Below are 57,671 nucleotides of genomic sequence, written 5' to 3' on the forward strand. Positions count from 1 at the left end.
CCGCTGCTGGTGCGCATCGACATCCGCAGCGGCGATGCGGCATGGCCGTCGCTGGTGGTGGCGCTGCCGCAATCCAGCAACCCCGGAGCAGGGCAATGAACCGGATGCGCGGCGCGGCGCTGGTGCTGGTGTTGTGGCTGATTGCCCTGCTCACCGCGATGATCGGTGCGTTCGCGCTCACCGCACGCGTGGAAGCGTTGCAGGGCAGCATGCTGCGCAACGGCGCGCAGGCGCAGGAATACGCGCGTGCTGGCCTGGAATACGCACTTTCGCGCTTGCAAAGCACCGATACCCAGGCACGCTGGCGCGCAGACGGCCGGCGCTATCGTTGGCAGCTGGACGATGCCACGGTGGAGATCCGCATCACTGACGAAAGCGGCAAGGTGGATCTGAACATGGCCGAGCCGGCGCTGCTGGCCGGGCTGGTGCGTGCGGTGGGCGGCGAACAGGGCCGCGACACGCGCATTGCCGGCGCGATCGTCGATTGGCGCGATGGCGACTCGCTGAGCCAGCCCGGCGGCGGCGCCGAAGACCGCGACTATGCCGACGCCGGCCTGCCGTATGGCGCAAAGGACAGCCCCTTCGAAACCCTGGGCGAACTGCGGCTGGTGCTGGGCATGGACAGCGAGTTGTATCGCAAGCTGCTGCCCAACCTCACGCTGTACAGCGGCCGCTCGCGCCCCGAAGCGCGCTTTGCGCCCGGCCCGGTGTTGACCGCAATGGGCCTGGATGCGCAGCAACTGCTGGCGCAGCGTGACGCGCCGCTGGGTTTGCCGGGCAGCGAGGCGACGGTCGGTGGCTCGGACACTTATAGTATCGAGAGCCGGGCGCGACTGAGTCAGGGACGCGAGGCTGTGTTGCGGGCGGTCGTGTCCACCAGCGCGTCCGCAGTACCGGGATCGGCCTACACCGTGTTGCGTTGGGAAGAGGGAGCAGCAGTGCAATGACCGCATGGCGGGATACCTTGGGTCGTATCGGCGTACGCGCCATGCCGGGAGCCGGAGGCTTCTGGCGTTGGTGGCAACAATCGCTGCTGGCCTGGCTGCCGCAACGGTGGCAGTGGCAGTTGGGTCTGTCGCAGGCACGCCTGTTGTTGCAGCTCGATGGCGACACCTTGCAGTTGCTGCGCCAGCGCGACCATAGCCGCGAGGCGGTCGCCAGCCTGCCGTGGCCGGTGCAGCCGCAGGAAGTCAACGCCGTGCTGCCGAGTGCGCTGGATGGGTTGCCGCGGCATTGGCTGCTGCCGTCGGCGCATGCGCTGCGGCGCCCCTTGCGGCTGCCGGCCGCCGCCGCCGCACGCCTGCAGGACGTGGCGCGTTTCGAGATCGACCGGCAGACCCCGTTCACGGCCGACCAGGTGTATTTCGATGCGCGCGTGCTCGATGTGCGCGAAGACGGCCAGCTCGATGCCGAACTGGTGGTGGTGCCGCGGCGCATGATCGACGGCCCGGCCGGCGTGCCCGATGCCTGGACCAGCGCGTTGTCCGGCATCGACGTGGCCGACACCCAGGGCGTGCCGCTGGGGGTGAACCTGCTGCCGCCGGCGCGCCGGCTGCGGCGCAGCGACCCCATGCAGCGCTGGAACCTGATGCTTGCCGCCACCGCGCTGGTGTTGCTGGCAGTGGCCGGCTGGTTGCTGCTGGACAACCGCCGTCAGGCGGCCGACGACCTGCGCGCCAAGGTGCAGGCCAATGCCGCGCGTGCGCGCCAAGTGGCCGCCGAACGGCAGCAACTGATGGACCTGGTCGAAGGTGCCAACTTCTTCCAGAAACAGCGCGCCACGCGTCCGACCTCGGTGGAAATCTGGGACGAGCTGAGCCGGCGTCTGCCCGGTGGTACCTATCTGGAAAAATTCTCGGTCGAAGGCGGGCAATTGCAGTTGATCGGCCTGAGCAACGAAGCCTCCTCGCTGGTGCGCCGTCTGGAAGGCTCGCCGTTATGGCGCACGCCCTCGCTGACCGGCGTGCTGCAGAGCGATGCCGGTCGCAACGTCGACCGCTTCACCATCACTGCCGAGCTGGCCGGCCCCGACGCCAAGGAGGCGGCCGATGCCACGCAGCGTTAAGCGCGATCGCTGGATCGCTTTGGGGTTGTTGCTGCTGGTGCTGGGCGTGGCGTATCTGGTGCTGGTGCACCCGTGGTTCACCCAGCCGATGATCGCCGTGCAGGACGACCTGCAATCCCTGCGCGAGCGCGAACTGCGCGTGCGCGTGCAGTTGCAGCAGGCGCCGGAAGTCAGCAAGCGGCTGCGGCAGGCACGCCAGACGCTGGAAAGCCGCCCGGGCTTCCTGCCGGAAACCTCCGCCGAGCTGGCCTCGGCCGGGCTGGTGCAGCGGCTGGAACGCGCGGTGGTGGAAGCCAGCCCCGGCAACCGCAGCTGCGCCATCAGCAACCGCTCGCCGTTGCAACCGGAGAGCAAGGACCGTTTCACCCGCGTGGCCGTGCAGGTGCGCCTGCGCTGCGGCACGCCGGAGCTGGCCTCGGTGTTGTACAGCCTGGAAAACGGCACGCCGCGGCTGTTCGTGGACAACCTCAATGTCATGGCGCAGCGTTACCAACTCTCTCCCAACGAAAGCGGCAACGGGCTGGATATCGCCTTCGAACTGGCCGGCTACCTGCGCCCCGGCGCCAGTGCCGCACCGTTGAACACCGATGCCGTGCCCGCCGCCGCCGGGGAGGCCAGCAATGCGCCTTGACCTGATCGGTTTACGCACCTGGTTGCTGGCCACCGTGGTCGGCTGGGCGCTGCTGGTGTGCATCCTGGCGGTGGCCGGCCTGGGCAAGCGCGTGGAGCTGCTGCCCGACGACCCCGCGCTGGTGCAGCGCCTGCCCACGTTGCCGGCACCGGCGCCGGAACGGCTGGGCGCGTTCGAGAAGTATTCGGAGATCGCCGCGCACCCGGCCTTCGCCGAGGACCGCCTGCCGCATCCGTTCTTCCTGTCCGGCAACGATGGCAGCGGCGCGGCCTCGACGGTGCGCCTGACCGGCGTGCTGCTGACGGAAAACTTCAAGATGGCCACGCTGACCCTGGACCCGCAGGATTCGGTGCGCGTGCAGCTCGGCGGCGACGCGGTCAAGGGCTGGCGCCTGCTGGCCCTGCAGCCGCGCAGTGCCACCATCGAAGGCCCCGGCGGCACCCAGACCCTGGAACTGCACGTGTTCAACGGCCAGGGCGGGCAGCCGCCCACCGCCAATGCCGCCGCGCGCGGGGCTGCGGGCGCCACCCCGCCGTTGCCTTCGCCCGACGCAGCCGATCCTGCCGCCACGGCGCAACCGCCGCAGTCACAGCCGGCCACGCCGCCGCAGCAGCAGCCCGGCGGGCAGGCCCCGCCCACGGTGCCGCCGCAGCGCAGCGATGGCGCCCAGGAAGCCCCACGCCCCTCCGACGATCAGATGCGTGCCATCCGCGAACGCATCGAAGCCCGACGCCGCCAGCTGCAACAGCAGCGCCAGAGCGGCTCTACCCCCGGTCAGACCCAATGAGTGAACGCATGACGCCGCGCCTGTTTCCCGTGTCCCTGCTGATTGGCCTGCTGGCCGGTTGCGCCACCACTCCGCCACCGGACGTGCGCCGCAATGCGCGCCTGGATCCGCAAGTCGGCGCTGCCGGCGCCACCCAGACCCCCGCCGAACAGCGCGCCGACGGCGATGCCAACGCCAAGCCCAGCCCGGTGATCCGCCGCGGCAGCGGCACCATGATCAACCAGAGTGCGGCTGGCGCGCCGGCGCCCACGCTCGGCATGGCCAGCAGCGGCAGCGCCACCTTCAATTTCGAAGGCGAATCGGTGCAGGCCGTGGTCAAGGCGATCCTGGGCGACATGCTCGGCCAGAACTACGTCATCGCGCCCGGGGTTCAGGGCACCGTGACCCTGGCCACGCCCAACCCGGTCTCGCCGGCCCAGGCACTCAACCTGCTGGAAATGGTGCTGGGCTGGAACAACGCGCGCATGGTGTTCAGCGGTGGCCGCTACAACATCGTGCCGGCCGACCAGGCACTGGCCGGCACCGTCGCGCCCAGCACCGCATCGCCGTCGGCCGCGCGCGGGTTCGAAGTGCGCGTGGTGCCGTTGAAGTTCATTTCCGCCAGCGAAATGAAGAAAGTGCTCGAGCCCTACGCACGGCCGAATGCCATCGTCGGTACCGACCCGGCACGCAACGTCATCACCCTGGGCGGTACCCGCGCCGAGCTGGAAAACTATCTGCGCACCGTGCAGATCTTCGACGTGGACTGGTTGTCTGGCATGTCGGTGGGCGTGTTCCCGATCCAGTCCGGCAAGGCCGAGAAGGTCTCTGCAGACTTGGAAAAGGTGTTCGGCGAGCAGAGCAAGACGCCCAGCGCCGGCATGTTCCGCTTCATGCCGCTGGAGAACGCCAACGCCGTGCTGGTGATTACGCCGCAGCCGCGCTACCTGGACCAGATCCAGCAGTGGCTGGACCGTATCGACAGTGCCGGTGGCGGCGTGCGGCTGTTTTCGTACGAGTTGAAATACATCAAGGCCAAGGACCTGGCCGATCGGTTGTCGGAAGTGTTCGGCGGCCGCAGTAGCGGTGGCGATTCCAATGCCTCGCTGGCGCCGGGCGCCGAGAGCAGCGTGCTCGGCGGTCAGCTGGGTAATCGCGACAGCACGATGGGCGGCAGCTCCGGCCTGACCGGTGGCAGCGTCGGCGAAAGCGGCGATGGCAGTGGTTCGGGCAGCTTCGGCGGTAGCAGCGGCATGGGTGGCGGCAGCAGCGGTAGCGGCGGCCTGGGCAACGGCAGTCTGCAGCTGTCGCCGCGCAGCAATGGCAATGGCGCGGTGACGCTGGAGGTGCAAGGCGACAAGGTCGGCGTATCGGCAGTGGCCGAAACCAACACCTTGCTGGTGCGTTCCACCCCGCAGGCATGGACCTCCATCCGCGATGTCATCGAAAAGCTCGATGTGATGCCGATGCAGGTGCATATCGAGGCACAGGTGGCTGAGGTGAATTTGACGGGTGAGCTTCAGTACGGCGTCAACTGGTACTTCGAGAACGCGGTCAATGCTGCAACGGCGGCTGGTGGTGCCGGACTTCCCTCTGCGGCGGGGCGCAGCATCTGGGGCGACATCTCGGGTACCGTCACCAACGGCGGCGTTGGCTGGACGTTTCTCGGCAAGAATGCTGCGGCAGTCATCAGTGCCCTGGATACGGTCACCAATTTGCGACTGCTGCAGACACCGTCAGTCTTTGTGCGAAACAATGCCGAAGCCACGCTCAATGTTGGCTCACGCATTCCGATCAATTCCACGTCGATCAATACTGGCCTGGGCAGCGACAGCAGTTTCTCGTCGGTGCAATACATCGATACCGGTGTGATCCTGAAGGTGCGCCCACGCGTCACCAAGGACGGCATGGTGTTCCTGGATATCGTGCAGGAAATCAGCACCCCGGGCGCACGGCCTCAAGCGTGTACGGCAGCAGCCACAACCACCGTCAACAGCGCTGCTTGCAATGTCGATATCAATACGCGTCGTGTCAAAACCGAGGCGGCAGTGCAAAGTGGTGACACGATGATGCTGGCTGGCCTGATCGACGACAGTACGACCGATATCAGCGCTGGCGTGCCATTTCTCAGCAAGTTGCCGGTCGTCGGCGCCCTGTTTGGTCAGAAAAATAAAGATACCAACCGCCGTGAAGTCATCGTCTTGATCACTCCCACGATCGTGCGCAACCCGCAGGAAGCGCGCAATCTCACCGACGAATACGGCCAGAAGTTCAAGGCCATGGAGCCGCTGAAACCCAGCCAGAAGCCGCAATGAGTGCGGCGCTGCCCGTCGTGCTGGTGCCGGTCGGCACCGACGACGAGGCCCTGGATGCCTGCCTGGGTGCACTGGATGCGGCCACGCCCGCCGGCACGCGGGTGTGGCTGGCCGACGACGCCCAGGCCGGCCCGCGCGGGCGTGCGGTGATGGAACACTGGCTGGCACGCACTCGATTGCAGGCCCATCACACCCGTCGCCAACGCATGCTCGGCGAGGTGGCGCATCTGGATGAAATGCTCAGCGCCTGCGGCGACGCCGATGTGGTGGTGTTGGGCGTGGACGCCTGCCCATTTCCGGGCTGGTTGAGCCAGTTGAGCGCGTGCTTTGCGCGCGATGCGGCGATCGCCACGGCCACGCCATGGAGCAATGTGGGCGAAGCCTGCAGTTGGCCGCGGCTGGGTGAACTCAACCCGTTGCCGGACGCACCGGAACGATTGGCCGCTGCCTGTGCGGCCATGCCGCCGTTGCACCCGGAGCTGCCTTCGGCGGTCGGCCACGCGGTGCTGTTGCGGGGCACCGCGCGACGCAAGGCCGGCGGCCTGGATGCCAGCAGCTACGGCTCGTGGTACGCCGCGCTGGTGGACCTCAGCCTGCGCATGGGCGGGCTGGGCTGGCGCAATGTCTTATGCGACACCGCCTTCGTCGCCTCCCCGCACGAGGGCCGCCCGGCCGATGGCGACATGGATGCACTGGCTACGCGTTGGCCGGCCTGGCATGCACGCCTGGCCAACTTCCTGATGCACGACCCGCTGCGCGCCCAACGCGAACAGCTGAGCCGGCTGCTGGCCGAACTGCCGCCCCCCGATCCGCAACGCATGCTGTTCGACGCCTAGTCGTCCGCAATCAAGGCCTTCCACGCATGCCAGCGGTGGCGCAGCGACGTCGCGATGACGGACGAGACGTCGCGATCACGCAAGAAGATGCAAGGGCAAAACCATCGCGCAGTGGTCAGCGCACGCAGCTGCTGCCCGGTACAGCACACAGCACAGCGATCCGCATTTGCGCCGCTCGCCGCCTGGTGTCAGCTGCAAGACCATATTCACCAAGACACACGCAACACTGCCGATAGCAGCGCATGCTTTTTCCGATTCCCGATTCCCGATTCCCGATTCCCGATTCCCGATTCCCGGCACTAAAGCGCATTCCGCGTCGGCGCATCGGTCCGCACCACTACGTCCAGCGCGTCGTGACGCCAGGATTCGATATCCAGTTCCACCGCGCGGCCGTCTTCGGCAAAGCTGGTCCGCTGCAGGCGGAAGCAGGGCGTGCCGGTGGTGGACTGCAGCAGCATCGCCTGGGTGGCATCCAGGCCGGCCGGATGCATCGACACCTGCGCGCGGCTCAGGAACAGCCCCAGCTTCTGGTTGAACACGCTCGACAGCGAGCCGGCCAGATCATGTTCCAGCAGGCCCGGCGCCCACGCTGCAAGCACCACATTGGTTTCCAGCAGCACCGCGCGGCGGTCGATCCAGCGCCGGCGCTGCAGCACGAAGACATCCTCGTAGGGCGACGCCAGGCGCAGCGCGGCGGCGAAGGCGGCGCCGGCCGGTTGCCGGGTCGCACTGAGCAGCTCGGTACGCGGCTTGCGCCCTTGCGCGGCCACGTACTGCATGAAGCCGGCAATGCTGGTGGGGTCGTAACGCACGCGCGCCGCACTGACGAACCAACCGCGGCGGTTTTCGCGGTAGATGCGCCCCTGCGCTTCCAGTTGCTGCAGGGCCTCTCGCAAGGTGATGCGGGTGCAGCCGAACCGCTCGGCGAGTTCGCGCTCCACCGGCAGGCGCTGGTCGGGGCCCCATTCGCCGGCAGCGATCTGCGCGGAGATGATCTCGGTGATGGCGTGCTGGCGCGAGGCGCTCATGCGGCGTGCCGCCCGGCAAGGAGTTGACGCATCGGTAAGGCAACAGGCTGAAAGTCGTGCATGCGCCGATGGTAAAGAAGAACGCGCCGGCAAACCGCGCCAGACTCAGCGCAGCGCCGCCGGATTCCGGTTCTGTTGGGGTTTCCAGCTGCGCCACCCATAGACCGCCAGCGCCACGAAGCCGGCATAGAGCAGGGCAGTGGGGTACAGGCCCTTGCTGACGAAGACGCCGACATACACGCAGTCCAGCACGATCCACAACACCCAGTTGGCAATGCGCTTGCGCGCGGCCCACACGCTGGCGACCAGGCTGAAACTGGCCAGCGCCGCGTCCAGCCAGGGCAGTGCGGCGTCGGTGCGGTGATGCATGTACGCGCCCAACCCCGCAGCGAACGCAGCACCGATGCCCAGCGAGATCCACAGTTCCTGCTGCGGCATCGGCAACGGGCGGATGCGCGTGTCCGTGGCATTGCCGCGCTGCCACTGCCACCAGCCATACAGCTGGGTCAGCACGTAGACGCCCTGCAGCAGCATGTCCGAGTACAGCTTCCACTGGTAGAACAGCCACGCGTACAAGGCCACCGCCACGATGCCCACCGGCCAGCACCAGCGGATGCGTCGCGCGGTCAGCCACACGCCCAGCAGGTTGATCACGACAGCGATGGATTCGAGCAACGACATGCAATGCCTGATGGAGAGTGGAGAGCGGGGAGCAGGTGCAACCCGTGCAAAACCGTGTTGCAGTCGCAAGTGGATGCTGCGCGACTCCGAGCCTGTATGCGATGGGAACCCAACAGCGTCCTCACCGCCGAGCTCCTGCCTCAAGAGCGGCTGACACAAGCTGGCGCCCGCCCGCTTGGCGGCCGCGCAGGAGTGCTGTCAGCTGCTCTCAGTTGCCGCCATCAGCCAGTGCCTGAAACACGCCCAAGCACAGCTGATTCCGACATCCTTCTCCCGCTTGCGGGGGAAGGTGCCCGAAGGGCGGATGGGGGAGGCAGCAGACCTCAAAAATCCACCTGCACGGTCAGCCGCGCCGTACGCGGTGCACCCGGGAACAGATATGCATCGCCCTGGTATTCGCCGGAATCGCGCCAGTAGCGCTTGTCGAACACGTTGTCCACGTTCACCCGCCACGTAGTTGCCAGTGTGCCCAGCGTCGTGGCGTAGCGCGCGCCCAGATTGGCCGCCGTGTAGGCGGGTACGCTGGCATTGCCAAGGCGGTCGGCGAACTTGCGCCCGCTGTATTGCACGCCGGCCAGCAGCTCCAGCCCATCGACGCCAGGCACGTTGTAGTCGGCCTGCACGCTGGCGCGCAGCTTGGGCACGTTGATGGCCTGATGGCCCTCATACGCTGCAATGTCGGTGTCTTCTGCGCGGGCGCGGATGGCCGCTATGCTGGCGAACAGGCGCAGCTGCTCGGTCGCCGCGCCATCGGCCGACAGCTCCAGGCCGCGGTTATGCAAGCGTCCCTGCTGCACGAACAGCAGGCCACCGTCGGCTTGCGGCTGGGTGAACTGGTAGGCCTGGCGGATGTCGAACAGCGCCGCGCCCAGGCGCAGGCCCTGCAGGTCGATCTTGGCGCCGGTTTCCAGCTGATACGCACTGGTGGGCGGCAGAATCTCGTCGGCATTGTCGGCAAACCACGGCGCGGTGCCGCCGGCGGCCAGGCTCTTGGCGTAGCTGGCATACAGCGACACGTTCTGCTGCGGTTTGAACAACAGCGCCGCCTGCGGCAACACCGCGTCCTTGCGGGTGCGGCGTTCCAACAGCCCGTCGCGATCGAACGCGCGTTCGTCCATCCGCACGGCGCGCGCGCCCAACGACAGCTCCCACTGCTCACCCAGGCCGATACGGTCGGCCAGCACCAGCGCGCGCTGGCGGCTGTCCAGGCGGCGTTGTTTCGGGTCCAGCGGCACGTCGGTCTGCGCGAAGACTTCCGGGTCGCGGTCGATGCTGCCGCTGCCGACGAATTCGTTGACCGAACCAAAGCGGTCGATGGTGCGGCGCAGCCAGTCGCCGCCGATGCTCAGGCGATGTTCCAGCGCACCGGTGACCACACGGCCTTCCAGGGTGGCGCGCAACTGGTCGTGCACGCGGGTGTCGTCCGGGCTGCGGTAGTCGTAGACGTCGTACTCGCCCTGCGCGCTGAAGAAGTTCGGGGTGGCGATGTCCGCGCAGCTTGCCGCGCCGTAGCAGCCCCAGGCGAACGCGGAAAAGTCGTTGATCGTCGAGCGGCTGCGCGACGCGTCGACGGTGGCGCGCCAGTCGTCGTTGAACTGATAGGCGTAGCGCAGTTGCGCGTTGAGCGAGTCCATTTCCACCGGGCGTGACCAGGGCTGGTACCCGAGCAGGCGGCGCACGTCGATATCGCGCGGCACCTGCGTGCCGCCGAGCAATTGGTAGCCGGGCACCGATCGCTGTTGCCGATGCTGGTATTCCACGTCCAGCTGCAGCAGCGACTGCGGTGTGAGCTTCCAGTCGCCGGCCAGCGACAGAAAATTACGGTAGCCATCCGCATGGTCGACATAGCTGTCGATGTCTTCGCGTGCGGCATTCACGCGCAGGCCCAGGCTGCGCTCGGCACCGAACCAGTCGCCCAGGTCGGCCGCGACATAGCGCGAGCCCTGCTCGTCGGTACCCAGGGTCACGCTGCGCACACGCTCGGGCCGCTTGGTGCGGTAGTCGATCAGCCCGGCCGGTTCGTTGACACCGGACTGTAGCCCGGCCAGGCCTTTGAGGATCTGGACCTGCTGCTTGTTCTCCAGCGCGATCGACTGTTCGCCCACCGCACTCAGGCCATTGATGCGGTAGCTGTTGGCGGCATTGAGCGAATACCCGCGCACCACGAAGTTTTCGTAATAGCCGATCGGCGCATACGCATCGCCGGCGGAGGCGTCGGCACGCAGCACCTCGCTGAGCACGCGCGCCTGGCGATCGAGCAATTGCGGGCGGTCGATCACCGCGATGGAGGCGGGCGCATCCAGCAGACGGGTGGCGCCGAAGCCGGTCAGCGCGGTGGCTGCCTCGTCGCGTTGCCCAAGCACGTTGACCGCGTCCAGTTCCACCGCTGCGCTGTCGGGTTGTTGTTGTGCCAGGACGGGGTTGGACAGGCACACCGCCAGGGCAAGCGCGAGCGGGCGGCGGGACAGCAGGCAAGTGGATGCGAAGGACATGGGTAAGGCTCGATGGAAGAAGGGAAACCGCTCAGGGCGAGCGGTGCGCGCGCGCATGCAAATGCGCGAGCAGGGCCTGGCCATCGGCGCTGGAAAACCAGTCCGCATGCCCAAGCAGATAACGGTGATAGGCGATGTCCACGTTGTCGGCGGAGCGCGTGATGCCGGCGAAATAGTCGATCTCGCTCAAGGCGAAATCGACATGCACGATCGGCAGCAGTGCGGCCAGACAACGCAGCTGTGCGGCACCGAGCGGGCAATGCGCTGCGTAGCCATCCAGCAATGCATCCAGCTGCGCCAGCTCGGGCTGCGCGCGCGCGCCGGTGTCCAGGTGCAGCCACGGGATCAGGTTGCGTTCGATGGCGGTGGCCAGATCGAACAGCGCGCTGTTGCGATCGCTCAATCCGAAATCGAAGATCGCGCTGACCCTGGTGGCGCCGTGGTCGGTGTTCCAGAGCAGGTTGGACGCGTGCCAATCGCCATGCGTCCACAGCGGCGGCATGGCACCCGGTGCAGACAGCAAGGGCCAGGCACGTGCATGCCAGGGCAGCACGTGGGTGGCCAGGTCACGCTGCCAGGGATACCCGTGCAGGGCCGCAGCCAGATGCGGCCGTGTCGGTAGCGCGCGCTGCAGCGCCGGCAGTGGCTCGGCCTGCGCGAACACCTGCAGGTTGGCAACCAGCACGGCGCTGGAACGCGCGGGTGCAGCAAAGCCCCGCGCAGCGTGGTGAAGCTGCGCCAGCGCCGCGCCGGCGGCGTGTGCATGGGCGGTGTCGATGAACGGCGTCCACGACACCGCGTCGCGATACAGGTCGTGCCCGGCACCGACGCGCTGCACTTCGTAGACCCAGGCGTCGTGGGCAAACGCGGTCTGGCCGTCCGCCGCGTGCAGCACCTCGACCACCGGCGCCCCGGCCCGGCGCAGATGCGCCATGAAGGCGTGCTCCTCGCGCAACGCGGCAACGCTGCGCACGCGGCGATGGTGGCGTTTGACGATCACCTGCCCGGTGGCGGTTTCCACGCGGGCGGCGGCGGAGAACGGTCGCGCACTGTGCCACTGCACGTCCTGCGCACCGCCAAGCGTGGGCAGGCGCTGCAGCACGCGCCGGATTTCCCCAAGGGTCAGCGCCGGCCAGTCGGGCGGCGCCAGCGCCAGGCTCATGCCATGGACCTGATGCGGCGCGTTCACGGCTGCAGGCTCCACGTGCAAGCCATAGGGAGATCGAGTGGTATAGACCAACCGGGTAAGGCCGATCCGACGGGCCCGGCGCATGTGCCGGCATTGCGGACGGCGCTGCCGGGCCGTCGGTGCAGGGCGGGCGCCATCAGGCGGTCGCACTGCATGGAATGAAAGGGCAGCGCGAAACCGGAAGGTCGCTGGCCGTCATCTCTGAGGATCAAGTGGGGGTGCCGCGGACGGCGCCGACGCAGGCCGCGTGGCGGCTGTCGGGCGCGCAGTATGCCTGCTGCTGCGGCACGCCGCCATGCCGGGGCGCCACACGCGATGGCGCGGCGGTGGCCCCGCACCGGATAATGGGCGGATGACTCCAGTCCAGATCGCCGCCGTCGTCGTCACCTACCAGAGCAGCAGCACCATCGATGGCTGCCTGTCGCGGTTGCGCGCGGCCGAGGGCATCCGCGAGATCCGGGTGGTCGACAACGCCTCCAGCGACGACACCCTGGACGTGGTGCAGCGGCACGCGCTGGCCGACGCCCGCGTGCACTTCATCGCCAACCCGGACAACCCCGGCTTTGCCACCGCCTGCAACCAGGGCGCACGCGACTCGCAGGCGCCCTGGCTGGTGTTCATCAACCCGGATCTGATGGTCGAGCCCGACACCCTGGTGCAGTTGTGCGCGCGCGCGGCCGGGCATGCTGCGGTGCTGCTCGGCGTGGAGCAGGTGGACGAACAGGGCCGCCCCGACGCCGCAGTGCGCCGCCGCGACCCGGACTTTGCGGCCATGCTGCGCGCGCCGCGTGCCGCCGCCCAGCTGGCGATGCCGGCCGACCCGTCGCAGGCGCTGCAGGCGGTCGATGCAATCTCCGGTGCGCTGATGCTGATGCAGCGCAGCCTGTTCGACCGGCTGGACGGCTGGGACGGCCATTACCGGCTGCATGCCGAGGATCTGGACCTGTGCCGGCGTGCCCGTCAGGCGGGTGCGCTGGTCGCGGTGGCCAACGATCTGCAGGTGGTGCACGTGCGCGGCGTCTCCAGCCGAGCCCGCCCGTACTTCGTCGAATGGCATAAACACCGCGGTCTGTGGCGCTATTTCCGCAAGTTCGAAGCCGCCCAGCGCAGCCCGCTGACCCGGGTCGGCGTGTGGCTGGCGATCTGGGCGCATGCGGCTGCGCAACTGCCGCGGTTGATGCGTCGGGCATGACGCGCGGCCTGTTAAATTAGTGATAAATCCGTGATGGGGAGCCGGTCGTAACTGTGATACGTTGCGTGGCGAAGTGTGATCCAGTCAGTGCTTCCTGTCCCTAACGGGTCCCCCATCAGGAAACGTACAAATGTCCTTACAGATCGACCCGCGCTCGCGGGTACGTCAGTCGTGCCTTATCCCCGAGCAGTCCAGTCCGGTTGCCCGGCCGTCGGCCTCTTTTCGTTCCCTTGGCCGCAAGCCGCTGGCCGCGCTGTCGGCGCTGGCGCTGGGCTGCACGCTGGCCGCATTGCCGGGCGCTGCGCTTGCCGGTGCCTGGACGCAACCGCAAGGCGACACGCTGGTGATCGTCAAGGCGCTGCATAGCGATGGCCGCGGGTGGTTCGACGACAGCCATCACCGCACGACCTTCGGTGACGGCCAGCAATTCGACGGAAACGGGCGTAGCCGCCAGGACCAGCTGAATGTCTACGTCGAGCATGGGCTGACCGACAGGCTCAGCGTCATCGGCAATTTCTATTTCAGCGATGTCGGTTTCAGCAGCCATGACAGTGGCCGCGGCCGCCAGCAGACCAGCACCACCGGGTTTGCCGATCAGGAAATCGGCCTGCGCTATGCGTTGCCGAGCGCGCCGGACGATGTCTGGCGCAGCTCGGTGCAGGGGCTGGTCAGCATCCCGGCGTATGGCCGCAGCAAGACCTACCACCCGAACAATCCCCAGGCGAACACCGATCCTGCGCTGGGCTTGGGCGATTACGGGCTGGAGCTGCGTTACAGCCGTGGCCGCGGCTACACGCTGGGCGACCGCAACGGCTATGTCGATCTGGGTGGCGCGGTGCGCCTGCGCGGCAGTGCGGCCTCCGACGAGGTACGCGTGGATGCCTCCACCGGTCTGAGCCTGACCCCGGGCTGGTTGCTGCTCGGCGAGCTCAACGTCATCCAGGGGCTGGGCAACGGGCGTAACAACTTCGATGTCGCAGGCTCTGCGGGCGGCGTGGGTTTCGTCGCCACCGGCACCAACTACGACCTGACCAAGCTGCAGCTGTCCACGCTGTACACCGCCCCGGGCGGCAGTCAGTGGCAGCTGGGCTATCAGCAGCCGGTGATGGGGCGCAACACTGCTGCCGCAGGCGGGCCGTTCGTGGCCGCCTGGTGGCGTTTCTGAGGACGCCACGCCCATGACGGTCAGCTGCGAGAGCGAGGCGCTGGGACGGGTGCCGGATATCGGCCGCGAACGCGGCCTGCTGGGGCGTGCGCTGGTGTCGGCGGGCGTCATCACCGACGAACAACTGCGCGCGGCGCTGGCGCTGCAGCAGCGCTGGAACTCGCGCCTGGGCGATGTGATCCTGGCCCAGCGCGGGGTGCCGGCGCAGCGCTTCTACGCCATCGTCGCCGCGCACTTCGGGCTGGAATTCATCGACCTGGTGCAGCAACCGCCGGATCCGGCGCTGCTCACTGCCGGCGATCTGGACAGTTACGCCCAGCGACTGCTGCTGCCCTGGCGGCGCGAGGACGGCGTGCTGGTGCTGGCCGTGGCCGACCCCGACCCGGCGCTGTTCGCCTGGGCGCGCGCGCACTACGGCGAAGACGTGCGCTTTGTCGGCACCGCCAAGTTCGACATCATCTGGAGCCTGCAGCGCCACGCCGACGAGCAGCTCACCGACAACGCGCTGAACCTGCTGGCCGCGCATGCGCCGACCTACTCGGCGCGCCAGGTGGTGACGCGCGGGCAGAAGCACACGCTGTGGGCGATTGCCGCAGCGTTGCTGATCGCGATGGTGGTGTTTCCGGTGCCGGCCCTGATCGCCATCAACGTGCTGGTGGCGCTGGGCTTTCTGGCGACCTTCGGTTTGAAGCTGCTGCTGGTGTGGTTCGGCTCGCGCCACCGCATCGACATCAAGGTCACCGAAGACGAAGTGGCCGCGCTGCGCGACGACGACCTGCCGGTCTACACCGTGCTGGTGCCGATGTACAAGGAACCGGAAGTCCTGCCGATCCTGGCCAATGCGCTGCGCAAGCTGGATTACCCGATCAGCAAGCTCGACGTGAAACTGGTGCTGGAAGCCGACGACTTCGAGACCATCGAAGCGGCCAAGAAGCTCGGCCTGGAGGCGTTCTTCGAAATCATCCGGGTGCCGCCGTCGCAGCCCAAGACCAAGCCCAAGGCCTGCAACTACGCGCTGCATTTTGCACGCGGCGAACTGCTCACCATCTACGACGCCGAAGACAAGCCCGAGCCGGATCAGCTCAAGCGCGTGGTGGCGGCCTTCCGCAAGGCCGAGAAGGACGTGGTGTGCATCCAGGCGCGGCTGAACTACTACAACGCCGACGAAAACTGGCTGACGCGGATGTTCACGCTGGAGTACACGCTCTGGTTCGACTTCTACCTGCCGGCGCTGGAATACCTGCGCATCCCGATTCCGTTGGGCGGCACCTCCAATCACTTCCGTCTGGATGTGTTGCGCCAGGTGCGTGCGTGGGACCCGTACAACGTCACCGAAGACGCCGACCTGGGCGTGCGGCTGATCCAGAACGGCTACCGCGTCAACGTGGTGAACTCCACCACGTTCGAAGAGGCCAACGTCAGCATTCCCAACTGGATCCGGCAGCGTTCGCGCTGGCTCAAGGGCTACATGCAGACCTGGCTGGTGCACATGCGCGACCCGGTGCATCTGTATCGCAGCACCGGGTTCAAGGGGTTTTGGGGCTTTCAGTTTTTCATCGGTGGCGGTTTTTTCACCGCACTGGGCGTGCCGGTACTGTGGACGCTGTATGCGGTGTGGCTGCTCACCGGCACCAGCATGTTCGAGCGCTTCTTCCCGCCGTGGCTGGGCGCGGTATCGCTGGTCAATCTGCTGCTGGCCAACGCGTTCTTCATCTACATCACGCTGGTGGCGGCGTTCAAACGCGACTACTTCAAGTTGGCCCCGTACGCGTTGACGGTGCCGTTCTACTGGGCATTGCAGTCGATCGCCGCCTACAAGGGGCTCTGGCAGCTGATCCACAATCCGTTCTACTGGGAGAAGACCACGCATGGCATCAGCAAGCATTCGGAAAACGAGCGCCGCGCCGCACTCGAAGAGTGAGCCGGGTGTCGCGCGTCGCGACAGCGGCCTGCCCGCGTTCCTGGTGGCGGTGGTGGCGCTGTCGTTGCTGAGCCAGCCGTTGCTGGTGCAGTCGATGGGCGGTGCCGCGCCGGTGAGTGCGCCGGGCGTCGGGTTGCCGGCGTCCGGCGTGCTTGCCTGGGCGGTCGATCTGGCGTTGCACCACTGGCAGCTGCCATTGCAGATCTGGCCGTTCCTGGCGGTCGCCGCCAACGCGTTGTTCCTGTCGCTGCTGTGGCGCGATCTGGCCGGCGTGTTCGGGCGTGGCTGGGCCAGCGGCCTGACCCTGCTGGTGGGCTGCAACCCGCTGTTCCTGCTGCCGATCGCGGCGGGCGGCAGCCAGGCGGTGGGCCTGCTGGCGTTCTACGGCCTGTGCCGCACGCTGCGCCGCCTGCAGGCGCCGGTGGAAGCGTTCACCTACCTGCGCATCGCCGGGTGGCTGTGCATCCTGCTGTGCCTGGATCTGCAGACCCTGGCGTTGTCGACGATGGTGGCGCCGTGGCTGCTGCTGGTGATGCCGCCGCAGATGCTGCGCAAGGCGCCCGGCTCGTTCTATCTGGTGTGCTATCTGCCGTTCGTGTTCCTGGTCGGCATGTGGGCCTACGTCAACCTGACCGTGTTCAATGCGCCGTGGCCGACGCTGTCGAGCATCGGCCAGGCCGCAGATCCGCTGCCATTGCCGCTGGCCGCCCAGGCGCAGGACTGGTTGCCGGCCGTGCGTTGGGGCGTGGCCGCAGTGGTCTGCTTCCCGGTGCTGGCGCTGGTGGTGCGCACGCGCAGTGGTGCCCTGGCCCGCGGCGTCATCGCCAGCGCCGGCACGGTGATCTGCGCGGCGGCACTGTCGTTTGCGTTCGGCTGGGCCGGGTTCGACGCCTTGTTGTTGCTGTGGGTGCCGGCGGCGTTGTTGCTGCGCGCGCTGCAGGCCGACCAGCGCACCCAGGCAGCCGGTTTGTTGCTGCTTGGTCTGGTAGGTGCGGCCTGGGTGCAGCCGCCGGGCTGGGGCAGCTGGCTGCGTGCGGCGCCTGCCGACGAGCAGTCGCTGCTGCAGGGTGAGGCGGTCGTCATCGCCGCGCCGGTATCGCTGCCGGTCAAGCCCACAGCGACGCCGTCGGCAGCCGTGCCTGCAACGCCGCGGCTAGGGGACGATGCCGTGCTCACCGCGGCGGCCGCACCGGTGGCGAGCGCACCGGCGGGGCTGGCTGGCCCTGCCACGGCGACGGTGGCGCAGCCGCAGACTGGCAATGCAAGTTTGCAGGGCAGCACATGCGTGCAGGGCACGACAGCGTCGACCACCGAGACGTCTGCGGCATGTTCAAGCGCGTTCTGACGCTCGTGGCGGTGCTGGCGGTGTGCCTGCTTGCCAACGGCTGCAATGCAGCCGCGCCGATGTGGATGGGCGCCAACGTCAAGGTGTCGGCCAATGCGCCGTGGCAGAGCGCCGCCGCCGCGCAATCGCTGGATGCGTTGGCCGGCACCGGTGCCAGCAAGGCGTTGCTGGTGGCCTTCGTGTGGCAGGCAACGCCGCATTCCAGTGACCCGGTCCTGGGCAGCGACAGCAGCCTGGAGGCCATGCGCGCTGCGTTGCGGCGGAGCCAGCGTTCCGGTTTGCAGCCCACGCTCAAGGTGCATGTCTGGATACCCGGCCACTGGGCCGGCGAGGTGGCGCCCGGCGATCAGGCCGCTTGGTTTGCGGCGTATCAACGGGCGCTGCTGCCGCTGGCGCAATTGGCCGAAGACGAACACGCCGAGGCGCTGGTGGTCGGCACCGAACTGCGCAAGCTGCAGGACGCGCCGCACTGGCCCGAGCTGGTGGCCGCGGTACGCAAGGTCTACCACGGCAAGCTGCTGTACGTGGCCGATGGCATGGAGCATGCGGAGAGCTTCCGTTACTGGTCGCTGTTCGATGCGGTCGGCACCAGCCTGTATCCGCGCCTGTCCGAGGCGGGCGATGCCCGCACGGCGGAAATGAACGCCGCCGCGCAGCGCCTGCAGCAGCTGGGCCAGCGCGTCGGCAAGCCGGTGTGGGTGGCCGAGCTGGGCCTGCGCTCGGCACGTGGCAGCCTGGCCGCACCCTGGGAAAGCCCGGAGCAACGTGCCGCCGCAGTGGATACGCAGCTGCAGCTGCAGGTGCTGCAGCAATGGCGCAAGGTGCTGCAGGCGCATGGCATCGACGGGATTGCGCTGTGGTGCTGGTACACCGACCCTAAGGCCGGCGGCCCGGGCGACAGCGACTTCACCGTGCAAGGCAAGCCGGCCCAGCAGGTGCTGGCGCGCTGAGGCGCCCAGCTGCGCCTGCGGACGGCGTGCGCGGCGGTGGATCGAGTGGGAGGCTTTGCGCGTAGCTGCCTGTGGCAGCGGCGGCAACGGCCGATGGTCGGCACGCCGGGCGCGTGCGCGTGGCAGCCGGCGCGTTGGCGGCCTTGCACGTCCCGCCAGCGCCGCTGCGGGCATAATCCGGCGGCATGATCATCCATTCGCTGCTCGACACCGACCTGTACAAATTCACCATGATGCAGGCGGTGCTGCATCAGCACCCGGCCGCGCAGGTGGAGTACCGCTTCAAGTGCCGCACCCCTGGCGTGAACCTGGCGCAGTTCATCGATGAAATATCGCGCGAGATCGATGCGCTGTGCCGGCTGCGCCTGCGCGAGGACGAAGTGGATTACCTGCGCAGCCTGCGCTTCATCAAGCCGGACTTTGCCGACTTCCTGGCGCTGTTCCATCTGGACCGCAAGTACCTGCAGCTGTCGGCATCGACCACCCATCCGGGCGAGATCGAGCTGACCATCCGTGGCCCGTGGCTGCACACCATCCTGTTCGAAGTACCGCTGCTGGCGATCATCAACGAGGTGTGGTTTCGCAACACCTCCGAGCCGGATTTCGAGGAAGGCCGCAGCCGCCTGCGCGCCAAGGTCAGCAGCCTGCGCAGCATGCCCGCCGGCTGCAAGATCGCCGATTACGGCACCCGGCGGCGTTATTCGCGGCACTGGCACGGCGAGCTGCTGCCGCTGCTGCGCGATGGCCTGGGCGAGCAGTTCGTGGGTACCAGCAACGTGTATTTCGCCAAGCACTACGGGTTGACCCCGCTGGGCACGATGGCGCACGAATACCTGCAGGCATTTCAGGCGCTGGGGCCGCGGCTGCGCGATTCGCAGGTGGCGGCGCTGGAGTCCTGGGCGCGCGAATACCGCGGCGACCTTGGCATTGCGTTGTCGGATGTGGTGGGGCTGGATGCGTTCCTGCGCGATTTCGACCTGTACTTCTGCAAGCTGTTCGACGGCATGCGCCACGATTCCGGCGACCCGTTCGAATGGGGCGAGCGGGTGATCGCGCACCTGGAGGCGCACCGCATCGATCCCCGGACCAAGGTGCTGGTGTTCAGCGACGGCCTCGATATCGACAAGGTGATGCAGCTGTACCAGCACTTCCACACGCGCTGCCGTCTGGCCTTCGGGGTGGGCACCAGCCTGACCAACGACCTGGGACCGACCCCGTTGCAGATCGTGATCAAGATGGTTCGCTGCAACGGCCAACCGGTGGCCAAGCTCAGCGACTCGCCCGGCAAGAGCATGTGCGAGGACGTTGGCTACCTGCGCTACCTGCGCGATGTGTTCGGCCTGCCGCCGATGCCCGACGACAGTGGCACCGCGCGTCACTAGGTGACGCCGGCCGGCAGGGAGAAGGGTGGACAGCCCACCCTGGTGTAGGGGAATCGCCAGAAAAAAATGAGAACCCCATCGCGCTTGCACGTTGGCTGACGTTAACATTGGCATCACGCCGCCATCACATTTGATGCGGCGGTCGCTTATGACGTCCCATCTTGCGAAGTCCGTTGATGCCCGCACTCGACCCGTTATCGCTGTACCGCGCGCGTGCCTGCTCCCGGCAGTGGCTGGGCTTCGTCCGCGCCATGGCCGAGGAGTTCGGCGCCGAGTTGCCCGAGCACGATCTGGCCACGTTGATGGTGCGGATCGGCCGTCGGTTTGCGCGCGAGCACAGGTTGGCGCCCTGCAACGCGCTGGCCGAGGTGCAACAGGCCGCCAACGCGATCTGGGACGGCTGCGACTGGGGCCAGTGCGCGATGGACGAGCACGCCGACCATGTGCAGATCCGGCACGGCGGTGCGCCGCTGGGCGTGGCGCTGGATGGCGCCGCCTGGAGCGACGGATTCCTGCAGGGCGTCTACGAAGGCTGGTTCCAGCAACTGGGGATGCTGGCGGGCCTGTCCGTACAGGCCGTGCCGGGAGAGAGCGTGGACCTGCGCCTGTTGGTGCTGGCGCGGACGCCATGAACAGCGGTCATCGGACAAGGAGAATGTGATGGCGCCAAAGAACACCAGAAACACACCGGGACACGACGATGTGTCCGGCCTGTTCGCACGTCTGGGGACGCAGGCGAGTCAGGGGTACCAGGATTTCGCCTATCCCCAGTTGCCGCCGCGCAAAGCCGGCGGCCTGCCTGCCGGCGCGCCGGTCGCTGGCGCAGCGGTGCCGGATGCGACCGACGCGGTGGCGCCGCCCGCGCCAGCGTCGCCAGCTGTACCGGTAGCCGGCACGCCACCTGCTGCGCCGCCGTCACCGGTGCTGCAAGCAGCTGCGGCGGCGGAACAGACCGCAAGCCTGCAGCGCAGCGATGCGCTGGCACCGTTACGCAAGCTGCGCCAGCTCGACGAGCCCGGCCCGCGGGGCCTGCCATCGCCGCCGCGGCCTGCGCAGACGCCACTGGAGCAGCTGTTCCAGCGCCTGCTGCAGGCCGACGCCCGCAGCAACGCGCACAGCCCGCTCAAGCGCCTGCGTTCGCGTTGATGCCTGCCACCCTTAACGCCCGGCACGCGTAGCGCGCGTATCCGGTGCCGTACCGCACGTCTGCCATGTTTTTCAGGATTGCCCGATGACCGTTGCCCACCGTCGTTCCGTCTCGCCGCTGCCCACGCTGGCAACCTGGGCGCTGTGGCTGCTGGGCGCGCTGCTGCTGGTCTTCGTGGTGGCCGTGCCGATGGACGTCACCCAGCAGCTGGTGTTCTCCGGGGTGCTGTTCGCCGTGGCGCTGGCGGTGCGCAAGCGCGGCGGGCGCGTGGTGGTCCTGATGATGATGGGCATGTCGCTGGCGGTGTCGTGCCGCTACATCTGGTGGCGCATGACCCAGACCATGGGCCTGGGCAGTGCAGGGGATTTCATCCTCGGGCTGGGCCTGCTCGGCGCCGAGCTGTATGCCTTCGTGATCCTGGTACTGGGTTACTTCCAGGTGCTGTGGCCGCTCGATCGCAAGCCGGTACCGCTGCCTGCCGACCAGCGCCTGTGGCCGAGCGTGGACGTGTTCATCCCCACCTACAACGAGCCGCTGTCGGTGGTGCGTACTACCGTGCTGGCCGCCAGCGTGATCGATTGGCCGGCCGGCAAGATCACCATCCACCTGCTCGATGACGGCCGCCGCGACGAATTCCGCGAGTTCTGCGCCGAGGTCGGCATCAACTACGTCACCCGCACCAACAACGCGCATGCCAAGGCCGGCAACATCAATGCGGCATTGAAGAAGTGCAGCGGCGAATATGTGGCCATCTTCGACTGCGACCACATTCCCACCCGCAGTTTTCTGCAGGTGGCGATGGGCTGGTTCCTGCGCGACACCGGGCTGGCACTGGTGCAGATGCCGCACTATTTCTTCTCGCCCGATCCATTCGAGCGCAACCTCGACACGCACGGCAAGGTGCCCAACGAGGGCGAGCTGTTCTACGGGTTGCTGCAGGATGGCAATGACCAGTGGAATGCCACGTTCTTCTGCGGTTCGTGCGCGGTGATCAAGCGCAGCGCACTGGAAGAAGTCGGTGGGGTGGCGGTGGAAACCGTCACCGAAGATGCGCACACCGCGCTCAAGCTGCAGCGCCGCGGCTATCGCACCGCGTATCTGGCGGTGCCGCAGGCCGCAGGTCTGGCAACGGAGAGCCTGTCCGGGCATGTGGCGCAGCGCATCCGCTGGGCGCGCGGCATGGCGCAGATTGCGCGCATCGACAATCCCTTGCTGGGGCGCGGGCTCAAGCTGTCGCAGCGGCTGTGCTATCTCAACGCGATGCTGCATTTTTTCTACGGGCTGCCGCGCATCATCTATCTCACGGCGCCGCTGGCCTATCTGTTCTTCGGTGCGCACGTGATCCAGGCGTCGGCGCTGATGATCCTGGCCTACGCGTTGCCGCACCTTCTGCAGGCCAACCTGACCAACCTGCGCGTGCAGAGCCGCTTTCGGCACCTGCTGTGGAACGAGGTCTACGAGACCACGCTGGCCTGGTACATCTTCCGCCCGACGCTGGTGGCCTTGCTCAATCCCAAGCTGGGCAAGTTCAACGTCACCCCCAAGGGCGGGCTGGTGGCGCGTAGTTATTTCGATGCGCAGATCGCCAAGCCCTATCTGTTCCTGCTGCTGCTCAACCTGGCCGGTGTGGTGGCCGGCGTGCTGCGTCTGGTGTATGTCGGCGGCAGCGGCGAGCAGCAGACCATCTGGTTCAACCTGGCCTGGACGCTCTACAACATGGTGCTGCTGGGCGCCACGATCGCCACCGCCAGCGAGACCCGCCAGGTGCGCAGCGCGCATCGAGTGCCGTTGGATATCCCGGTCACCCTGTATCTGCCCGACGGCAGCGTGTTGCCGAGCCGTTCGGTGAATTTTTCCACCGGCGGCATGGCGATCAAGCTCGCGCAGCCGCAGCCGATCGAGCCCGGGTCGGCGGTGCAGATCGGCCTCAGTCACCGCGGTGTGGAGCAAACCTTGCCGGCGGTGGTGCGCCAGGACCGCGACGGCCAGGTCAGCATCCAGTTCACCGCGATGTCGATGGAACAGGAACGCTGGCTGGTGGCATCGACCTTTGCGCGCGCCGACATCTGGCTGTCGCAATGGGGCCAGCACGACCGCGATTCGTTCTGGCGTTCGATGGGCCAGGTGCTGGCCGCCAGCGCGCGCGGGTTCGGGCGCCTGGGCCGGCATATGGCCGACAGCGCACGCCAGGGCTTCCGCCCGGCACGTGCTGTGGATCTGGAGTCGTGAGCGTGATGCCTGGTGTTTCCCTTTCCCTTGCCAAGAAACCACTGATGCGAATTTCTCCGCCGCTGTTGACCTGCGCGCTGACGTTGCTGGCGGGCCTGGCGCAAGCGCAGCAGGCTGCGCCCACCTCCACCGACGGACCGGCCGGCAGCACTGCACTGACCGCCACCGCAGCGCCGCTGGCACCTGCTGCACTGGCGCCGCTGCCGGGTGGCAGCACGCGCGCGGCCTCGCTGCGCGATCTGGGTATCGACTACGAAATCACCTTGCGTGGTGTGCAGGGCAGTGCCGGCGTGCCCTTCAGCGTGCGCAGCGACGAGATCGTCACCGCCGCCACGCTCAATCTGCGATACAGCTACTCGCCGTCGTTGTTGCCGGACCTGTCGCACGTCAAGGTCACCGTCAACGGCGTGACGGTGGCGACCTTGCCCGCCGACAAGGCCAATGCCGGCAAGTTGCTCTCGGCCGATCTGCCGATCGACCCGCGCCTGATCACCGACTACAACCAGCTCAACCTGCAGTTGATCGGCCATTACACGCGCGAGTGCGAAGACCCGGACCACAGCAGCCTGTGGGCGAATGTGGATGCGGCCACCAGCCTGTCGCTGACGACCACGCCGCTAGCGCTGGCCAACAACCTGGCGTTGCTGCCGGTGCCGTTCTTCGATGTGCGCGACACGCGCCGGCTGGAACTGCCGTTCTACTTTCCGCAGCAACCGGACCTGGCCACGCTGCAGGCGGCCGGCACGGTGGCCTCGTGGTTCGGCACCCTGGCCGGCTATCGCGGCGCGGTGTTTCCGGCATCGACCACCAGTCTGCCGGCGACCGGCAACGCGGTGGTCTTCGCCACGCCCGACACCTTGCCTGCGCAGTTCGCCACCGCCGACAGCGGTGTGGCCGATATCCGCGGCCCGACGGTAGCGGTGGTGGTCAACCCCACCGATCCCAACGGCAAGTTGTTGCTGGTGCTAGGCCGCAACACCGAGGACCTGCAACGCGCGGCCACGGCGCTGGCGCTGCATGCGCCGTTGAGTGGTGCGGTGGCGCGTATCGGCGAGCTGTCCGCGCCGGCGCCGCGCCAGCCCTACGATGCTCCCAAGTGGGTCTCCAGCGAGCGTCCGGTACGCTTCGGCGATCTGGTCAGCCAGCCCGGCGCGCTCAACGTCACCGGCTATCACCCGGACCTGATCCGGGTCGGCCTGCAGCTGCCGCCGGACCTGTTCGTGTGGGAGCGCGACGGCATTCCGGTGGCGTTGAAATACCGCTACACGGTGCCGGAGGCAGACAACAAGTCCGCGCTCAATGTCAGCATCAACCGGTCGTTCGTGACCACGCTGCCGCTGACCGGGCGCCCGTTCGCCGAATCCACGCCGATGCGCTGGTGGAACAGCCTGGGCACGCGCGGCAGCATGCCGGTGCATCAGGACCTGACGCTGCCGGTGGGCGCGTTTTCGGCCAATAGCCAGCTGCGTTTCCACTTCTTCTTCGATCGCCCGCAAGGCGAGGCGTGCAAGAACTCCTTCCCTGATGTGTCGGGCGCGATCGATGCCGATTCCACCATCGACCTGAGCGGCTTCCATCACTACATGGCGATGCCCAACCTGGCGGCCTTCGCCAATGCCGGCTACCCGTTCACGCGCCTGGCCGACCTGTCCGAGTCGGCGATCGTGCTGCCCGACAATCCGGGCGACCAGGATCTGGGCAACGTGCTGACCCTGCTCGGACGTTTCGGGGCCTCCACCGGCTACCCGGCGCTGCATGCGCAGATCATCGCCGCCAGCGCCGTGCAGCAGCACGCCGACCGCGATCTGCTGCTGCTGGGCAGCGCCGAGTCGCAGCCGTTGTTCAAGCAGTGGCGCGCGCAGCTCCCGGTGAGCCAGGACGGGCAGAGCCGACGCATCGGCCTGACCGACTGGCTGTTCGAAAAACTGCCCGGCTTCCTGTCCTTCGATGCGCGCCGCACCGACCTGCCCACCACCAGCGAGATCGCATTGCAGCCGCAGCCCGACGACGTGCTGTTGATGGGTTTCGAATCGCCGCTCAAATCCGGTCGCAGCGTGGTCGCGTTCCAGACCGAAGACCCCGCCAACATGGGCCGCCTGTTCGATGCCTGGTTCGACCCGACCTTGCTCAAGGACTTCCAGGGCAGCGTGGTGGTGCTGCAGCAGAAGAAGGTCACCAGCTTGGTCGGCAACCAGACCTATTACGTGGGCCACCTGCCGCTGCCGACCTGGCTGCGCTGGTACTTTTCGCACCATCCGGTGTGGCTGGCCTTCACCGTGGTGCTGCTGGCGCTGCTGCTGGCCCTGGCCGCGCGCGTCCTGCTGCGCCGGCACGCCGCCGAGCGCCTCAACGAAGGCGGCAGCGCATGAAGACCGGTGCCCACGTCACGACGATGACGCGCCGCTCCCTGCTGCGTGCCGGCGCACTGGCCGGCCTGGCCGCGGCGCTGCCGGCCGGCGCCAGGCCGGCAGCGGCGCAGTGCGGCAGCTGGCCGCTGTGGAATGCCTTCGTGTCCAGGCACATCCAGCCCGATGGCCGGGTGGTGGATTTCCTCAACGCCGATCAACGCTCCACCTCCGAAGGGCAGTCGTACGCACTGTTCTTCGCCCTGGTCGCCAACGACCAGGTGCTGTTCGACAAGGTGCTGGGCTGGACCCGCCACAACCTGTGCGGCGGGCGTCCGGACCTCAACCTGCCGGCCTGGCTGTGGGGCCGCGACGACAGCGGCATCTGGCGCGTGCTCGATGCCAACACGGCCAGCGATGGCGAGCTGTGGATTGCCTACGCCCTGCTGGAAGCCGGCCGGCTGTGGAGCCGCCCCGGCTACGTCAAGGCCGGCCAGCAGATCCTGCAGCTGATGCGTGCGCAGGAAGTGGTTGCGCTGCCCGGGCTGGGGCCGATGCTGTTGCCCGGCCGCAGCGGATTCGTCGAGCCGGGCCGCTGGACCCTCAATCCCAGCTATCTGCCGATCCAGCTGCTGCGCCGTTGCGCCAATGCCGATCCCAAGGGCCCGTGGGCGGCGATCGCCGGCAACGCGGCGCGCGTGCTGCGCGAGAGTGCACCGGTCGGCGTTGCGCCGGATTGGACGGTGTGGGACGGCCAGGCCTTCGGTGCCGATCCCAAGCGCGGCAACCTCGGCAGCTACGACGCCATTCGCGTGTACCTGTGGGCCGGCATGCTCGATGCCGGCGAGCCGCTGCGGGCGCGCTTGTTGCAGGACCTGTCCGGCCCGTCCGACCTGCTCGCCGCCGGCACCGGCTTTGCCGAAAAGACCGACACCGCGCGTGGCGTGGGCAGCGGCACGCTGCCGATCGGGTTTTCCGCCGCGCTGCTGCCATACCTGAGCGCGCGGGGTCAGCCGGCACTGCTCAAGGCGCAGGCGCAGCGCATCCCCGCGGCCGCCGAGCCCGCAGCCGCCGCGCTGCCGTATTACGAACGCACGCTGGCCCTGTTCGGACAGGGCTGGCTTGAGAACCGCTACCGCTTTGCCGCAGACGGGCGCCTGCTGCCCGCCTGGAGAACCCCTGCATGCTCCGCAAACACCTGACGCCGCTCTACCTCGCCGGCATGCTCGACCTGTGCCTGCTCGCCTGCCCGGCGCAGGCGCAGACCAGCGCCACCCAGCAACTGGTGGGGCAGGGCAACTACTGGCACGACCAGGGCCGCGACGATCTGGCCGCCGATACCTGGAAGAAGCTGCTCGGCATCGACCCGGACCAGCCCGACGCCCTGCTCGGCCTGGCGCAGATCGATCTGGCGCAAGGGCGCCAGTCCGAAGCGCGCAAACGCCTGCAGCAACTGGACGCGGCCCACCCGCAATCGCCGCAGGCCCAGCGCCTGCGCGTGGCGATCGGCGCGCGCGGCAGTGCCGCCGCTGGCGAAGACCCCAACCTGCGCAACGCCCGCCGCGCCGCCGCGGCCGGGCGCTACGTGGAAGCGGCGCGCAGCTACGAGGCCGTGTTCGCCGGCAAGCCGCCGCCGCCGAACCTGGCGCTGGAGTACTACCAATCGCTGGCCGGCACGCCCACCGGCTGGGAACGCGCCCGCAACGGGCTGCGCACGCTGCAGGCCAGCGAACCGGGCAACCCTTCGCTGCAGCTGGCCCTGGCCCAGGTGCTCAGCTACCGCGAGCCCACCCGCCGCGACGGCATCGCGCAATTGCGCACGCTGGCCCAGCGTGCGGATGTGGGTGGCCCGGCGCGCACCAGTTGGCGTCAGGCGCTGCTGTGGCTCAATGCGAGCAGTGCCGATGCGCCGCTGTATCAGGCCTTTCTCGCCGGCACCCCGAACGATGCCGAAGTCACCGCCAAACTCGGCCAGCTACGCGAACAGCGCGCTGCTGCGGCCGCGGCACCGGCCGACCCCAATGGCATCAGGCTGGGCGAGGGCTTTCGCGCGCTGAGCGCCAACAATCTGAGCGTGGCCGAACAACGCTTCACCCAGGTGCTGCGTGCCCGTGCACGCGACCCGGAAGCGCTGGGCGGGCTGGGTTCGGTGCGCCTGCGTCAGCAGCGCTTTGCCGAAGCGCAGGAATTGCTGCGCCCGGCCGCGGCCAGCAACGGCAAATGGAAAAGCGCACTCGACAGCGCCCGCTACTGGCAGCAGCTGCAGCAGGCCGAAGCTGCGCGTGCGCGTGGCGACATCGCCCAGGCACGCCAGCTGGTGGAGCAGTCGGTACAGTTGCTGCCCAACGAACCGGCCGGCCACGTGGCGCTGGGCGGCTTGCAGGCCGCCACCGACCCGGACGCGGCCGAGGCCAGTTATCGCAAGGCGCTGTCGCGCGATGCCGACAACGCCGGCGCCTTGCAGGGCCTGGTCGGGCTGTACAGCCGCCAGGGCCGCATGCAGGAAGCCAGCGACCTGTTCAATCGGCTGCCGGCGGCCGAACGCGCCAAATCCGGCGGCCAGGCGCTGTTGCGTTCCAACGTGCAGCGCGCCCGCGCCCGCCAGTCGCTGGAGGCCGGCGATGTCGTCAGCGCGCAGGCCGAGCTGGAAACGGCCATGGTCGAACGCCCGGGCGATGCCTGGATCCGCCTGGATCTGGCGCGTCTGTACCAGCAGGCCGGTCGCCCCGACCAGGCGCGCAGCGTCATGGACGGCCTGCTTGCCGTGCATGCCGATCAACCCGAAGCGCTGCATGCCAATGCCTTATTCGCCCAGGAAAGCGGTGACTGGCAGGGCGCCTACGACAGCCTGGAGCGCATCCCGGCCGCCGCGCGCACGCCGGAGATGACCCAGCTGCGCACCACCGCCTGGATCGAACTGCAGGCACGCCAGGCGCGCCTGCTGGTGGAACAGGGCCGGGTGGGCGAGGCGCAGCAATTGCTCGCGCGTACCGAAACCGCGCTCGGCAACCAGCTCGACGACCCGCAACTGCTGGCCGCCCTGGCCGGCGCGCACGCCGACGCCGGCAACACCCCGCGCGCGCTGGTGCTGGCGCAGCGCCTGGTCACCGGTGCCAATCCGCGCACCGAAGACCGCCTGCAATATGCAGACGTGCTGCTGCGCGCACATCAGGACGCCGAGCTGTCGGCCGTGTTGCGCCAGCTGCAATCCACCACCATGACGCCGGCGCAGCTGCGCCGCGCCCAGGCGCTGCGCAGCGCCTACACGCTGCGTCAGGTGGATGCGTTGCGCGAGCTGGGCAATCTGGAAGCTGCCTACGATGCGCTGTCGCCGATCCTGGCGCAGCAGCCGGACAACCGCGATGCGCAGGCCGCGTTGGCCCGCCTGTACGCGGCCTCCGGCGATCAGCGCCAGGCCCTGGCGATCTATCAGCAGATCCTGCAGCGTCATCCCGACGATCTGGACACGCTCACCGCCGCCGCCAACAGCGCGGCCGCGCAGTCGGATCTGCGCAATGCCGAAGGCTATCTGCAACGCGCACTGGCGCAGGCACCGCAGTCGCCGGATGTGCTGGCGGCTGCGGGCCGGGTGTATCGCAGCGCCGGCAAGAACCGCAAGGCCGAGCAGTATTTCCGCGCCGCGTTGGCCGCGCAGCAACGCCAGGCCGGGCAGCTCGACAACGGCCTGCCGGCCGCGCGCGGCCCGGCTGCAGTGGCCAGTTCCGGCCGCCCGCTCAATCCGTTCTCCGGCATGACCGGCGCCATGCCGCGCTCGCCGGCGCTGGTGTCCGAGCGCATGGACGCCGGCAGTGCCTATCCGCAGACCGCGTTGGCGCCGCTGCCCGCGCAACCGGCCGCTGCCCGCTTCGCTGCGCCCGTTCCCGCGCCTGTGACTGCCGACGCGTATGCCTACGCCGGCAACAGCGCCGATCCCCTGCCGCCGCCGGTGAGCGACAGCGCAGCGCCGCCTAGCCGTTCGCGCCTGCCCGCACGCAGCACGCCGACACTGGCACCGGCCGACGACCTGCGCCCGCGCAGCGCCGCGGCGCAGGCACTGCTGCCGGCCAGCAGCGGCAACAGCGTGCTCGACGAATTGCGCGCCGTGCAATCGGAAAACAGCGACAACCTGGCCGGTGGCGCGCTGTACCGTTCGCGCGATGGCGAAGACGGCCTGGGCCGCCTGGACGACATCGAAATGCCGCTGCAGGCCGAGTTCGCGGTGGGCGAGGGCAAGCTCGGCGTCACGCTCACACCCACCGTGGTCGATGCAGGCACGCTGACCACCGACTACGCGACCGCCAGCCGCTTTGGCGCCGGCCCGCAGAGTGCAGTGAACGATGCGCTGGCCGCCGATCGCAGCCCGATCGATGCATTGGTCAGCTCGTCGGTGTACCAACTGCTTGCCACCCAGGGCGACACCGCGGCCACGCGCGAGCGCCTGCGCCGGTATGCCTTGGGTACCGGCCTGTTCGGCGAGCTGCTCACCGAAAACAACAACAGCACACCCGCCGCCCTGGCCGCCCTGGCCAATCAACCGTTGCCGGCGTATCTGCTCAGCGTCAACGCGTCCAACACGTCGATCGCGCAGCTGGCACGCGACATCCTCGGCAACACCGCCATCAGCGCGCAACTGGCCGCCGGCGATGGCGCCGCACTGCAGGCGCTGGCCAGCAGCAGCGCCGCCGCGCAGCAGACGCCCGCAGCGCTGGCGGCCACCCTCAACAGCATGGCCGCCACCGGCAACGGCGCGCGCCGGCTCAGCCAGGACGACACCGGCGTGGGCGTCGGCGTGCGCTACCGCAACGGTGGGTTCAGCGCCGACGTGGGCAGCACGCCAATCGGCTTCCAGGAGCAGAACGTGGTGGGCGGGCTTGGCTATCGCGGCGAACTCGGCGAAGCGGCGGGCTGGTCGGCCGATGTATCGCGGCGCGCCGTCACCGACAGCGTGCTCTCGTTCGCCGGCGCGCAGGATGCACGCAGTGGTCGCGAGTGGGGCGGGGTGACCAGCAACGGCATCGCCCTGTCGGCCAACGCCGACAACGGCCTGCTCGGCGGCTACGCCAATCTTGCCGCGCATCGGGTGACCGGCACTCACGTGGCCGACAACGACCACCGTCAGGCCGATCTCGGTTTCTACGTGCACGCGCTGGAAACGCAGAATCAGTCGCTCACGGCCGGCGTCAATCTGACCGCCATGCAGTACGACAAGAACCTCAGCGGCTTCACCTACGGCCACGGCGGTTACTTCAGCCCGCAGGAGTATCTGGATCTCGGCTTCCCGGTGCACTGGAGCGGGCGCAGCGCGGGGCAGAGCGTCAACTGGAAGCTCGATGCCAGCATCGGCGTGCAGCATTTCAAGACCGACCCCACGCCGTACTTCCCTACCGACCCGGGCCTGCAGCAGGCCGCCTACGACGCCGCATCGCTGGCCGCGCTGCTCGGTCTGGTCGACCGTTACACCGACCCGGTGTACGCGGGCGAAAGCCGCACCGGGGTGTCCTACAACCTCAGTGGCGCCGCCGAATGGCAGGTGGCCCCGCAGTTGTTCCTGGGTGGGCGCATGACCTTCAACAACGCACGCGACTACAACCAGTTCAGCAGCAATCTCTATCTGCGCTTCGTGATGGATCGCCTGGGCGCTGCGCTGGGCCGCGCACCGCAGGTGCTGACCTCGCCATATGCTGCGGATCGCTGAGTCAGGCAACGAGGTACGGCGAGTGAGGCCAGGCGTCTTGTGATGGCATGCAACCGGGCGTGTGCGCATCAGTGAAGCATGCACCGGTTGCCGTCGCGCAGCCGTATCGCATCGCGGCCCGGAGGTGACCTGCCATCAATGCCGTGCATCGGCGCGCAATGCCGCAGGCAATGCCGTTCTGATCGCGGATAAACGAACGGCGCCTCGCGGCGCCGTTCGCATCTTCTCCAGCCACATGCGCCTGGGTTACGGGCGCACCTTGGTCGCGCAGACGAACGTGGCAGCCTGCTGCACACGGCTGATCGCACCCTGGTCTTCCAGCTCGCGGATGTGGTCGTTCATGCAGGTCAGGTAGCCGAGGCGGTTGCCTGCATTCTGCGTCTTGCACAGGCTGCTTTCGGCCGTCAGGTTGGCGCCGACGATCAAGCCGCCCGGCTCCACGGTGGGCACCAGCGTATTGCAGCTGCCCAGCCGGGTCAGGCCACGGTTCAAGGTCCAGCCGATATCGGCAAACATCGCCGGGGTCAGGTCGATGTTCAGATGTGCCTGCACCTCCGGTGTGTCGAACGGCTCCATCAACGCATTCGGCTGCAGATCGGTGTCGAAGTGCGAGAACGTCGACCCGCCGGCCACCACGCTGGGCGCGTACAGGCGCGTGCGGCCGGCGGTGTCGGTGCCCTGCAGCAACTCCGGGTCCTCGTACAGCCCGGCCACCACGGCGGTGCTGCCCTTCAGGCGTGCGCCGTCGGCCTGCGAGACCATGATCGCCGGAATGGTGATGTCGGTGATCGGTGGCGCGGCATTGCCCATGGTCTGCACGCCGGCGACGTTGTTGGCCACGATCACGCCCACGGCACCATTGAGCTGGGCGTTCTTGACCTTGATGGCGAAGGCGCAGGTGCCGCGGTCGATCAACGCCACCTTGCCGGCTACCGCTGCCGCATTGACGAATGGCGTTTCGCAGCCATCGCTGCTCGATGCGGCGGCAACGCCGTCATCGACCGTGACGACCGCACGCGCCGGGAAGTTGCGCGCGGTGGCCAGCGGCCCGAAGCTCGCAAAGCCCACCTCGAACTTGCCCGCCGCAGCGCTGGGCGCGGTCACCCGCAGCAGGGTACGCGGGTCCAGGATCAACGCCGCCTCGCGATTGACGCCGGTCCCGGCCCACACCGTGCGGCCCGGCGTGCGCATCGCTTCGGCGCGCAGGGCATTGGTCATGGCCGGGTCGTCGAAGCGCTTGTTCTGCACGTTGTCGTAGGCCTGCGAGGTGTACACGTCGGTCAGGCCGCTGCCCGAGCCGAGCACACCGGTGGTCTTGTTGAGGAAACCGGCAGCACCCAGGCCATGACCGATCTCGTGCATCACCACGTTGAGGAAGTTGATCTGGCCTTCCGGCGTCTTGCCGTCCAGACCCAGGTACCAGCCGGAGCCGGCCAGGCAGTCGTCCTTGCCCAGGTCGCCGTTGAACTGCGAGAACACATCGGCCGGATCGGCCGGGTCGGGCACCAGGTCCTGTCCGGCGATTGCATCGCCGAGCGCCGACGGGTACAGCGTGTTCGGCTTGGCGCCGGGAAAATTGTTGACGATCCAGTTCGGGCCGGCCTGGCCCAGCGTGCCGCCGGTGGCAGTGCAGTTGAGGCGCGCGAACGAGGCATAGACCTTGATCTCCACGTTGCTCTGCAGCACCGCACCCCACAGGTCCATCGCGTACTGGTAGGCGATCCGGCGCTGTTCGCCCACCGAGCGCCCGGGATTGCCGCCCAGCGGCGTGGCGGCGGTCGGGTCGTTCAAGCCGACCACGGTGCCGGCATCGCCATTGATCAGCGTGACGGTGGCAGCCGAGGCCTGCAGCGGAGCGAGCGCCGCACCCACCGCCAGGGACAACAGCAACAAGGGCTTATTCATGCGGCAGCGCTCCGTGCTCGGCGTGGGCGGGTTGGGTCTGGGCGTCGTCACTGTGTTCGATCACGACACGGCCATCTGCCTGGCGGGTGGCGGTCAACGAACTCATTTGCGTGGCCGGCAACTTGCGCGCCACGGTGCCGTTGGGCAGGCGGCGTTCGGTGGCGCGGGCGGCCGCTTCGGTCTGCGGCAGCGTCGGGCCGGTCGTCGCACGACGGGACGCCGCACCGGTCTGCTGGGCCTGTTGATCCAGCGCTGCGCTTTCGGCATCGGTCAGTGGGCGCAACTTGCCGGTGACCGGATCGATGCCGACCTTGGAACTGGCAGCGACGTCCTGCGCCCCGGCCACAGCCGGCAGGCAGGCAACGCACAAGAGGCCGGACAACATCCATCCGGGCTTGCGAAAGCTCATCATTGTTGGGGTTTCCTTGGGGTCCAACCAGAGAAAGAACGCCGTGCAACAACCGGTGTTCGGGAGAATCCGTCCGATTTAGTCTGTTCATGACTGAATCATGAATCCGTGACCTGTGTCAATCTTTTGACAGACGAGGCTCTGGGAGCGAAGGCGCGGCCTGAAAAAGTCAGCTTGCGGCTTGTGTTTTGCTGGTTTCAAAAAATTCAGCAAGCACTGCCGGGCGGGCCGGGTCAGAAATTTGGCGCCAAGGCCGGCCAGATGCGCGTGTGTCACCCAGGTGCCCGGCACTGCGCGGTGGCTCTGACGCTTTTACGGATCAGGCTGATTGCGGCGTGTGGTTTTCTGAGAGGGCGCCGAGAGCGCTCCGAGACGGTCCGGCGGATGAGCGAAAGGTGCCGGAGCAGGGGGCGCGAACTCCGCCGGCGCGCTGTCTTCGACTACGCGAAGAAGGGGGAGGAGCAAGGGCGGAAAAGGGGGGCACCCGGCGCATCAACGGATCCGCAACGGCTCCCTTCTCCCGTCGGGAGAAGGTGCCCCGCAGGGGCGGATGAGGGTACGGGCCGAGCCTGGTGCAGGCGGGTGCCGTGAGCGGCTTCGCCCCGTACCTCACCCCAACCCCTCTCCCGCAGGAGAGGGGCCTGCAGTCCTGCTGCATCGAGACCGTCGGCATTGAGGCAGTGGGCTGGAAACAGCAAGCAGCAAACAACTACTGACCAACGAGCTAACAAGCGAAAGCAGGCTTCAGAACGCAGACAGCAACAGCAAAGAGCAAGCAGCAAAGAGCAAGCAGCAAAGAGCAAGCAGCAAAGAGCAAGCAGCAAAGAGCAAAGCGATCAAGTCTCAAGCTAACAATCGTGCAAGTGCCCTTAAAAAGTGTTGGTGTTGGTGTTGGTGTTGGCGCTAAGCGCTAAGCGCTAAGCGCTACGAGCTACGAGCTACGAGCTAAGCGATAAAAAGCGATAAGCGATAAGCGCTGGTGCTAAGTACTGAGCGCTAAGTACTGAGCACCAGTGCACGTAGCCTCACGCATCCCCCGTACACTGCGCGTTGAGCGTGTCGCTGCGTCATCAGCGATCGCAAAATCCAGTCTTTATCGAACCAGTCGGGCCGCGCATGCACGTCGTCATCTATCACAACCCTGCCTGCGGCACGTCCCGCAATACCCTGGCCTTGATCCGGCATGTCGGTATCGAACCGCAGATCGTCCACTACCTGCAGCAGCCGCCGGACCGGCAGACGCTGCAGTCGTTGATTGCCGACGCTGGTCTGTCGGTACGCGGGGCCATCCGCCAGAAGGGCACGCCGTATCTGGAACTGGGGCTCGACAACCCCGCGCTGGACGAGGCGGCCCTGCTGAGCGCCATGCTGGCGCATCCGATACTGATCAATCGCCCGTTCGTGCAGTCGCCGCTGGGTACGCGCCTGTGTCGTCCATCCGAGCAGGTGCTGGAGATATTGCCGCCGGCCACCGGCGCATTCGTCAAGGAAGACGGCGAGCGCGTGCTGGACGACACCGGGCAGCGGATCGTGCGCTGAACGCTGCGGTGCCCGGCAGGAGCGGGGCAATCGAGTCGCGGTGTGACGTCCAGGCCGTCATATACCTCGCCGTGGCATGGCGGCACCGCATGCAGCACTGTGTTCGGCGACCGTCGCCGGACAAGGCGGCATCTGTGGCTTGAGGAGGCAGGCCGCTCTGCTCACCTCAAGGTACGCCACACGCCCTAAGATCGCTGCATCGTTTATCAGGAGCATCCGCATGATTCGCGAGATCATCCGCATGGGCGACAAGCGCCTGCTGCGTGTCGCGCCCCCGGTGACCAACCTCGGCAGTGCCGAGTTGCAGGCCTTGGTGGCCGATATGTTCGAGACCATGGACGATGCGCGCGGCGTGGGCCTGGCCGCGCCGCAGATCGCGGTGGACCTGCAGTTGATGGTGTTCGGTTTCGAGGCCAGCGAGCGTTATCCGGAGGCGCCCGCGGTGCCGCGCACGGCGTTGGCCAATGCGCAGATCGAGCCGTTGTCCGAGGAGATGGAAAACGGCTGGGAAGGCTGCCTGTCGATCCCCGGCCTGCGCGCGGTGATCCCGCGTTACCGCTACATCCGCTATCGCGGTTTTGCGCCTGACGGCAGCCCGATCGCACGCGAGGCCGAGGGCTTCCATGCGCGCGTGGTCCAGCACGAGTACGACCATCTGGTCGGCCGCCTGTACCCCTCGCGCATCGAAAACTTCGACACCTTCGGGTTCGAAGATGTGCTGTCGTACGAGCTATAACTTCTGGGGCGACCGCCGCAGCTTGCGGTGTTGCCGCAGGTAGCACCTAGCGGCCGGCTACATCGATCCAGGCGCGCAGCATCCACACCCGCGCAGCCGCCGGGACGGAAAACAACAAGGGCGCCTGACGGCGCCCTTGTTGTGCTTACTTCAGCGCCTTGAAGCGCAGGCGTTTCGGGCCGGCGTCATCGCCCATGCGGCGACGCTTGTCTTCTTCGTACTCGCGGTAGTTGCCCTGGAAGAACTCCACGTGCGAGTCGCCTTCGAACGCCAGGATGTGCGTGGCGATGCGATCCAGGAACCAGCGATCGTGCGAAATCACGAAGGTGTTGCCGGGGAATTCCAGCAAGGCGTCTTCCAGCGCACGCAGGGTTTCGATGTCCAGGTCGTTGGACGGTTCGTCGAGCAGCAGCACGTTGCCGCCCTGCAGCAGCGTCTTGGCCATGTGCAGGCGGCCGCGCTCACCGCCGGACAGCGAGCCGACCATCTTCTGCTGGTCCTGGCCCTTGAAGTTGAAGCGGCCGATGTAGGCGCGCGACTGGATCTCCACGCCGTTGATGTTGAGGATGTCCAGCCCGCCAGCGATCTCCTGGAAGACGTTGTGGTTGCCTTCCAGCGCGTCGCGGCTCTGGTCCACGTAGGACAGCTGCACGGTGGGGCCGACCACGATTTCGCCGGAATCGGGCTTTTCCTGCCCGGTGATCATCTTGAACAGGGTCGACTTACCGGCACCGTTGGGGCCGATGATGCCGACGATGGCGCCGGGCGGCACGATCATCGACAGGTTGTCGATCAGCAGGCGGTCGCCGAACTTCTTGGAGACGTTCTTGAACTCCATCACCGAGTTGCCCAGGCGCTCGCCCGGCGGGATGAAGATTTCATTGGTCTCGTTGCGGCGCTGGTAATCCACCGACTGCAGTTCTTCCAGGCGCGCCAGGCGTGCCTTGCCCTTGGTGCGGCCGCCCTTGGCGTTCTGCCGCGACCATTCCAGTTCCTTCTGGATCGCCTTCTGGCGTGACTTTTCCTGGTTGTCTTCCTGCTTGAGGCGCTCGTCCTTCTGGGTCAGCCAGTCGGTGTAGTTGCCCTTCCACGGAATGCCGCGGCCGCGGTCCAGTTCCAGGATCCACTCGGCGGCGTTGTCCAAGAAGTAGCGATCATGCGTCACCGCCACCACGGTGCCGGTGTAGCGCGCCAGGAACTGTTCCAGCCATTCCACCGACTCGGCGTCCAGGTGGTTGGTGGGTTCGTCGAGCAGCAGCATGTCCGGCTTCTGCAACAGCAGGCGGCACAGCGCCACACGGCGCTTCTCGCCGCCGGAGAGCTTGCCCACGATCGCTTCCCACGGCGGCAGGCGCAGCGCGTCGGCGGCCACGTCCAGCTGGTTTTCCAGGGTGTGCGCATCGCCGGCGGCCAGGATCGCCTCCAGGCGCTCCTGTTCCTTGGCCAGCGCGTCGAAATCGGCGCCTTCCTCGGCATAGGCCAGATACACCGCATCCAGCGCGGCCTGGGCCTGCAACACGTCGCCCACGCCTTCTTCCACCGCTTCGCGCACGGTGTGCTCGGGGTTGAGTTGCGGTTCCTGGGCCAGGTAGCCGACCTTGATGCCGGCCTGCGGGCGGGCTTCGCCCTCGAAGTCGGTGTCCACGCCGGCCATGATCTTGAGCACCGTCGACTTGCCCGCGCCGTTCAGGCCCAGCAGGCCGATCTTGGCGCCCGGGAAAAAGCTCAGCGAGATGTCCTTGATGATCTGCCGCTTGGGCGGGACCACCTTGCTGACGCGGTTCATGGTGTAGATGTATTGCGACATGGGTGCTCCGTGGACGCAGGCAGCCCGCCGGCCGAGGCCGGAGGCAGCGGAAAAGGGATTGCGCCGATTATACCGGCAAGTGCCGCGGGCCCGGCAGGCGACAGCGCAGCTAAACGGCAGCCTACCTATTACCTGAATAGGCGTTTTCGTAACCGATTCCAGCAAGAATGCGTTAAGGCGGGCGGCGTCTTAATGAAATTGCGACATCGCAAACAGGAGCTGGGCCATGAACCGCAAACGCATCGTTACCGCTGTGCTTTCCTCCATCCTGGCGCTGGGCTGCGTGGCCCCGGCGGCGTTTGCCGGCGACTGGGACCGCGACCACGACCGCCGCGGACATGACCGTGGCCATCGCGATCACCGTGGTGACCGCGGTGACTGGCGCAACGATCGCCGCGAGTGGCGGGATGACCGCCGGGCCGACCGCCGCGAATGGCGCGACGACCGCCGTTACTACAGCAACGGCTACCGCGAGGGTTATCGCGACGCCCGCTACCAGGACCGTCGCTACGACCGCAACCGGGTCTATGTCTACGACCGCCCTGCGTACTACCGCGCCGGCCCGCCGCCGCGTCCGTACTGGGCGCGCGGTCAGCGCTATCACGGCCCGGTCTACGTGATCAATGACTACGACCGCTACGATCTGCGCCGCCCACCGTACGGCTACCGCTGGCAGCGCGATGACCGCGGCAACCTGCTGCTGGTCGCGATTGCCTCCGGCATCATCGCCGACCTGGTGCTCAACAACTAAGCGCCGCTAACCACGCTACTGCGCAGCCGTCAGGCGGGCGCGGCCGGCGTTCGGAATCCTCGTGTACCAAGCGTACACATCGGCTGCGGCGCGTCGCCACACCCACCTGACGACTGCCGGCGACGTTCTGTTAGCCGCTCTAGGCCGGCGGTGCCCGGTTCGCCTGTTGGGCAATCGGGCCGGTCATCACACAAGGGCGCACGTCGGTGCGCCCTTGCTGTTTCGCGGCGCACGCCTGGCGCCGGCCGCGCGCCAGGCGCCAGGCATGCGATTGGTCACCCGTGCGGCGGGGGCTTACAATCGGCGGCCCTACTGGCTGCAGCTGCTCCGGAGCTTTGCATGTTCTCGCGCGACGTCCGACTGGAAACCTACGACCCCGAACTGGCCAAGGCCATCGCCGCTGAAGTCGGCCGCCAGGAGGATCACGTCGAGCTGATCGCCAGCGAAAACTACTGCAGCCCGCTGGTGATGGAAGCGCAGGGCAGCCAGCTGACCAACAAGTACGCCGAAGGCTATCCGGGCAAGCGCTACTACGGTGGCTGCGAATACGTCGACATCGCCGAGCAGCTGGCGATCGACCGCATCAAGCAGGTGTTTGGCGCGGGCTCCACGGAAGATATGTATGCAAATGTGCAGCCGCATAGCGGCTCGCAGGCCAACCAGGCGGTGTATCTGGCGCTGCTGCAGCCGGGCGACACCATCCTGGGCATGAGCCTGGCCCATGGCGGCCACCTGACCCACGGCGCCAAGGTCAATGTCTCCGGCAAGCTGTTCAACGCCGTGCAGTACGGCGTCAACGAGCAGGGCCTGATCGATTACGACGAGGTGCAGCGCCTGGCCACCGAGCACAAGCCGAAGATGGTCGTGGCCGGTTTCTCTGCGTATTCGCAGAAGATCGACTGGGCGCGCTTCCGTGCCATCGCCGACAGCGTCGGTGCCTACCTGTTCGTGGACATGGCGCACATCGCCGGCCTGGTGGCTGCCGGTGTGTACCCCAGCCCGATGGAGCACGCGCACGTGGTCACCTCGACTACCCACAAGACCCTGCGCGGCCCGCGCGGCGGCATCATCGTGGCCAAGGGCGCGAGCGAGGAGTTGCAGAAGAAGCTGCAGTCGATCGTGTTCCCCGGCATCCAGGGCGGCCCGCTGATGCACGTCATCGCGGCCAAGGCCGTGGCCTTCAAGGAAGCGCTGGAGCCGGCCTTCAAGACCTACCAGCAGCAGGTCGTCAAGAATGCCCAGGCCATGGCCAACACGCTCATTGCACGCGGCTACAAGATCGTCTCCGGTGGCACCGAAAATCACCTGATGCTGGTGGACATGATCGGCCGCGATGTCTCCGGCAAGGAGGCAGAAGCTGCGCTCGGCACGGCCCACATCACCGTCAACAAGAACTCGGTGCCCAACGACCCGCGCTCGCCGTTCGTGACCTCGGGCCTGCGCCTGGGGACCCCGGCCATCACCACGCGCGGCTACAAGGAACAGGACAGCATCGACCTGGCCAACTGGATCGCCGACGTGCTGGACGCACCAACCGACGAAGCAGTGCTCGCCAAGGTCCGCGATGCGGTGACCGCGCAGTGCAAGAAATATCCGGTGTATGGCTGAGATGGGAATGGGGAATAGGGAGACGAGAATGGTAGAAGCGACGCTGCGATAGCTTTGCTGTTCCGATTCCCTATTCCCCTTTCCCCATTCCCGGACGTCTGATGCACTGCCCCTTCTGCCAGCACAACGACACCCGGGTGATTGATTCGCGCGTGTCCGAAGACGGCACGACGATCCGTCGGCGGCGCGAGTGCGAGGCCTGCGGCGAGCGTTTCAGCACCCTGGAAACGATCGAACTCAAGCTGCCCACCGTGGTCAAGAGCGACGGTGGACGCGAGGCGTTCGATGCGCGCAAGTTGCGCACCAGCTTCGACCGCGCGCTGCAGAAGCGCCCCGTCGCCGAAGAACAGATCGAAGCGGCGGTGCGGGCGGTCGTGCATCAGCTGCGCATGTCCGGCGAACGCGAAGTGGGTTCGCTGCGGGTAGGCGAGTACGTGATGGTCGAGCTGCGCAAGCTCGATCACGTCGGCTACGTACGCTTTGCCTCGGTGTATCGCAGTTTTCAGGACGTGGCGGATTTTCGCGAAGAGATCGAAAAGCTCGAACGCGAACTGCCGGTCGGCAGCGAACAACTGCCGCTGCTGGAAGCGGCACTGGAACGCGCCGGCAAACCCGGCAAGCGGTGAGCGCGATGCGCATCGCCTGCGTTGCGGAAACGCCGGACGATCTGCCTGCGATTGCGCAAGCGCATCTGCAGGCCTTCGGCGCGTTGTTGCCGGAGTGGAACCTCGATGAGGCGCTGAGCGAACTGCGCAGCCATACACGTGATGGCGTCATCCAGACGACCTGGGTGGCGCTGGATCGGGCGCAGTGGCTCGGCTCGGTGAGCCTGCTCGAAAACGACGACGCCCGTATGCGGCAATGGTCTCCCTGGCTGGCCTCGCTGTACGTGCGGCCACAGGCGCGCGGGCAGGGCATCGGCGAGGCACTGGTGGCGCATTGCGTGCAGGCCGCCGCGCGTCTGGGCGTGCCGCTGCTGTACCTGTACTGCCAGCCGGCCCTGGTGCCGTTCTACCAGCGGCTGGGATGGCAGACGCATACCGAATTCTCGCTGGGGCCGATGCAGATCGTGGTGATGTGCATTGCGCCGGGAGTGCAACGCCAATGACTGAGACCACGACGGACGCGAGTGCCGACGACCACCGCTGGATGGCGCAGGCCTTGCGCCTGGCCGAGCGCGGCGCCTACACCACGCGCCCCAATCCGATGGTGGGCTGCGTGATCGTGCGCGACGGCGTGTGCGTGGGCGAAGGCTTCCACCAACGCGCCGGCGGCCCGCATGCCGAAGTGTTCGCATTGCGCGCAGCCGGCGAGCTGGCGCGCGGGGCGACCGCCTATGTCACCCTGGAGCCGTGCGCGCATTACGGGCGCACGCCGCCGTGTGCGTTGGCGTTGATCGAGGCAGGCGTCATGCGTGTGGTCGCGGCGATGGCCGACCCGTTTCCACAGGTCAATGGCGGCGGTTTCGCGCTGCTGCGCGAGGCTGGAATCGCCGTGCTGAGCGGGGTGATGCAAGCCCGGGCGCGCTTGCTCAACCAGGGCTTCCTGTCGCGCGTGGAGCGTGGCCGGCCGTGGGTACGGGTCAAGCTCGGCGCCAGTCTGGATGGACGCACCGCCCTGGCCAGCGGCGAATCCAAATGGATCACCGGAAGCGACGCGCGCGCCGATGTGCAGCGTTGGCGCGCACGTGCCGGCGCGATCCTGACCGGTGCCGGCACCGTGCTGGCCGACGATCCGTCGATGACGGTGCGGCTCGGCGACGACACTCCGTTCGTGCCGCCGTTGCGGGTGGTGCTGGATGCCGGCCTGCGCAGCTTGGCGTGCAGGAACATTCGCCACGGCGATGCACCGACGTTGTATCTGCATGGCGATGCCGCCGCGCCGACTGCTGTGGATGGTGCGGAGTGCGCGGCATTGCCGCTGCACGCTGGTCGCTTCGATCTGGCTGCGGTGCTGGCCTTGCTGGCCCAGCGTGGCATCAACGAAGTGCACGTGGAAGCCGGCGCCACGCTGGGCGGTGCGCTGTTGCAGGCCGGGTTGGTCGATGAGCTGTTGGTCTACCTGGCCCCGGTGTTGCTGGGCGACACCGCACGGCCGCTGCTCGCTGGCCTTGGCATCGAAACGATGGCGCAGCGGCATGCATTGCAGCTACGCGATGTGCGTCAGCTCGGGCAGGATCTGCGTCTGCGCTATACGCCGCTCGCGATGGCGTGAGCGCCGCAAAAAGAATGGCCCCGCATGCGGGGCCTTCCATTGCCGGCAACGCGCGTGATCAGAAGCTGGCGCGGACACCGACGCGGTACTGGTTGGCGTTGTCGATGAACTCGACTTCGCCGACCAGGCCCCAGGTGGTGGTGAAGTTGACCTGGCCGCCGAGGGTACCGACGAATTCGCCTTCGTCCACGTCGCTGCCGTCGATGTAGCCGGCCTTGATCCAGGCTTCGGTACGCGGCGAGGGCTTGCCACGCAGGCCCAGGTTGCCGAAGCCCAGGGTGCTGGTATCGGACGAATCGCCAAGCGAACGGCCGCCGCGACGCAGATCGGATTCGACCTTGGAGCGCAGCACGCTGATGTCGGCGGTAAATTCGACGCGCTCGGTCATTTCCTGGCGGTAACCAATACCCAGATTCGCCTGCTGCAGTGTGCCTTCGAGCACGAAGCCCGCGCCCAGGTTGAAGTCCTTCTCGGCACGCTGGTAGCCAGCGAACACGTAGACGGGCTCGGCGATCTGCCACGAACCGCGGATGTAGCCGCCATCCAGGTCGTCCGAATCCTCGTTGACGCTGATCTCGGTACGGTTCCAGCCGCCTTCGACGTAGCTATAGCTCAGGCCGTCCGCAGACGCGGCAAACGGGGCGGCGGCCAGCACGGCAGCCAGAATCAGGGTAGTGCGCATTGAGTGATCTCTCCGAAATGATGTCCGTGTCTCCACCCCGTTGCGGGGCGGGAGGGCGACGTCTCCCGTCGCGGGGCGCAATTTAACAGACTCTTCACAAAACTGGCTATGGGGGATTTCCTGACATGACGCAGCGTCCTGTCAGCCATGGCTTTCAGACAGCTAAGGGCAGAACAGGCGCTGCTAAACTGCGCGGGCCGGTTCGCCGGCACTTACGAACGTCTTCAGGGCGGGGTGCGATTCCCCACCGGCGGTAGGCACGCGCAAGCGTGCGAGCCCGCGAGCGCTTCGCCGCGATGGTTGGCACTGCATGTGTCGGGCATCGCGCGAAGGTCAGCAGATCCGGTCCAATGCCGGAGCCGACGGTATAGTCCGGATGAAAGAAGACGGCCACCGCGCAGCCTTGCGGCTGTGCGCGCGCCTGTTTGCTTTGCCTTGTGGCGTTTTTCGCTCAACTCCTGCGAGAAACGACTATGTCTTTGCATCACCCGCTGCGCTGTAATGCACCTGTCCACCGCCCGACTTCCGCGCAGCGCTCGCTGCAGAAGGGGGCGCGCTGATGTTCACCGGAATCATTGAAGGCGTCGGCCGCCTGGCCGCGCGCCAGCCGCAGGGCGGCGATGTGCGTTTCACCTTCGCCACCGGCAGCCTGCCGTTCGACGCCGTGCAGCTGGGCGAGAGCATCGCGGTCAATGGCGTGTGCCTGACCGTGATCGCGTTCGACGCAACCAGCTTCCAGGCCGATGCGTCCACCGAAACCCTGTCGCTGACCACATTGGGTGCGTTGCCCGAAGGCGCGGTGCTCAACCTCGAACGCGCGATGCGGCCCACCGACCGGCTCGGTGGGCATCTGGTCAGCGGGCATGTGGATGGTCTGGGCCAGGTGCAATCGGTGCATGGCGATGCACGTGCGCAGCGCTGGCGGTTTGCCGCCCCATCATCGGTATTGCGCTATGTGGCCAAAAAAGGCTCGATCTGCGTGGACGGCGTCAGCCTGACCGTCAATGAGGTGGACGAAGACGGGTTCGAGGTTGCGCTGATCCCGCATACGGTGGCCAACACGGCGTTTTCCGCGACCGCGGTGGGCGCGGCGGTGAATCTGGAAATCGACCTGGTGGCGCGCTATGTCGAACGCCTGCTCGGCGCGCGGGGTGCGGCATGAACTTCGCACCGGTTCCAGAGCTGATCGAAGAGTTGCGTGCCGGGCGCATGGTGGTGATCGTCGACGACGAAGACCGCGAAAACGAGGGCGACCTGATCATGGCCGCCGAGCTGGTCAAGCCGTCGGACATCAATTTCATGGTGACCCACGCACGCGGGTTGGTGTGCCTGTCGCTGACCCGCGAGCGCTGTGCGCAGCTTGGGCTGGCGCCGATGGTGCGCAACAACACCGCGCAGTTTCAGACCAACTTCACCGTCAGCATCGAGGCGGCCGAGGGCGTGACCACCGGTATTTCGGCCTACGATCGCGCCCACACCGTGCGTACCGCGGTGCGCCCGGATGCCCGGCCGCAGGATCTGAGCCAGCCGGGCCACATTTTCCCGCTGATTTCCCAGCCCGGGGGCGTGCTGACCCGTGCCGGCCACACCGAGGCCGCCAGCGACCTGCCGATGCTGGCCGGGCTGGAGCCGGCCGGCGTGCTGGTGGAAGTGCTCAACCCGGACGGCAGCATGGCGCGTCGCCCGCAGCTGGAAGTGTTCGCACGCGAGCATGGGCTGAAGATGGGCTCGATCGCCGACCTGATCGCCTACCGCTTGGCCAACGAGCACACCGTCGAGCGTGTGGACGCGCGCGAGATCAGTACCGAATTCGGCCCGTTCCAGCTGGTGACCTACCGCGACCGCATCGCGCACGACCTGCACTTTGCCCTGGTGCGCGGCAACGCGGATCCACAGACGCCGACACTGGTGCGCGTGCAGGTGGAAAACCCGCTGGCCGACCTGCTGCACTGGCAGCGCGAGGATTTCGGCGTGGCCGCCACCGATGCCTTGCGCGCGATCGCCGCCGAAGGGCAGGGGGTGATGGTGGTGCTGTCGGCCCCGCGCGACAGCGAATCGTTGTTGGCACGGCTGCGCCAGCAGCCCGAAGCTGCGGCCAACGCCAAGGATGTAAGCCAGTGGCGGCGCAATGGCGCCGGTGCGCAGATCCTGGCCGAGCTGGGCCTGGGCAAGCTGCGCGTGCTTGGCACCCCGCGCCGGCAGGTGGGTCTGGCCGGGTTCGGGCTGGAGGTGGTGGAGTACCTGGAGTGCCATCCCGGCGAGGGCGTGCGCTCGGTGCCGCCGTCCGCGGTCCCCTGAGCTGGCGGCGAGCCATTGCCGCCGTCAGCTCATCCGCCCCAAAGATCCCGGCCGCTGCCGGTGCTGAGGCCTGGCTGACGGCGCGCAGCCGCCAGTTGTGTCGCGGCCCGGCGTCGGCGGCCGGTTCCCGCCGTGGGCTGCACCAGCTGGCGGATCGGCGGCGAGTCGTCGCCCCGTCTGTTCTTGCATCGGAAGGCCGGGTCTGCTTGGGCGGACCCGGCCTGCACGCGGCGGCCGGGCCTGGCGCGGCAGCTGTTAAACTTCCCGCCCCCTCGAGTTGCCGACCCGCATGACCCACTACGAAGGCGATCTCCGCCCCACCACCGCGCGCTTTGCGATCATCGCCAGCCGCTGGAACGCCCGCATCACCGACGTGCTGGTTGCCGGCGCACGCCAGAGCCTGGCCGGCAACGGCATCGGCGAGGACGCCATCGACGTGATCCGCGTGCCCGGCGCCTGGGAAATCCCGATCGCCGCCAACCGCGTGGCGCAGTCCGGCCAGCATGGCGCGATCATCGCGCTGGGCTGCGTGATCCGTGGCGACACACGCCACTACGAGCACGTGGCCGACCTGTGCGCCGAAGGCCTGATGAGCGTGCAGTTGCAGACCGGCGTGCCGGTGCTCAACGGCGTGCTGGCGGTGGAGCGTGTGGAAGATGCCGAGGCGCGTGCCGGCGGCAGCCACGGCAACAAGGGCGAGGAATGCGCGCTTGCGGCGCTGGAACTGGTGAATTTGATGGAGTTGTTGCCATGAGCAAGTCCGGTGGACATGCACGCCACGGCCGTCGCGACGGCATCGACCCGGTGCTGCGCTCGCGCGCGCGCCGCCGCGCCCTGCAGGCGGTGTATGCGTGGCAGATTTCCGGCGGATTCGCCAAGCAGGTGATCGCCCAGTTTGCGCATGAGCAGGCGCACGAGGTGGCCGATCTGGCGTACTTCGAAAGCCTGGTCGATGGCGTGATTGCCAATCGCGTGCAGCTGGATACCGCGCTGACGCCGTATCTGGACCGCGGCGTGGAAGAGGTCGATGCGATCGAGCGTGCAGTACTGCGCCTGGCGGCCTACGAGCTGCTGTACCGGCAGGACGTGCCGTACCGCGTGGTGATCAACGAAGCGATCGAAACCGCCAAGCGCTTCGGCTCCGAACATGGGCACACCTACGTCAATGGCGTGCTCGATCGCGCGGCGGTGGAGTGGCGCAAGGTGGAGTCGGGTGCCAGCGGCGCCTGAGCGCCGCGAGAATCGGGAGTGGGGAATCGGGAATCGTAAAAGCCTGCGTTCCCGCGATGTCCCGATGCATTTGCGATTCCCAATTCTCGATTCCCTATTCCCGCCCCGATGCCTGAATTCGATCTGATTGCCCGTCTGCGCGCGCGCATTGCCACGCGGGCCGACGTGCCGTTGGGCATTGGCGACGACGCGGCATTGCTGCAACCGCCGGCAGGCGAGCAACTGGCCATCACGGCCGATACGCTCAATGCCGGGGTGCATTTTCCGCTTGAGACGCGCGCCGACGATCTCGGCTGGAAAACGCTGGCCGTCAATCTGTCCGATCTTGCCGCGATGGGCGCGCAACCGCGCTGGTGCACGTTGTCGCTGTCGTTGCCGCACGACGATCTGGCCTGGGTGGAGGCATTTGCCGATGGCTTCTTCGCGCTGGCAGATGCGCACGAGATTGCCTTGGTCGGCGGCGATACCACGCGCGGGCCGCTGTCGTGTGCGGTGACTGCCATCGGCAGCGTGCCGCCGGGTGCGGCGCTGCGTCGCGATGGCGCGCGCGTGGGCGATGACGTGTGGGTGACCGGTGCACTCGGCGAGGCGGCGGCGGCGTTGTCGTTATGGCAGGCGGGCCAGTTGGATGTCACGCGCGTGGCGGCTGATCCGGTGCACGAACGCTGGCGTGGCCGGCTGCTGCGTCCGCAACCACGGGTGCAGGCCGGCCTGCGCTTGCGGGGTCTTGCGCACGCCTGCGTGGATGTCTCGGACGGTCTGCTGGCCGATCTGGGCCACTTGTGCGAGCGCAGCGGTGTGGGCGCACAGTTGGCGTCAGCGGCCTTGCCGGCGATGGCGCGCAGCGCGGGAATCAGCGCACTGCAATGCACCGGCTGGCAATTGGGCGGCGGCGACGATTACGAACTCTGTTTCACCGCCGCGCCACAGCACCGCGACGCCGTGCTGCAGGCGCTGGCATTTGCCGACGTCGCGGCCACGCGCCTTGGCCGGATCACGGCCGCGCCGGGCGTGGTGGTGCACGACGCCGAGGGCCATGCCTGGCAACCACCGCAGCGCGGATACCAGCATTTCGTCGGCTGACCCGTAAGGATTGCTGCAGGGCGAATGCTGCGCCGCTCGATGCGGCAGCGGCGGCGGGGTGATGCGGCGCGCAGCATCGGGTGCTTCGATCATCGCACCGAGTGACATTAGCTCGACGATTTCGTGGCCCTCACCGCGCAGCTGCAGCGCCAATTTCTCTGCTGCTTGCGCAGCGACCGCAGGCACGCTCGCCCCGGCAGCGACGCGCGTGCGCGTCGAGTCGGGCCGGGATTCGAGAATTGCGAACTGCCGTGTTCGCCACATCCGCTCGTTGCCGCTTCTCCCGCAGGTGAGAAGTGGACGTGCCCCGCCGTGCCGATCCGGATCTGAGACATGCGATTGCCTGCGCCAACGGGGACCAGGCTGGCCCTTATCTTCGACTCCTAACTCCCGACTCCCGACTCCCGACTCCCGATTCCCGATTCCCGATTCCCGATTCCCGATTCCCGATTCCCGATTCCCGATTCCCGATTCCCGATTCCCGACTCCCGATTCCCGATTCCCGATTCCCGATTCCCGATTCCCGATTCCCGATTCCCGATTCCCGATTCCCGATTCCCGGCCCTTGAGCCCCACCGTACCGTCTGGTACGTTCGCTCGGCGTTCTCCCCCGAACCACGGATGCATGGCAATCGCCGCTGGGCCATCCCGGCCCGGCCTCGCGTGGGAGAGAGCAGCATGAACAGGGTTTGGATCCGCGGCATCGCCGCCATCGCGTTGCTGGTGGCGGCGGCGTCAGCAACTGCGGGCGCTTTCAGCAAGACCTACGAGCGCATCCCCGGCTGGGACGGGGCGCCGATGGGCGCACTGGTGCTGGTGCCGCAAGGACAGGGGAGCGGGCCGTTTCCGCTGATCGTGATGCCGGCCAGCTGGTCGTTGCCCAACCTGGAATACCTCGGCCGGGCTACCCAGCTGGCCAGCGATGGCTACGTGGTCGTCAGCTACACCTCGCGCGGGTTCTGGGACTCGGCCGGGCAGATCGACATTGCCGGGCAGGACACCGTGGAAGACGTCAGTGCGGTGATCGATTGGGCATTGGCGCATACGCCCTCCAATCCCGAGGCGATCGGTGCGTCGGGCATCTCCTACGGCGCGGGCATCAGCCTGCTGGCCGCCGAGCGCGACCCGCGCATCAAGGCAGTGGCGGCGCTCAGTGGCTGGGCGGACCTGGAGGCGTCGCTGTATTCCAATCGCACCGTCAGCCAGCAGGGTGTCGGTCTGTTGGTGGGCGCAGGCGCGCTGACCGGGCGACCGGGGCCGGATCTGGCGCAGATCGGCGCACGCGTTGCGCAAGGCGATTACGACGGCGCGGTGCAGGGCTTCCTGCCGCAGGCCGCCTCGCGCAGCCCGGCCACCGAGGTGGCGGCCCTCAACGCGCGCGGCACCGCCGTTCTGCTGGGCAATGCCTTCAACGATGGGCTGTTCCCGCCGAACCAGACGATTGCCTTCTTCAATCAGCTGCGCGGCCCCAAGCAGTTGCTGCTCAGCCAGGGCGATCACGCCACCACGGAGTTGCCCGGCGCGCTGGGGCTGCCGAACGAGGTCTATACGGCAGCCACACGCTGGTTCGATCGCCATCTCAAACAGCTGCGGAACGGCGTGGACGCCGAGGCACCGGTGCGGCTGTCGCCGCGCGCCGGGCAATGGCTGGCATATGCGGATTGGGCGGCGGTGCAGCAGGGCAGCACGCGCCTGGGACTGTCTGCACCGACCGGCGTGCTCAGTCCGACCGGTGGGTTGATCGGCGGCACTGCCAGTGGCTGGCAGTCGCGCATCGGCACTGATGTGCCGACGGTGGCAGACTCCGGCGTGGTGCTGGTCAGCGGCCTGCTGCAGGGCATCGGCGTGCCGGTGACCACCTCGATTCCGCTGGTCAACCGCGCCGGTGCTGCGGTATGGGTAGGCTCGCCATCGAGCAGTACGCGGCGGCTGGCGGGCAGCCCGTCATTGCGAGTGACCGTGGCACCCAGCCAACCGAAGGTGAGCCTGTTCGCGTATCTGTATCGCATGGACGCCCTGGGCGTGGCGCAACTGATCACGCATGCGCCGTATTCGCTGCGCGATGCAACGCCCGGCCGCGCGGTGACGCTGGACTGGCAGCTGCAAGCGGCAGCAACAGAGATTCCTGCGGGGCAGCGGCTGGTACTGGTGATCGATACCCGCGATGCGCGTTACACGGATGCCAGCGACGGCGGCGGCACGGTGACATTCTCCTCGCCGGTGGCGACGCCTTCGGTGTTGAACCTGCCGCTGCGTTAATGCGTCGACCAGCGTGCGGCGCATAGCGTTTTGGAAGAGTGGGGTGGGCCTGGGTTCCGCATGCGGAGGTATCGGATGACACGCCAGGGTTCGGAGCCAGGCAACGCCATGACCTCAAGAACCTTCCGCTGGCGAATGATTGCTAGCCTGGATGATTGAGCTTCAGAGCTTCAGAGCTTCAGAGCTTTTAGAGCGTCAAAGCTGCAGCTCTGCACCGTTGCTGCAGGGCCCTTGCCCGCCCACCATCGCGGGACACGCTGCAAGTACGTCCATGTAAGCTCCGTGGCGGCATCCATGCCGCCAAGGGTCCCGCGACGGTGGGCGGGCAAGGACCGGTCAAGTTGGCTGGTTCGCAAAGTTCTCAACGAGCAACGGCAAGCCGCGACACGCTGTCTTGATTCTTCAACAAAACCACCAGCCAACTGTCTGGCGTGGTGTCCTCGCCGATTGCGGGACCGTGTGGCGGCATGGATGCCGCCACCGAGCCTCCACGGACGGATTCACGGCGTGTCCTGCAAGCGGTGAGGGCGCCGCGCGCTCGACCAGACTTGAAGATCGCCAAGTGATCGCGATAGGCGCGATGCAGTTGTCGCTACCTGGTGGCTCAATACTGGCAGATCAGGCGGAGAGCTGATCATCTTCGCCTTTGCTGCAGGGCCCTTGCCCGCCCACCATCGCGGGACACGCTGCAAGTACGTCCATGTAAGCTCCGTGGCGGCATCCATGCCGCCAAGGGTCCCGCGACGGTGGGCGGGCAAGGACCAGTCGCGTTGGTCGGTGTGCAGGCTTTCAACAGAGCAACCAGCCAACCGTGCGACGCGGTGTCTTCGCTCTTCAGTGAAACCACCAACCAACTGTCTGGCGTGGTGTCCTCGCCGCTTGCGGGACCGTGTGGCGGCATGGATGCCGCCACCGAGCCTCCACGGACGGATTCACGGCGTGTCCCGCGAGCGGTGAGGGCACCGCGCGCTCGACCAGACTTGAAGATCGCCAAGTGATCGCGATAGGCGCGATGCAGTTGTCGCTACCTGATTGCTCAATAACGGCAGATCAGGCGGAGAGCGGATCATCTGCGTCTTTACTGCAGGGCCCTTGCCCGCCCACCATCGCAGGGCACGCTGCAAGTACGTCCTTGTAGCTCCTTGGCGGCATCCATGCCGCCAAGGGTCCCGCGACGGTGGGCGGGCAAGGACCAGTCGCGTTGGTCGGCATGCAGGCTTTCGACAGAGCAACCAGCCAATTGTGCGACGCGGTGTCTTCGCTCTTCAGTGAAACCAACAACCAACTGTCTGCGTGGTGTCCTCGCTGGTTGCGGGACCGTTGGCGGCATGGATGCCGCCACCGAGCCTTCTCTGTTCGGAATGTGGCAGCGTAGGTGTCAAGGGCCTGCGTGGGCACCGCACACTCCCAGTTCTCGGCTCGACCTGGCAGGAACGTGCCTGCAGCGCATCCGCATTGCATGATTTATGCGGAATTTACGCGGCGGCCAATTCAGGTCCATAGCGACTTTACGCCGGGCAGGCAGAGACTGCGCGCAGTGGCGGAGCGGTTCCGCCGTGGACGATTCTGATGCATCCCTTGACCTGTCTGCTCCATCGGCGCGGCGCGCACGGTGCGGCAGCGCTTTGCCGTGTTGGCACGCGCCCGTTGCCTGCGCCGTCGCACCTCGCATCCATCGCGACGCGCTGTGCGCGTCTGGGGGAGTAGCCCATGCCTGCCTGGATGTCCCTGTTGTGCGGCGTGGCCGTACTCGTTGCTGCGGCCTACCTGTTGTACGTGGTGCTGCGGCCCGAAGACTTCTGATGCGAGTGCGCTCCAATGAGTGAAACCTTTCTTGTCTATGCGCTGGCCATCGTGCTGGCGTGGCCCCTGGGCCGTTATCTGGCTGCGGTGATGCGCGGCGCGCCGATGCGCGGCGATGCGTTATTCGGCTGGATCGAGCGTCCGCTGTATGCCTTGCTCGGCACGCGTCCGCAGCAGGGCATGTCGTGGCGCGGCTACAGCGTGGCCTTTCTGCTCAGCAATCTGGCCGTCGGCGTGCTGACCTGGGTGGTGTTCATGACCCAGGCCTGGCTGCCGTTCAACCCGGACGGCATCGCGAACCTGCGCTGGGATACGGCGCTGCACACCATGGTGTCGTTCGTCACCAACACCAACCAGCAGCATTATTCCGGTCAGGCGCAGCTGTCGTATCTGGCGCAGATGACCGGCATCGTCGGTCTGCAAGTGGTGACGCCGATGATGGGCCTGGCGTTGGCGGTGGCCACCTTGCGCGCGTTGTTCGGTGGGCGAGTGGCCGCGGGTTTGCCCGATGCCTTGCCGGCATCGGATACGACGGCGACCACGCGGATGCAGATGGTCGCTCAGCCCGATCCGGACGCAGCACCAATGCGGCAGGGATGGCAGCAGCCGACGCCTGACGCAGCGCTTTCGCCTGACGCCGACGTGGGCAATTATTGGGCCGACGTCATCCGCGCCAGCGTGCGCGTGCTGTTGCCGCTGTGCCTGTTATGGAGCGTGCTGCTCGGCTGGCAAGGCGTGCCGTCCACCTTGCAGGGCGCGGCGACCGCAACGCCCCTGGATGGCAGTACCAGCATGCCCAGCCAGACCATTCCGGTCGGCCCGGTGGCGGCGATGGTGGCGGCCAAGCAGCTTGGTACCAACGGCGGTGGCTGGTATGGCCCCAACAGTTCGGTGGCGCTGGAAAACCCCACGCCGTTGAGCAATCTGCTTGAAACGCTCGCATTGGTATTGCTGCCGATGAGCGTGGTGTTCATGGTCGGTTCTCTGACCGGGCGCAAGCGCCTCACCGCGTTGGTGTTCGGCACCATGTTGACGATGTCCGCCGCGTCCACTGCATTGTTGCTGTGGTCCGAAGCGCACTCGGCCAGCGCGGGCTCGCCCGCACTGATGGAAGGCAAGGAAGTGCGCATCGGTGCCGATGCTTCGGCGTTGTGGGCGGCGTTGACCACGCAGACCTCCAACGGCTCGGTCAACGCGATGCACGATTCGCTGGCGCCGTTGAGCGGCCTGGTCACGTTGGTCGACATGCTGATCAACGCCATCTGGGGCGGAATCGGCTGCGGCTTGCAGCAGTTCGTGGTGTATCTGTTGCTGAGCGTGTTTCTGGCCGGTCTGATGACCGGACGTACGCCGGAATTGTTCGGCCGCAAGATCGAAGCGCGCGAAGTGCAGTTGCTTGCATTGTTGATTTTGCTGCAGCCGCTGGTGGTCTTGGGCTTCACCGCAGTGGCGCTGGCGGTGCCGGCATTCACGGCCAATTCCAATCCTGGTTTCCATGGCATCAGCCAGGTGTTCTACGAGTACACCTCGGCGTTCGCCAACAACGGGTCCGGTTTTGAAGGCTTGGGTGATGCAACCTATTGGTGGAATCTGAGCTGCTCGGCGGTGTTGGCGCTGGGACGGTATCCGGCGTTGATCCTGCCGCTGATGGTGGCCGCGCGCATGGCAGTGAAGCGGCGCGCACCGGAGTCGGCCGGCAGCCTGCAGGTCGAGACGCCTACCTTTGCGCTGACCCTGATGGCCATCGTGCTGGTGCTGACCGTGCTGCAGTTCATGCCGGCACTGGTGCTGGGTCCTATCGCTGAACACCTCGCCCTGGCGGCGTCCTGAGAGTCTTGAGCAATGTCTACGATCGATACGACTGAAAAACGCGCGCGCGGCGACGCGGCGTTGTTCGACGCTACCGTGCTGATGGCGGCGATGCGCGCGGCCTTCATCAAGCTGTCGCCGCGGCATCTGCTGCGCAGCCCGGTGATGGCGGTGGTGATGGGCGGCACGTTGCTGGCCGCGGTGATCACCGCCAGCGGGCATGGCAATGCAGGCTTCGGCTGGGCGGTGACGGCGATCCTGTTCGTCACCGTGTTGTTCGGCAATTTCGCCGAGGCCATTGCAGAAGCGCGTGGCCGCGGCCAGGCCGCCTCGTTGCGGCGTGCGCGCAAGGATCTGGTGGCACGCCGGATGGAAACCGCACTGGGCGGGCGCGAGACGCGCGTGCCCGCCGCCGAGCTGCGGCCGGGCGATTATGTGATGGTGTCCGAAGGCGAATTCGTACCGGCCGATGGCGAGATCGTGCGTGGCGTTGCAACGATCAACGAAGCAGCGGTGACCGGCGAATCGGCACCGGTGCTGCGCGAGGCGGGCACCGACCGCAGCGGTGTGATCGGCGGCACGCGCGTGCTCTCCGACGAGATCGTGTTCAAGGTCACCGCCGAACCCGGCCAGAGTTTCCTGGATCGCATGATCGCGCTGGTGGAAGGCGCCAACCGGCAGAAGACGCCCAACGAAATCGCGCTGACCTTGTTGCTGGCCGCGATGACGCTGACCTTCCTGATCGTGGTGGCCTCGTTGCCGGCGATTGCCGGGTTCGTCGGCGTCACGCTGGATCCGTTGCTGCTGATCGCACTGCTGGTGTGCCTGATCCCGACCACCATCGGTGGCTTGTTGCCGGCGATCGGCATTGCCGGCATGAACCGCGCGCTGTCGGCCAATGTGCTGGCCAAATCCGGCAAGGCAGTGGAGGTGGCCGGCGACGTGGATGTGTTGCTGCTCGACAAGACCGGCACCATCACCTACGGCGATCGGCAGGCCACTGCGTTTCATCCGTTGGCCGGCATCGACCGTGCGCAACTGCGCGATGCGGCGATGCTGGCCTCGTTGGCCGATCCGACGCCGGAAGGCAAATCCATCGTCAAGCTGGCGCGTCAGCAAGGTGCCGTGGCGGTCGAGCCCGAGGGTGCACATTTCATCGCCTTCACTGCGCAGACGCGCATGTCCGGTGTGGATCTTGCTGGGCGCACTATCCGCAAAGGCGCCGGCGATTCCATCGTGGCGTATGTGCAGGGCATGGGCGCCACGGTGTCGCCGGAATTGCACGGGCGTATCGAAGAAGTCGCACGTGGCGGTGCCACCCCGCTGGTGGTGGCCGAAGGCCGGCATGTACTCGGTGTGGTCGAACTGAGCGATGTGGTCAAGCAGGGCATCAAGGAAAAGTTCGCGCAGCTGCGTGCGATGGGCATCAAGACGGTAATGATCACCGGCGACAACCCGCTCACCGCCGCTGCCATTGCCGCCGAAGCCGGCGTGGACGACTACATCGCCCAGGCGCGCCCGGAAGACAAGCTGGCCCGCATCCGCGCCGAGCAGGCCGGTGGGCGGCTGGTGGCGATGGTCGGCGACGGCACCAACGATGCACCGGCGCTTGCCCAGGCCGACGTGGGCCTGGCGATGAACTCCGGCACGCAGGCGGCCAAGGAGGCCGGCAACATGGTGGACCTGGATTCGGATCCGGCCAAGCTGCTGGCGGTGGTGGAAGTGGGCAAGCAGCAACTGATCACGCGCGGCGCGTTGACCACGTTCTCGCTGGCCAACGATGTGTCCAAGTATTTCGCGATCCTGCCGGCGCTGTTTGCCGCCGCCATCCCGTCGATGGCCGCGCTCAACGTGATGCAGCTATCGAGCCCACGTCACGCGGTGCTGGCAGCGTTGATCTTCAATGCCCTGATCATTCCGGCGTTGATTCCGCTGGCCTTGCGCGGCGTGCGGTTTCGTCCGTCCAGCGCCACCGCGTTGTTGCGCCGGAACATGCTGATCTACGGGCTGGGCGGCGTGCTGCTGCCGTTTGCCGCCATCAAATTGATCGACCTGGCGCTTGCCGCCACCCTGGGTGCCTGAGCCATGACCACATCTTCCATCACCACTGCCACCACACTGCCCTTGCGCGATGACGGCGCAGTACGCGCATCGATCGTGCTGGCGCTGTTTATCTTGTTGGGATTAGGCCTGGCCTACTCGCTGATCGCCACCGGCATCACCGGTGCGCTGTTTCCGGCCCAGGCGCACGGCTCGCTGCTGCGCCAGGACACGCGCGTGATCGGGTCGGCCCTGGTCGCCCAGCCCTTCAGCGATGCGCGCTACTTTCAGCCGCGCCCGTCGGCGGCCAAGTACGACCTCACCGCCGCCGCCGGCAGCAACCAGGCGCGCTCCAACCCGGACCTGCAGGCGCGCATTGCCGCCACCCGGGCCGAGGTCGCCGCGCGCGACGGCATCGCCCCGGACGCAGTGCCCGGCGAACTGCTGACCCAGTCCGGCAGCGGCCTGGACCCGCACCTGAGCCCTGCCGGCGCACAGGTGCAGGTGCGCCGCATCGCCGCCGCCCGCGGCTGGCCGGAACCACGCGTCAGCGCGCTGCTGCAGGCTGCTATCGAGCCACCCCAGTTCGGCCTGCTCGGCCAGCCGCGAGTGAATGTGCTGGCGCTGAACCTCGCATTGGATGCGGCGGGAAGTGGCGAAGCTGGAAGCGACGGCGAAGCAAAGCACCCGCACTAGAAGCGATGCTTGTAGCCTTTACGAATCTCCAATCACCAATCTCCAATCCCGGCCTCCATGCCCGACGCCCGCACCCAGCAAGCCGACGCGCTGATCGGCGAATTACAGCGCGAACACGGCGGGCGCCTGACGGTGTTCCTGGGCGCCGCACCCGGCGTGGGCAAGACCTACGCCATGTTGTCGCGGGCGCGCGAGCGGCTGCGCCAGGGCATGGATGTGGTGGCCGGGGTGGTGGAAACCCACGGGCGTAGTGAAACGGCCGCCTTGCTGGACGGCTTGCCGCTGCTGCCGCGCGCCCGCGTGAGCTATCAGGGGAGGGTGCTGGAAGAACTGGACCTGGATGCACTGCTGGCGCGCAAGCCGCAGCTGGCGCTGATCGACGAGCTGGCCCACCGCAATGTGCCGGGCAGCCGCCACGAGCGGCGCTGGCAGGACATCGTGGAACTGCTCGATGCCGGGATCGACGTCTATACCACGGTCAACATCCAGCACCTGGAAAGCCTCAACGACATCGTGCTGCGCATCACCGGTGTTCGCGTGTCCGAAACGGTGCCCGATGCGGTGTTCGACCGCCTGCGCGATATCGTGCTGGTGGACCTGCCGCCACGCGAACTGATCGAGCGCCTGCAGCAGGGCAAGGTGTATCTGCCCGAACAGGCCACGCAGGCGCTGCAGGCGTTTTTCTCGCCTTCCAACCTCACTGCATTGCGCGAGCTGGCGATGCAGACCGCCGCCGACCGTGTCGACAGCGATCTGCGCGACACCCAGGCCGCACGCGGCTTGCCCGGCACCGCTGCGTTGCGGCGCCGCGTGGTGGTGGCCATCGACGGGCGTGGCAGCTCGGATTATCTGGTGCGGGTGGCGCGGCGGCTGTCGGAACGGCGCGATGCGCCCTGGACGGTGGTGACGGTGCAGACACGCACCGTGGCCGATGCCCACTGGCAGCTGGAGATCGACCGCGCCTTCGCGCTCACGCGCCGCCTCGGCGGCGATACCGCGCTGCTGCATGGCGCCAATGTCGCCGACGCCTTGCTGGATTTCGCCGCGCAAAACGGCATCTCCACCCTGGTGCTGGGGCGCACCCGCGAACGCCCGCTGGCGCGCATGTTCAACCGCACCCTGACCCAGCAACTGCTGCAACGTGGCGCGCATTACGAGCTGGTCATCGTCAGCTCCGCCGATGCGCGCGCACGCGCGCGGCAGCGCTGGCGTAACCCACGCCAATGGCTGCAACGCTACGACCTGGCGTTCGCCGCAATCGCTGCGGCAGGCGCGGTGGCGGTGGCGTGGTTGCTGCAGCGCTGGACCGACATCGACGACCTGTCGATGGTGTTCATCGTGGCGGTGGTGTTGGTGGCATCGCGCACGCGCATGGCGGCCGCCGTGATCGCGGCGCTGCTGAGTTTTGTCGCCTACAACTTCTTCTTC

At 67.3% G+C, this 57,671-nt stretch carries 45 protein-coding genes, 1 other RNA gene and 1 riboswitch (2 of these 47 running past the window's edge); of the genes, 38 read left to right on the forward strand and 8 right to left on the reverse strand.

The window, feature by feature from the left end; all coding sequences use genetic code 11:
* The 7 genes in view from ACCQ12_RS03805 to ACCQ12_RS03835 are tightly spaced (each overlapping or abutting the next) and all read left to right on the forward strand, a layout consistent with a single transcriptional unit that may run on beyond the window.
* Positions 1 to 99: the 3' portion of a type II secretion system protein J gene (locus tag ACCQ12_RS03805; RefSeq protein ID WP_104579104.1), read on the forward strand. Its footprint begins 537 nt before the window's first position; only the last 99 of its 636 coding nucleotides appear in the window; its start codon lies beyond the left edge, outside the window; it ends in the stop codon at positions 97 to 99.
* Positions 96 to 947 (forward strand): type II secretion system minor pseudopilin, encoded by an 852-nt coding sequence (locus ACCQ12_RS03810; protein WP_372382987.1) that lies wholly within the window; start codon positions 96 to 98, stop codon positions 945 to 947. Before ACCQ12_RS03805 ends, ACCQ12_RS03810 begins: the two co-directional genes overlap by 4 nt.
* The gene (locus ACCQ12_RS03815; protein WP_039408326.1) at positions 944 to 2,065 is read left to right on the forward strand and encodes a PilN domain-containing protein; all 1,122 of its coding nucleotides are present in this window, start codon (positions 944 to 946) and stop codon (positions 2,063 to 2,065) included. The genes ACCQ12_RS03810 and ACCQ12_RS03815 overlap by 4 nt, the downstream gene beginning before the upstream one ends.
* Positions 2,049 to 2,696: a type II secretion system protein GspM gene (gene gspM, locus ACCQ12_RS03820; protein WP_372382988.1), complete on the forward strand. Its 648-nt coding sequence runs from the start codon at positions 2,049 to 2,051 to the stop codon at positions 2,694 to 2,696. The genes ACCQ12_RS03815 and gspM overlap by 17 nt, the downstream gene beginning before the upstream one ends.
* Positions 2,686 to 3,483: a type II secretion system protein XpsN gene (xpsN, locus tag ACCQ12_RS03825; RefSeq protein WP_372382989.1), complete on the forward strand. Its 798-nt coding sequence runs from the start codon at positions 2,686 to 2,688 to the stop codon at positions 3,481 to 3,483. The genes gspM and xpsN overlap by 11 nt, the downstream gene beginning before the upstream one ends.
* On the forward strand, positions 3,480 to 5,777 hold the full coding sequence (gene gspD, locus ACCQ12_RS03830) for a type II secretion system secretin GspD (protein WP_355607371.1): 2,298 nt from the start codon (positions 3,480 to 3,482) through the stop codon (positions 5,775 to 5,777). The genes xpsN and gspD overlap by 4 nt, the downstream gene beginning before the upstream one ends.
* The gene (locus tag ACCQ12_RS03835) at positions 5,774 to 6,613 is read left to right on the forward strand and encodes a glycosyltransferase family 2 protein (RefSeq protein ID WP_372382990.1); all 840 of its coding nucleotides are present in this window, start codon (positions 5,774 to 5,776) and stop codon (positions 6,611 to 6,613) included. Before gspD ends, ACCQ12_RS03835 begins: the two co-directional genes overlap by 4 nt.
* A 299-nt stretch (positions 6,614 to 6,912) precedes the next feature.
* Here ACCQ12_RS03835 and ACCQ12_RS03840 read toward each other — a convergent pair whose 3' ends face one another.
* The 4 genes from ACCQ12_RS03840 to ACCQ12_RS03855 form a co-directional block, all read right to left on the reverse strand.
* Positions 6,913 to 7,641, reverse strand: a complete 729-nt coding sequence (locus ACCQ12_RS03840) for a UTRA domain-containing protein (RefSeq protein ID WP_372382991.1) — start codon at positions 7,639 to 7,641, stop codon at positions 6,913 to 6,915.
* 105 nt (positions 7,642 to 7,746) lie between these two features.
* Positions 7,747 to 8,322: a nicotinamide riboside transporter PnuC gene (gene pnuC / locus ACCQ12_RS03845; RefSeq protein ID WP_184375826.1), complete on the reverse strand. Its 576-nt coding sequence runs from the start codon at positions 8,320 to 8,322 to the stop codon at positions 7,747 to 7,749.
* A gap of 323 nt (positions 8,323 to 8,645) precedes the next feature.
* Entirely contained in the window at positions 8,646 to 10,814 is a 2,169-nt protein-coding gene (locus ACCQ12_RS03850; protein WP_372382992.1) for a TonB-dependent receptor, read from the reverse strand.
* A 31-nt stretch (positions 10,815 to 10,845) separates the two neighbouring features.
* Entirely contained in the window at positions 10,846 to 12,003 is a 1,158-nt protein-coding gene (locus ACCQ12_RS03855; RefSeq protein ID WP_372383547.1) for a phosphotransferase enzyme family protein, read from the reverse strand.
* A gap of 352 nt (positions 12,004 to 12,355) precedes the next feature.
* On the opposite strand from ACCQ12_RS03855, the gene ACCQ12_RS03860 reads away from it, so the two are divergent.
* From ACCQ12_RS03860 to ACCQ12_RS03915, 12 genes are all read left to right on the forward strand, one after another.
* Positions 12,356 to 13,195: a glycosyltransferase family 2 protein gene (locus tag ACCQ12_RS03860; RefSeq protein ID WP_372382993.1), complete on the forward strand. Its 840-nt coding sequence runs from the start codon at positions 12,356 to 12,358 to the stop codon at positions 13,193 to 13,195.
* 130 nt (positions 13,196 to 13,325) lie between these two features.
* Complete coding sequence (locus ACCQ12_RS03865) at positions 13,326 to 14,360, forward strand: hypothetical protein (protein WP_372382994.1); 1,035 nt, start codon at positions 13,326 to 13,328, stop codon at positions 14,358 to 14,360.
* A 13-nt stretch (positions 14,361 to 14,373) separates the two neighbouring features.
* Complete coding sequence (locus ACCQ12_RS03870) at positions 14,374 to 16,281, forward strand: glycosyltransferase family 2 protein (RefSeq protein ID WP_047697679.1); 1,908 nt, start codon at positions 14,374 to 14,376, stop codon at positions 16,279 to 16,281.
* A gap of 49 nt (positions 16,282 to 16,330) precedes the next feature.
* A complete protein-coding gene (locus ACCQ12_RS03875) occupies positions 16,331 to 17,626 on the forward strand; it encodes a hypothetical protein (RefSeq protein ID WP_372383548.1) in 1,296 nt (431 codons plus the stop codon).
* Complete coding sequence (locus ACCQ12_RS03880) at positions 17,608 to 18,576, forward strand: glycoside hydrolase family 113 (protein ID WP_372382995.1); 969 nt, start codon at positions 17,608 to 17,610, stop codon at positions 18,574 to 18,576. Before ACCQ12_RS03875 ends, ACCQ12_RS03880 begins: the two co-directional genes overlap by 19 nt.
* Before the next feature lie 185 nt (positions 18,577 to 18,761).
* Entirely contained in the window at positions 18,762 to 19,958 is a 1,197-nt protein-coding gene (gene pncB / locus ACCQ12_RS03885; RefSeq protein WP_372382996.1) for a nicotinate phosphoribosyltransferase, read from the forward strand.
* A 176-nt stretch (positions 19,959 to 20,134) separates the two neighbouring features.
* Complete coding sequence (gene bcsD / locus ACCQ12_RS03890) at positions 20,135 to 20,590, forward strand: cellulose biosynthesis protein BcsD (RefSeq protein WP_372382997.1); 456 nt, start codon at positions 20,135 to 20,137, stop codon at positions 20,588 to 20,590.
* Positions 20,591 to 20,618: 28 nt separating this feature from the next.
* Positions 20,619 to 21,104: a hypothetical protein gene (locus ACCQ12_RS03895; protein WP_372382998.1), complete on the forward strand. Its 486-nt coding sequence runs from the start codon at positions 20,619 to 20,621 to the stop codon at positions 21,102 to 21,104.
* Between the two features lie 85 nt (positions 21,105 to 21,189).
* Complete coding sequence (bcsA, locus tag ACCQ12_RS03900; protein ID WP_372362316.1) at positions 21,190 to 23,334, forward strand: UDP-forming cellulose synthase catalytic subunit; 2,145 nt, start codon at positions 21,190 to 21,192, stop codon at positions 23,332 to 23,334.
* Between the two features lie 5 nt (positions 23,335 to 23,339).
* Positions 23,340 to 25,703, forward strand: coding sequence for a cellulose biosynthesis cyclic di-GMP-binding regulatory protein BcsB (bcsB, locus tag ACCQ12_RS03905; RefSeq protein ID WP_372383549.1), 2,364 nt, complete (start codon positions 23,340 to 23,342; stop codon positions 25,701 to 25,703).
* Positions 25,700 to 26,881, forward strand: coding sequence for a cellulose synthase complex periplasmic endoglucanase BcsZ (bcsZ, locus tag ACCQ12_RS03910; RefSeq protein ID WP_372382999.1), 1,182 nt, complete (start codon positions 25,700 to 25,702; stop codon positions 26,879 to 26,881). The genes bcsB and bcsZ overlap by 4 nt, the downstream gene beginning before the upstream one ends.
* On the forward strand, positions 26,863 to 31,374 hold the full coding sequence (locus ACCQ12_RS03915; protein ID WP_372383000.1) for a cellulose biosynthesis protein BcsC: 4,512 nt from the start codon (positions 26,863 to 26,865) through the stop codon (positions 31,372 to 31,374). Before bcsZ ends, ACCQ12_RS03915 begins: the two co-directional genes overlap by 19 nt.
* Before the next feature lie 246 nt (positions 31,375 to 31,620).
* Here the strand turns inward: ACCQ12_RS03915 and ACCQ12_RS03920 are convergent, their stop codons facing one another.
* The gene (locus ACCQ12_RS03920) at positions 31,621 to 33,279 is read right to left on the reverse strand and encodes a PA domain-containing protein (protein WP_047697664.1); all 1,659 of its coding nucleotides are present in this window, start codon (positions 33,277 to 33,279) and stop codon (positions 31,621 to 31,623) included.
* Positions 33,272 to 33,691, reverse strand: a complete 420-nt coding sequence (locus tag ACCQ12_RS03925; RefSeq protein WP_039408266.1) for a post-PEP-CTERM-1 domain-containing protein — start codon at positions 33,689 to 33,691, stop codon at positions 33,272 to 33,274. Before ACCQ12_RS03925 ends, ACCQ12_RS03920 begins: the two co-directional genes overlap by 8 nt.
* 1,113 nt (positions 33,692 to 34,804) lie before the next feature.
* Here ACCQ12_RS03925 and arsC point away from each other — a divergent pair.
* On the forward strand, positions 34,805 to 35,227 hold the full coding sequence (gene arsC / locus ACCQ12_RS03930; protein ID WP_228334878.1) for an arsenate reductase (glutaredoxin): 423 nt from the start codon (positions 34,805 to 34,807) through the stop codon (positions 35,225 to 35,227).
* A 220-nt stretch (positions 35,228 to 35,447) separates the two neighbouring features.
* Entirely contained in the window at positions 35,448 to 35,963 is a 516-nt protein-coding gene (gene def, locus ACCQ12_RS03935; protein ID WP_047697660.1) for a peptide deformylase, read from the forward strand.
* Between the two features lie 145 nt (positions 35,964 to 36,108).
* Here the strand turns inward: def and ettA are convergent, their stop codons facing one another.
* On the reverse strand, positions 36,109 to 37,770 hold the full coding sequence (gene ettA, locus ACCQ12_RS03940) for an energy-dependent translational throttle protein EttA (RefSeq protein WP_039408257.1): 1,662 nt from the start codon (positions 37,768 to 37,770) through the stop codon (positions 36,109 to 36,111).
* A gap of 226 nt (positions 37,771 to 37,996) precedes the next feature.
* Here ettA and ACCQ12_RS03945 point away from each other — a divergent pair, with 226 nt between their 5' ends.
* The 6 genes from ACCQ12_RS03945 (at position 37,997) to ribD (ending at position 42,343) form a co-directional block, all read left to right on the forward strand.
* Positions 37,997 to 38,521, forward strand: coding sequence for an RcnB family protein (locus tag ACCQ12_RS03945; RefSeq protein ID WP_166743895.1), 525 nt, complete (start codon positions 37,997 to 37,999; stop codon positions 38,519 to 38,521).
* Positions 38,522 to 38,582: 61 nt separating this feature from the next.
* Positions 38,583 to 38,657, forward strand: a non-coding RNA gene (locus tag ACCQ12_RS03950) — sX9 sRNA.
* Positions 38,658 to 38,860: 203 nt separating this feature from the next.
* Positions 38,861 to 40,129 (forward strand): serine hydroxymethyltransferase, encoded by a 1,269-nt coding sequence (glyA, locus tag ACCQ12_RS03955; protein ID WP_104579084.1) that lies wholly within the window; start codon positions 38,861 to 38,863, stop codon positions 40,127 to 40,129.
* Between the two features lie 101 nt (positions 40,130 to 40,230).
* Entirely contained in the window at positions 40,231 to 40,755 is a 525-nt protein-coding gene (gene nrdR / locus ACCQ12_RS03960) for a transcriptional regulator NrdR (protein ID WP_003490311.1), read from the forward strand.
* A complete protein-coding gene (locus tag ACCQ12_RS03965) occupies positions 40,752 to 41,237 on the forward strand; it encodes a GNAT family N-acetyltransferase (RefSeq protein ID WP_372383001.1) in 486 nt (161 codons plus the stop codon). Before nrdR ends, ACCQ12_RS03965 begins: the two co-directional genes overlap by 4 nt.
* Positions 41,234 to 42,343, forward strand: coding sequence for a bifunctional diaminohydroxyphosphoribosylaminopyrimidine deaminase/5-amino-6-(5-phosphoribosylamino)uracil reductase RibD (gene ribD / locus ACCQ12_RS03970; protein ID WP_166743897.1), 1,110 nt, complete (start codon positions 41,234 to 41,236; stop codon positions 42,341 to 42,343). The genes ACCQ12_RS03965 and ribD overlap by 4 nt, the downstream gene beginning before the upstream one ends.
* Positions 42,344 to 42,401: 58 nt before the next feature.
* On the opposite strand, the gene ACCQ12_RS03975 is transcribed toward ribD, so the two are convergent.
* Complete coding sequence (locus tag ACCQ12_RS03975; RefSeq protein ID WP_372383002.1) at positions 42,402 to 43,025, reverse strand: hypothetical protein; 624 nt, start codon at positions 43,023 to 43,025, stop codon at positions 42,402 to 42,404.
* A 216-nt stretch (positions 43,026 to 43,241) separates the two neighbouring features.
* Positions 43,242 to 43,417, forward strand: a riboswitch (FMN riboswitch).
* 167 nt (positions 43,418 to 43,584) lie between these two features.
* On the opposite strand from ACCQ12_RS03975, the gene ACCQ12_RS03980 reads away from it, so the two are divergent.
* The 11 genes from ACCQ12_RS03980 to ACCQ12_RS04030 all read left to right on the forward strand — a co-directional run.
* Positions 43,585 to 44,187 (forward strand): riboflavin synthase, encoded by a 603-nt coding sequence (locus tag ACCQ12_RS03980; protein ID WP_047697646.1) that lies wholly within the window; start codon positions 43,585 to 43,587, stop codon positions 44,185 to 44,187.
* Positions 44,184 to 45,323, forward strand: coding sequence for a 3,4-dihydroxy-2-butanone-4-phosphate synthase (gene ribB, locus ACCQ12_RS03985; protein WP_039408233.1), 1,140 nt, complete (start codon positions 44,184 to 44,186; stop codon positions 45,321 to 45,323). Before ACCQ12_RS03980 ends, ribB begins: the two co-directional genes overlap by 4 nt.
* Positions 45,324 to 45,612: 289 nt before the next feature.
* Entirely contained in the window at positions 45,613 to 46,077 is a 465-nt protein-coding gene (ribH, locus tag ACCQ12_RS03990) for a 6,7-dimethyl-8-ribityllumazine synthase (protein ID WP_003490334.1), read from the forward strand.
* A complete protein-coding gene (nusB, locus tag ACCQ12_RS03995) occupies positions 46,074 to 46,553 on the forward strand; it encodes a transcription antitermination factor NusB (protein ID WP_372383003.1) in 480 nt (159 codons plus the stop codon). Before ribH ends, nusB begins: the two co-directional genes overlap by 4 nt.
* Positions 46,554 to 46,661: 108 nt before the next feature.
* Positions 46,662 to 47,636 (forward strand): thiamine-phosphate kinase, encoded by a 975-nt coding sequence (thiL, locus tag ACCQ12_RS04000; protein WP_166750295.1) that lies wholly within the window; start codon positions 46,662 to 46,664, stop codon positions 47,634 to 47,636.
* A 678-nt stretch (positions 47,637 to 48,314) separates the two neighbouring features.
* Positions 48,315 to 49,895, forward strand: a complete 1,581-nt coding sequence (locus tag ACCQ12_RS04005) for a CocE/NonD family hydrolase (RefSeq protein WP_372383004.1) — start codon at positions 48,315 to 48,317, stop codon at positions 49,893 to 49,895.
* A gap of 1,710 nt (positions 49,896 to 51,605) precedes the next feature.
* A complete protein-coding gene (locus ACCQ12_RS04010; protein ID WP_039408212.1) occupies positions 51,606 to 51,698 on the forward strand; it encodes a potassium-transporting ATPase subunit F in 93 nt (30 codons plus the stop codon).
* Between the two features lie 15 nt (positions 51,699 to 51,713).
* The gene (gene kdpA / locus ACCQ12_RS04015; RefSeq protein ID WP_372383005.1) at positions 51,714 to 53,528 is read left to right on the forward strand and encodes a potassium-transporting ATPase subunit KdpA; all 1,815 of its coding nucleotides are present in this window, start codon (positions 51,714 to 51,716) and stop codon (positions 53,526 to 53,528) included.
* A gap of 12 nt (positions 53,529 to 53,540) precedes the next feature.
* Complete coding sequence (gene kdpB, locus ACCQ12_RS04020; protein WP_372383006.1) at positions 53,541 to 55,589, forward strand: potassium-transporting ATPase subunit KdpB; 2,049 nt, start codon at positions 53,541 to 53,543, stop codon at positions 55,587 to 55,589.
* Positions 55,590 to 55,592: 3 nt separating this feature from the next.
* Complete coding sequence (gene kdpC, locus ACCQ12_RS04025; RefSeq protein WP_166743904.1) at positions 55,593 to 56,243, forward strand: potassium-transporting ATPase subunit KdpC; 651 nt, start codon at positions 55,593 to 55,595, stop codon at positions 56,241 to 56,243.
* Positions 56,244 to 56,300: 57 nt separating this feature from the next.
* Positions 56,301 to 57,671, forward strand: the 5' portion of a protein-coding gene (locus ACCQ12_RS04030) for a DUF4118 domain-containing protein (RefSeq protein WP_166750291.1). Its footprint extends 1,290 nt past the window's final position; 1,371 of the gene's 2,661 nt are visible here — the first part of the coding sequence; it begins with the start codon at positions 56,301 to 56,303; its stop codon lies off the right edge, out of view.

Origin of the sequence: Xanthomonas sp. NCPPB 1068 (assembly GCF_041479385.2) — a bacterium.
Classification (GTDB): domain Bacteria; phylum Pseudomonadota; class Gammaproteobacteria; order Xanthomonadales; family Xanthomonadaceae; genus Xanthomonas; species Xanthomonas cannabis.

What these genes read in the sequence shown, in the direction of transcription:
- ACCQ12_RS03810 (WP_372382987.1), top strand. Translation starts at nt 96, where the DNA reads ATGAACCGGATGCGCGGCGCGGCGCTGGTGCTGGTGTTGTGGCTGATT.
- ACCQ12_RS03815 (WP_039408326.1), top strand. Translation starts at nt 944, where the DNA reads ATGACCGCATGGCGGGATACCTTGGGTCGTATCGGCGTACGCGCCATG.
- gspM (WP_372382988.1), top strand. Translation starts at nt 2,049, where the DNA reads ATGCCACGCAGCGTTAAGCGCGATCGCTGGATCGCTTTGGGGTTGTTG.
- xpsN (WP_372382989.1), top strand. Translation starts at nt 2,686, where the DNA reads ATGCGCCTTGACCTGATCGGTTTACGCACCTGGTTGCTGGCCACCGTG.
- gspD (WP_355607371.1), top strand. Translation starts at nt 3,480, where the DNA reads ATGAGTGAACGCATGACGCCGCGCCTGTTTCCCGTGTCCCTGCTGATT.
- ACCQ12_RS03835 (WP_372382990.1), top strand. Translation starts at nt 5,774, where the DNA reads ATGAGTGCGGCGCTGCCCGTCGTGCTGGTGCCGGTCGGCACCGACGAC.
- ACCQ12_RS03840 (WP_372382991.1), bottom strand. Translation starts at nt 7,641, where the DNA reads ATGAGCGCCTCGCGCCAGCACGCCATCACCGAGATCATCTCCGCGCAG.
- pnuC (WP_184375826.1), bottom strand. Translation starts at nt 8,322, where the DNA reads ATGTCGTTGCTCGAATCCATCGCTGTCGTGATCAACCTGCTGGGCGTG.
- ACCQ12_RS03850 (WP_372382992.1), bottom strand. Translation starts at nt 10,814, where the DNA reads ATGTCCTTCGCATCCACTTGCCTGCTGTCCCGCCGCCCGCTCGCGCTT.
- ACCQ12_RS03860 (WP_372382993.1), top strand. Translation starts at nt 12,356, where the DNA reads ATGACTCCAGTCCAGATCGCCGCCGTCGTCGTCACCTACCAGAGCAGC.
- ACCQ12_RS03865 (WP_372382994.1), top strand. Translation starts at nt 13,326, where the DNA reads ATGTCCTTACAGATCGACCCGCGCTCGCGGGTACGTCAGTCGTGCCTT.
- ACCQ12_RS03870 (WP_047697679.1), top strand. Translation starts at nt 14,374, where the DNA reads ATGACGGTCAGCTGCGAGAGCGAGGCGCTGGGACGGGTGCCGGATATC.
- ACCQ12_RS03880 (WP_372382995.1), top strand. Translation starts at nt 17,608, where the DNA reads ATGTTCAAGCGCGTTCTGACGCTCGTGGCGGTGCTGGCGGTGTGCCTG.
- pncB (WP_372382996.1), top strand. Translation starts at nt 18,762, where the DNA reads ATGATCATCCATTCGCTGCTCGACACCGACCTGTACAAATTCACCATG.
- bcsD (WP_372382997.1), top strand. Translation starts at nt 20,135, where the DNA reads ATGCCCGCACTCGACCCGTTATCGCTGTACCGCGCGCGTGCCTGCTCC.
- ACCQ12_RS03895 (WP_372382998.1), top strand. Translation starts at nt 20,619, where the DNA reads ATGGCGCCAAAGAACACCAGAAACACACCGGGACACGACGATGTGTCC.
- bcsA (WP_372362316.1), top strand. Translation starts at nt 21,190, where the DNA reads ATGACCGTTGCCCACCGTCGTTCCGTCTCGCCGCTGCCCACGCTGGCA.
- bcsB (WP_372383549.1), top strand. Translation starts at nt 23,340, where the DNA reads ATGCCTGGTGTTTCCCTTTCCCTTGCCAAGAAACCACTGATGCGAATT.
- bcsZ (WP_372382999.1), top strand. Translation starts at nt 25,700, where the DNA reads ATGAAGACCGGTGCCCACGTCACGACGATGACGCGCCGCTCCCTGCTG.
- ACCQ12_RS03915 (WP_372383000.1), top strand. Translation starts at nt 26,863, where the DNA reads ATGCTCCGCAAACACCTGACGCCGCTCTACCTCGCCGGCATGCTCGAC.
- ACCQ12_RS03920 (WP_047697664.1), bottom strand. Translation starts at nt 33,279, where the DNA reads ATGAATAAGCCCTTGTTGCTGTTGTCCCTGGCGGTGGGTGCGGCGCTC.
- ACCQ12_RS03925 (WP_039408266.1), bottom strand. Translation starts at nt 33,691, where the DNA reads ATGATGAGCTTTCGCAAGCCCGGATGGATGTTGTCCGGCCTCTTGTGC.
- arsC (WP_228334878.1), top strand. Translation starts at nt 34,805, where the DNA reads ATGCACGTCGTCATCTATCACAACCCTGCCTGCGGCACGTCCCGCAAT.
- def (WP_047697660.1), top strand. Translation starts at nt 35,448, where the DNA reads ATGATTCGCGAGATCATCCGCATGGGCGACAAGCGCCTGCTGCGTGTC.
- ettA (WP_039408257.1), bottom strand. Translation starts at nt 37,770, where the DNA reads ATGTCGCAATACATCTACACCATGAACCGCGTCAGCAAGGTGGTCCCG.
- ACCQ12_RS03945 (WP_166743895.1), top strand. Translation starts at nt 37,997, where the DNA reads ATGAACCGCAAACGCATCGTTACCGCTGTGCTTTCCTCCATCCTGGCG.
- glyA (WP_104579084.1), top strand. Translation starts at nt 38,861, where the DNA reads ATGTTCTCGCGCGACGTCCGACTGGAAACCTACGACCCCGAACTGGCC.
- nrdR (WP_003490311.1), top strand. Translation starts at nt 40,231, where the DNA reads ATGCACTGCCCCTTCTGCCAGCACAACGACACCCGGGTGATTGATTCG.
- ribD (WP_166743897.1), top strand. Translation starts at nt 41,234, where the DNA reads ATGACTGAGACCACGACGGACGCGAGTGCCGACGACCACCGCTGGATG.
- ACCQ12_RS03975 (WP_372383002.1), bottom strand. Translation starts at nt 43,025, where the DNA reads ATGCGCACTACCCTGATTCTGGCTGCCGTGCTGGCCGCCGCCCCGTTT.
- ACCQ12_RS03980 (WP_047697646.1), top strand. Translation starts at nt 43,585, where the DNA reads ATGTTCACCGGAATCATTGAAGGCGTCGGCCGCCTGGCCGCGCGCCAG.
- ribB (WP_039408233.1), top strand. Translation starts at nt 44,184, where the DNA reads ATGAACTTCGCACCGGTTCCAGAGCTGATCGAAGAGTTGCGTGCCGGG.
- ribH (WP_003490334.1), top strand. Translation starts at nt 45,613, where the DNA reads ATGACCCACTACGAAGGCGATCTCCGCCCCACCACCGCGCGCTTTGCG.
- nusB (WP_372383003.1), top strand. Translation starts at nt 46,074, where the DNA reads ATGAGCAAGTCCGGTGGACATGCACGCCACGGCCGTCGCGACGGCATC.
- thiL (WP_166750295.1), top strand. Translation starts at nt 46,662, where the DNA reads ATGCCTGAATTCGATCTGATTGCCCGTCTGCGCGCGCGCATTGCCACG.
- ACCQ12_RS04005 (WP_372383004.1), top strand. Translation starts at nt 48,315, where the DNA reads ATGAACAGGGTTTGGATCCGCGGCATCGCCGCCATCGCGTTGCTGGTG.
- ACCQ12_RS04010 (WP_039408212.1), top strand. Translation starts at nt 51,606, where the DNA reads ATGCCTGCCTGGATGTCCCTGTTGTGCGGCGTGGCCGTACTCGTTGCT.
- kdpA (WP_372383005.1), top strand. Translation starts at nt 51,714, where the DNA reads ATGAGTGAAACCTTTCTTGTCTATGCGCTGGCCATCGTGCTGGCGTGG.
- kdpB (WP_372383006.1), top strand. Translation starts at nt 53,541, where the DNA reads ATGTCTACGATCGATACGACTGAAAAACGCGCGCGCGGCGACGCGGCG.
- kdpC (WP_166743904.1), top strand. Translation starts at nt 55,593, where the DNA reads ATGACCACATCTTCCATCACCACTGCCACCACACTGCCCTTGCGCGAT.